At 70.5% G+C, this 55,829-nt stretch carries 60 protein-coding genes (2 of these 60 running past the window's edge); 11 read left to right on the top strand and 49 right to left on the bottom strand.

Annotated features, from left to right (window positions below):
- Together efeB and NP095_RS07065 are read left to right on the top strand one after the other, a co-directional pair.
- Positions 1-506 carry the end of an iron uptake transporter deferrochelatase/peroxidase subunit gene (efeB, locus tag NP095_RS07070; protein ID WP_232416669.1) on the top strand. It extends 733 nt beyond the left edge of the window, so the window shows 506 of its 1,239 coding nt (coding positions 734-1,239); its start codon lies beyond the left edge, outside the window; it ends in the stop codon at positions 504-506.
- A 9-nt stretch (positions 507-515) separates the two neighbouring features.
- A complete protein-coding gene (locus NP095_RS07065) occupies positions 516-1,232 on the top strand; it encodes a class F sortase (RefSeq protein ID WP_232416670.1) in 717 nt (238 codons plus the stop codon).
- Here NP095_RS07065 and nusB read toward each other — a convergent pair.
- Genes nusB through NP095_RS06970 form a run of 19 tightly spaced genes read right to left on the bottom strand, consistent with a single transcriptional unit; the run spans position 1,156 to position 18,630 of the window.
- Positions 1,156-1,620, bottom strand: a complete 465-nt coding sequence (gene nusB / locus NP095_RS07060; RefSeq protein ID WP_232416672.1) for a transcription antitermination factor NusB — start codon at positions 1,618-1,620, stop codon at positions 1,156-1,158. The two genes, NP095_RS07065 and nusB, sit on opposite strands and share 77 nt — an antisense overlap.
- Complete coding sequence (efp, locus tag NP095_RS07055; protein WP_249378235.1) at positions 1,620-2,186, bottom strand: elongation factor P; 567 nt, start codon at positions 2,184-2,186, stop codon at positions 1,620-1,622. The genes nusB and efp overlap by 1 nt, the downstream gene beginning before the upstream one ends.
- Positions 2,183-3,256, bottom strand: coding sequence for a M24 family metallopeptidase (locus NP095_RS07050; protein ID WP_232416675.1), 1,074 nt, complete (start codon positions 3,254-3,256; stop codon positions 2,183-2,185). The genes efp and NP095_RS07050 overlap by 4 nt, the downstream gene beginning before the upstream one ends.
- A complete protein-coding gene (aroB, locus tag NP095_RS07045) occupies positions 3,249-4,331 on the bottom strand; it encodes a 3-dehydroquinate synthase (protein ID WP_232416676.1) in 1,083 nt (360 codons plus the stop codon). Before aroB ends, NP095_RS07050 begins: the two co-directional genes overlap by 8 nt.
- Positions 4,328-4,840, bottom strand: coding sequence for a shikimate kinase (locus tag NP095_RS07040; RefSeq protein WP_232416678.1), 513 nt, complete (start codon positions 4,838-4,840; stop codon positions 4,328-4,330). Before NP095_RS07040 ends, aroB begins: the two co-directional genes overlap by 4 nt.
- On the bottom strand, positions 4,837-6,015 hold the full coding sequence (aroC, locus tag NP095_RS07035) for a chorismate synthase (RefSeq protein ID WP_232416680.1): 1,179 nt from the start codon (positions 6,013-6,015) through the stop codon (positions 4,837-4,839). The genes NP095_RS07040 and aroC overlap by 4 nt, the downstream gene beginning before the upstream one ends.
- Positions 6,016-6,027: 12 nt before the next feature.
- Positions 6,028-6,681 carry a prepilin peptidase gene (locus tag NP095_RS07030; RefSeq protein ID WP_232417411.1) on the bottom strand — a complete coding sequence of 218 codons (654 nt, stop codon included), beginning with the start codon at positions 6,679-6,681 and terminating at the stop codon, positions 6,028-6,030.
- Positions 6,682-6,700: 19 nt separating this feature from the next.
- A complete protein-coding gene (locus NP095_RS07025; RefSeq protein WP_232416681.1) occupies positions 6,701-7,513 on the bottom strand; it encodes a shikimate dehydrogenase in 813 nt (270 codons plus the stop codon).
- Positions 7,506-8,645, bottom strand: coding sequence for an endolytic transglycosylase MltG (gene mltG / locus NP095_RS07020; RefSeq protein WP_232416683.1), 1,140 nt, complete (start codon positions 8,643-8,645; stop codon positions 7,506-7,508). Before mltG ends, NP095_RS07025 begins: the two co-directional genes overlap by 8 nt.
- Entirely contained in the window at positions 8,642-9,130 is a 489-nt protein-coding gene (gene ruvX, locus NP095_RS07015) for a Holliday junction resolvase RuvX (protein ID WP_154595152.1), read from the bottom strand. The genes mltG and ruvX overlap by 4 nt, the downstream gene beginning before the upstream one ends.
- On the bottom strand, positions 9,127-11,784 hold the full coding sequence (gene alaS / locus NP095_RS07010; RefSeq protein ID WP_232416685.1) for an alanine--tRNA ligase: 2,658 nt from the start codon (positions 11,782-11,784) through the stop codon (positions 9,127-9,129). The genes ruvX and alaS overlap by 4 nt, the downstream gene beginning before the upstream one ends.
- Positions 11,784-12,059 (bottom strand): DUF6167 family protein, encoded by a 276-nt coding sequence (locus NP095_RS07005; protein ID WP_232416687.1) that lies wholly within the window; start codon positions 12,057-12,059, stop codon positions 11,784-11,786. Before NP095_RS07005 ends, alaS begins: the two co-directional genes overlap by 1 nt.
- Entirely contained in the window at positions 12,056-12,532 is a 477-nt protein-coding gene (locus NP095_RS07000) for a hypothetical protein (RefSeq protein ID WP_232416688.1), read from the bottom strand. Before NP095_RS07000 ends, NP095_RS07005 begins: the two co-directional genes overlap by 4 nt.
- Positions 12,533-12,542: 10 nt before the next feature.
- A complete protein-coding gene (locus NP095_RS06995; RefSeq protein WP_232416690.1) occupies positions 12,543-13,907 on the bottom strand; it encodes a replication-associated recombination protein A in 1,365 nt (454 codons plus the stop codon).
- A 10-nt stretch (positions 13,908-13,917) separates the two neighbouring features.
- Positions 13,918-14,313 carry a hypothetical protein gene (locus NP095_RS06990; protein ID WP_232416691.1) on the bottom strand — a complete coding sequence of 132 codons (396 nt, stop codon included), beginning with the start codon at positions 14,311-14,313 and terminating at the stop codon, positions 13,918-13,920.
- A 3-nt stretch (positions 14,314-14,316) separates the two neighbouring features.
- On the bottom strand, positions 14,317-14,850 hold the full coding sequence (locus NP095_RS06985) for a DinB family protein (RefSeq protein WP_232416692.1): 534 nt from the start codon (positions 14,848-14,850) through the stop codon (positions 14,317-14,319).
- Positions 14,847-16,619 carry an aspartate--tRNA ligase gene (aspS, locus tag NP095_RS06980; RefSeq protein ID WP_232416694.1) on the bottom strand — a complete coding sequence of 591 codons (1,773 nt, stop codon included), beginning with the start codon at positions 16,617-16,619 and terminating at the stop codon, positions 14,847-14,849. The genes NP095_RS06985 and aspS overlap by 4 nt, the downstream gene beginning before the upstream one ends.
- Positions 16,616-17,938 (bottom strand): histidine--tRNA ligase, encoded by a 1,323-nt coding sequence (hisS, locus tag NP095_RS06975; RefSeq protein WP_232416695.1) that lies wholly within the window; start codon positions 17,936-17,938, stop codon positions 16,616-16,618. The genes aspS and hisS overlap by 4 nt, the downstream gene beginning before the upstream one ends.
- Complete coding sequence (locus NP095_RS06970) at positions 17,935-18,630, bottom strand: MBL fold metallo-hydrolase (protein ID WP_232416697.1); 696 nt, start codon at positions 18,628-18,630, stop codon at positions 17,935-17,937. Before NP095_RS06970 ends, hisS begins: the two co-directional genes overlap by 4 nt.
- Before the next feature lie 56 nt (positions 18,631-18,686).
- Between NP095_RS06970 and NP095_RS06965 the strand changes: the two genes are divergently transcribed.
- Positions 18,687-19,910: a DUF349 domain-containing protein gene (locus tag NP095_RS06965; RefSeq protein ID WP_232416698.1), complete on the top strand. Its 1,224-nt coding sequence runs from the start codon at positions 18,687-18,689 to the stop codon at positions 19,908-19,910.
- A gap of 69 nt (positions 19,911-19,979) precedes the next feature.
- Here the strand turns inward: NP095_RS06965 and NP095_RS06960 are convergent, their stop codons facing one another.
- From NP095_RS06960 to NP095_RS06840, 25 genes are all read right to left on the bottom strand, one after another.
- Positions 19,980-20,264, bottom strand: coding sequence for a GIY-YIG nuclease family protein (locus NP095_RS06960; protein ID WP_256766131.1), 285 nt, complete (start codon positions 20,262-20,264; stop codon positions 19,980-19,982).
- Between the two features lie 116 nt (positions 20,265-20,380).
- Positions 20,381-22,690 (bottom strand): RelA/SpoT family protein, encoded by a 2,310-nt coding sequence (locus tag NP095_RS06955; protein ID WP_404801108.1) that lies wholly within the window; start codon positions 22,688-22,690, stop codon positions 20,381-20,383.
- A gap of 154 nt (positions 22,691-22,844) precedes the next feature.
- Positions 22,845-23,375 carry an adenine phosphoribosyltransferase gene (locus NP095_RS06950; RefSeq protein WP_232416701.1) on the bottom strand — a complete coding sequence of 177 codons (531 nt, stop codon included), beginning with the start codon at positions 23,373-23,375 and terminating at the stop codon, positions 22,845-22,847.
- A complete protein-coding gene (gene yajC, locus NP095_RS06945; RefSeq protein WP_232416703.1) occupies positions 23,372-23,662 on the bottom strand; it encodes a preprotein translocase subunit YajC in 291 nt (96 codons plus the stop codon). The genes NP095_RS06950 and yajC overlap by 4 nt, the downstream gene beginning before the upstream one ends.
- Positions 23,663-23,672: 10 nt before the next feature.
- On the bottom strand, positions 23,673-24,722 hold the full coding sequence (gene ruvB / locus NP095_RS06940; RefSeq protein WP_404801107.1) for a Holliday junction branch migration DNA helicase RuvB: 1,050 nt from the start codon (positions 24,720-24,722) through the stop codon (positions 23,673-23,675).
- 8 nt (positions 24,723-24,730) lie between these two features.
- Positions 24,731-25,321 (bottom strand): Holliday junction branch migration protein RuvA, encoded by a 591-nt coding sequence (gene ruvA, locus NP095_RS06935; RefSeq protein WP_232416704.1) that lies wholly within the window; start codon positions 25,319-25,321, stop codon positions 24,731-24,733.
- Positions 25,318-25,848 (bottom strand): crossover junction endodeoxyribonuclease RuvC, encoded by a 531-nt coding sequence (gene ruvC / locus NP095_RS06930; protein WP_232416705.1) that lies wholly within the window; start codon positions 25,846-25,848, stop codon positions 25,318-25,320. The genes ruvA and ruvC overlap by 4 nt, the downstream gene beginning before the upstream one ends.
- A 64-nt stretch (positions 25,849-25,912) precedes the next feature.
- A complete protein-coding gene (locus NP095_RS06925) occupies positions 25,913-26,308 on the bottom strand; it encodes a hypothetical protein (protein WP_232416706.1) in 396 nt (131 codons plus the stop codon).
- A gap of 24 nt (positions 26,309-26,332) precedes the next feature.
- Positions 26,333-27,091, bottom strand: a complete 759-nt coding sequence (locus NP095_RS06920) for a YebC/PmpR family DNA-binding transcriptional regulator (protein ID WP_232416707.1) — start codon at positions 27,089-27,091, stop codon at positions 26,333-26,335.
- A 44-nt stretch (positions 27,092-27,135) separates the two neighbouring features.
- Positions 27,136-27,738 carry a pyridoxal 5'-phosphate synthase glutaminase subunit PdxT gene (pdxT, locus tag NP095_RS06915; RefSeq protein ID WP_232416708.1) on the bottom strand — a complete coding sequence of 201 codons (603 nt, stop codon included), beginning with the start codon at positions 27,736-27,738 and terminating at the stop codon, positions 27,136-27,138.
- Positions 27,739-27,772: 34 nt separating this feature from the next.
- A complete protein-coding gene (locus NP095_RS06910; RefSeq protein WP_232416709.1) occupies positions 27,773-29,218 on the bottom strand; it encodes a signal peptidase I in 1,446 nt (481 codons plus the stop codon).
- An 11-nt stretch (positions 29,219-29,229) separates the two neighbouring features.
- Positions 29,230-29,916, bottom strand: coding sequence for a SipW-dependent-type signal peptide-containing protein (locus NP095_RS06905; RefSeq protein ID WP_232416710.1), 687 nt, complete (start codon positions 29,914-29,916; stop codon positions 29,230-29,232).
- Positions 29,909-30,574 (bottom strand): hypothetical protein, encoded by a 666-nt coding sequence (locus NP095_RS06900; RefSeq protein WP_232416711.1) that lies wholly within the window; start codon positions 30,572-30,574, stop codon positions 29,909-29,911. Before NP095_RS06900 ends, NP095_RS06905 begins: the two co-directional genes overlap by 8 nt.
- Positions 30,571-31,140 carry a signal peptidase I gene (locus NP095_RS06895; RefSeq protein WP_232416712.1) on the bottom strand — a complete coding sequence of 190 codons (570 nt, stop codon included), beginning with the start codon at positions 31,138-31,140 and terminating at the stop codon, positions 30,571-30,573. The genes NP095_RS06900 and NP095_RS06895 overlap by 4 nt, the downstream gene beginning before the upstream one ends.
- Positions 31,141-31,183: 43 nt before the next feature.
- Positions 31,184-31,723 carry an alternate-type signal peptide domain-containing protein gene (locus NP095_RS06890; protein WP_232416713.1) on the bottom strand — a complete coding sequence of 180 codons (540 nt, stop codon included), beginning with the start codon at positions 31,721-31,723 and terminating at the stop codon, positions 31,184-31,186.
- 211 nt (positions 31,724-31,934) lie between these two features.
- Positions 31,935-33,401, bottom strand: a complete 1,467-nt coding sequence (locus tag NP095_RS06885) for a signal peptidase I (protein ID WP_232416714.1) — start codon at positions 33,399-33,401, stop codon at positions 31,935-31,937.
- Positions 33,398-34,081: a SipW-dependent-type signal peptide-containing protein gene (locus tag NP095_RS06880; protein ID WP_232416715.1), complete on the bottom strand. Its 684-nt coding sequence runs from the start codon at positions 34,079-34,081 to the stop codon at positions 33,398-33,400. Before NP095_RS06880 ends, NP095_RS06885 begins: the two co-directional genes overlap by 4 nt.
- Entirely contained in the window at positions 34,074-34,787 is a 714-nt protein-coding gene (locus NP095_RS06875; RefSeq protein ID WP_232416716.1) for a hypothetical protein, read from the bottom strand. The genes NP095_RS06880 and NP095_RS06875 overlap by 8 nt, the downstream gene beginning before the upstream one ends.
- Positions 34,784-35,353, bottom strand: a complete 570-nt coding sequence (locus NP095_RS06870; protein ID WP_232416717.1) for a signal peptidase I — start codon at positions 35,351-35,353, stop codon at positions 34,784-34,786. The genes NP095_RS06875 and NP095_RS06870 overlap by 4 nt, the downstream gene beginning before the upstream one ends.
- Positions 35,354-35,406: 53 nt before the next feature.
- Positions 35,407-35,934, bottom strand: a complete 528-nt coding sequence (locus NP095_RS06865; protein ID WP_232416718.1) for an alternate-type signal peptide domain-containing protein — start codon at positions 35,932-35,934, stop codon at positions 35,407-35,409.
- A 242-nt stretch (positions 35,935-36,176) separates the two neighbouring features.
- A complete protein-coding gene (gene pdxS / locus NP095_RS06860; RefSeq protein ID WP_283251582.1) occupies positions 36,177-37,055 on the bottom strand; it encodes a pyridoxal 5'-phosphate synthase lyase subunit PdxS in 879 nt (292 codons plus the stop codon).
- A 277-nt stretch (positions 37,056-37,332) separates the two neighbouring features.
- Positions 37,333-37,938, bottom strand: coding sequence for a phosphatidylinositol phosphate synthase (pgsA, locus tag NP095_RS06855; RefSeq protein WP_232416719.1), 606 nt, complete (start codon positions 37,936-37,938; stop codon positions 37,333-37,335).
- Positions 37,938-38,444 carry an HIT family protein gene (locus tag NP095_RS06850; RefSeq protein WP_232416720.1) on the bottom strand — a complete coding sequence of 169 codons (507 nt, stop codon included), beginning with the start codon at positions 38,442-38,444 and terminating at the stop codon, positions 37,938-37,940. The genes pgsA and NP095_RS06850 overlap by 1 nt, the downstream gene beginning before the upstream one ends.
- A complete protein-coding gene (gene thrS, locus NP095_RS06845; protein WP_232416721.1) occupies positions 38,444-40,414 on the bottom strand; it encodes a threonine--tRNA ligase in 1,971 nt (656 codons plus the stop codon). The genes NP095_RS06850 and thrS overlap by 1 nt, the downstream gene beginning before the upstream one ends.
- Positions 40,415-40,604: 190 nt before the next feature.
- Positions 40,605-41,612 carry an asparaginase gene (locus NP095_RS06840; protein WP_232416722.1) on the bottom strand — a complete coding sequence of 336 codons (1,008 nt, stop codon included), beginning with the start codon at positions 41,610-41,612 and terminating at the stop codon, positions 40,605-40,607.
- 50 nt (positions 41,613-41,662) lie between these two features.
- Between NP095_RS06840 and NP095_RS06835 the strand changes: the two genes are divergently transcribed.
- On the top strand, positions 41,663-42,121 hold the full coding sequence (locus NP095_RS06835; RefSeq protein ID WP_232416723.1) for an RrF2 family transcriptional regulator: 459 nt from the start codon (positions 41,663-41,665) through the stop codon (positions 42,119-42,121).
- A gap of 24 nt (positions 42,122-42,145) precedes the next feature.
- Here the strand turns inward: NP095_RS06835 and NP095_RS06830 are convergent, their stop codons facing one another.
- Genes NP095_RS06830 through NP095_RS06815 form a run of 4 tightly spaced genes read right to left on the bottom strand, consistent with a single transcriptional unit; the run spans position 42,146 to position 45,056 of the window.
- A complete protein-coding gene (locus NP095_RS06830; RefSeq protein ID WP_232416724.1) occupies positions 42,146-42,934 on the bottom strand; it encodes an alpha/beta fold hydrolase in 789 nt (262 codons plus the stop codon).
- The gene (locus tag NP095_RS06825; protein ID WP_232416725.1) at positions 42,903-43,328 is read right to left on the bottom strand and encodes an arsenate reductase ArsC; all 426 of its coding nucleotides are present in this window, start codon (positions 43,326-43,328) and stop codon (positions 42,903-42,905) included. Before NP095_RS06825 ends, NP095_RS06830 begins: the two co-directional genes overlap by 32 nt.
- Positions 43,325-44,413: an ACR3 family arsenite efflux transporter gene (gene arsB / locus NP095_RS06820; RefSeq protein ID WP_232416726.1), complete on the bottom strand. Its 1,089-nt coding sequence runs from the start codon at positions 44,411-44,413 to the stop codon at positions 43,325-43,327. The genes NP095_RS06825 and arsB overlap by 4 nt, the downstream gene beginning before the upstream one ends.
- A gap of 37 nt (positions 44,414-44,450) precedes the next feature.
- A complete protein-coding gene (locus NP095_RS06815; RefSeq protein ID WP_232416727.1) occupies positions 44,451-45,056 on the bottom strand; it encodes a phosphoribosylanthranilate isomerase in 606 nt (201 codons plus the stop codon).
- A gap of 121 nt (positions 45,057-45,177) precedes the next feature.
- On the opposite strand from NP095_RS06815, the gene NP095_RS06810 reads away from it, so the two are divergent.
- From NP095_RS06810 to NP095_RS06780, 7 genes are all read left to right on the top strand, one after another.
- Entirely contained in the window at positions 45,178-45,267 is a 90-nt protein-coding gene (locus NP095_RS06810) for a potassium-transporting ATPase subunit F (RefSeq protein ID WP_232416728.1), read from the top strand.
- Positions 45,267-46,925, top strand: a complete 1,659-nt coding sequence (gene kdpA, locus NP095_RS06805; protein WP_232416729.1) for a potassium-transporting ATPase subunit KdpA — start codon at positions 45,267-45,269, stop codon at positions 46,923-46,925. Before NP095_RS06810 ends, kdpA begins: the two co-directional genes overlap by 1 nt.
- A complete protein-coding gene (gene kdpB, locus NP095_RS06800; protein ID WP_232416730.1) occupies positions 46,922-48,985 on the top strand; it encodes a potassium-transporting ATPase subunit KdpB in 2,064 nt (687 codons plus the stop codon). Before kdpA ends, kdpB begins: the two co-directional genes overlap by 4 nt.
- Positions 48,986-48,987: 2 nt before the next feature.
- Positions 48,988-49,578 (top strand): potassium-transporting ATPase subunit KdpC, encoded by a 591-nt coding sequence (gene kdpC, locus NP095_RS06795; protein ID WP_232416731.1) that lies wholly within the window; start codon positions 48,988-48,990, stop codon positions 49,576-49,578.
- A 31-nt stretch (positions 49,579-49,609) separates the two neighbouring features.
- Complete coding sequence (locus NP095_RS06790) at positions 49,610-52,120, top strand: ATP-binding protein (RefSeq protein WP_232416732.1); 2,511 nt, start codon at positions 49,610-49,612, stop codon at positions 52,118-52,120.
- Entirely contained in the window at positions 52,117-52,797 is a 681-nt protein-coding gene (locus tag NP095_RS06785) for a response regulator transcription factor (RefSeq protein ID WP_232416733.1), read from the top strand. Before NP095_RS06790 ends, NP095_RS06785 begins: the two co-directional genes overlap by 4 nt.
- Positions 52,798-52,879: 82 nt before the next feature.
- Positions 52,880-54,250 (top strand): serine/threonine protein kinase, encoded by a 1,371-nt coding sequence (locus NP095_RS06780; RefSeq protein ID WP_232416734.1) that lies wholly within the window; start codon positions 52,880-52,882, stop codon positions 54,248-54,250.
- A gap of 13 nt (positions 54,251-54,263) precedes the next feature.
- Here the strand turns inward: NP095_RS06780 and NP095_RS06775 are convergent, their stop codons facing one another.
- Positions 54,264-55,829 carry the 3' portion of an ABC-F family ATP-binding cassette domain-containing protein gene (locus NP095_RS06775; protein ID WP_232416735.1) on the bottom strand. 87 nt of this gene lie beyond the right edge of the window, so the window shows 1,566 of its 1,653 coding nt (coding positions 88-1,653); its start codon lies off the right edge, out of view — the gene reads right to left on this strand; the stop codon is at positions 54,264-54,266.

The raw sequence follows: 55,829 nt of genomic DNA, 5'->3' as shown, positions 1-55,829 counted from the left end.
GGGTCTGGGCCGACGGATCGGACCAGCCTTGGCTGGCCGGCGGTTCGTTCCTGGTCGCGCGCAAGATCCAGATGCTGATCGAGTCCTGGGACCGCGTCCGACTCGAGGAGCAGGAGGCCATCGTCGGCCGCGACAAGGGCCGGGGCGCCCCGCTGTCGGGAGGTTCGGAGTTCACCGAGCCGGACTTCGACGTGGTCTCCACGGCCGCACGCGGACCCGCGATCCCGATGGACTCGCACGTCCGGCTGGCCCATCCCACGCAGAACGGTGGCGCCCGGATGCTGCGGCGCGGCTATAACTACGTCGAGGGCAACAACGACCTGGGCCAGTTGAACGCCGGCCTGTTCTTCCTGGCGTTCGTGCGCTCACCGGAGCAGTTCGTCGGCGTGCAGCGATCACTGGCGAAGGACTCGCTCAACGAGTACATCCGCCACATCGGGTCCGCGATCTTCGCGGTCCCCGGCGGCATCCGCGCTGGGGAGTCGATCGGGAGCGGTCTCTTCTAGGCTGGACGTGTGGCACCGACGGCGCGCAAGCGGCTCGCACTGACCCTCGCGGTCACGCTCGTCGTGGTCGTTGCGGCAGCCGCCCTGGCAGTCACCGCGCTCCAGCGCGACGACGTCGAGGCCGGGCCCCAGCCCACTCTGCCGACGTTCCCCTCGCGGAGTCCGACACCCGAGCCGGACCCGTGCCGCGGGGGCGCCGACCGCGCGTTCGTCCCCGAGACGATCTCGATCCGGGGCAAGGACTACTCCGTGCTGGCGCTGCAGCGTGACGCCCAGAACGTGCCCGGCGTCCCGCCGCTGACCCCGTCGGGCAAGTGGGAGTTCGGCTGGGACGTCGCACCGAGCCCGCTGCCCGGATCGAGGCAAGGCCACGTGCTGGTGAACGCCCACACCTACCCCGACGGATCGGCCCTGGGCAACCGGTTGTTCACGCAGTTGCCCCAGGGCACGATCCTGGAGGTTCGCGGCGAGGGTCAGGTGCAGTGCTACCGCGTCGAGCGCCGGTTCGAGGTCCCGGCCGACAGCCGCGACAGCGGCTACGAGAACGACGACGGGCCGCGCCGCCTCGCCATCCTGGCCTGCTCGGGCGACCGCTCGCCGTCCGGCGACTGGTCGCACCGCACCATCTGGTTCGCGAAAGCGGTGAACGCTACTCCGTCGGCTCCGAGGGCTCCGAGGGCTCCGAGGGCTCCGTCGGCTCCGACGGCGGCACCGGCTTCGTCTTGACCTGGGAGACCTTCGAGAGCAGTCCGTTCACGAAGCGCGGCGACTCGTCCGTGGACAGCTCCTTCGCCAGCTCGACGGCCTCACTGATCGCCACGGCGTCGGGCACGTCGTCGAGGTACTTGATCTCGTACACCGCGATCCGCAGCAGGTTGCGGTCGACGGCCGGCATGCGGTCGAGCGTCCACCCGACGGAGTACTCCGCCAGCAGGGCGTCGATCTCGCCGATGTTCGCGGCCACGCCCTCGACGAGCGAGACCGTGTAAGGGTTGACCGGCGGGTCGTTGACCTCCAGCCGGTCGGCCAGGGTGCCGTCGGCCGACAAACCGCGGGACTCGGACTCGAAGAGGATGTCCAGGGCCCGCTTGCGGTACTTGGTGCGTGCTCCCATCAGGCCTTCACACGACCGAGGTAGCTGCCGTCGCGGGTGTCGACCTTGATCTTCTCGCCGGAGTCGATGAACAGCGGGACCTGGATCTCCTTGCCCGTCTCGAGGCGCGCGGGCTTGGTGCCACCGCTGGAGCGGTCGCCCTGCAGGCCCGGGTCGGTGTGCTCGATGACGAGCTCGACCGAGGCGGGCAGCTCGACGTAGAGGACCCGGCCCTCGTTCGTGGCGACGACGGCGTCCTGGTTCTCGAGCAGGTAGTCGACGGTGGAGCCCATGATCTCGGGCGTGACCTCGATCTGGTCGAACGTCGCCGTGTCCATGAAGACGTAGTTGGCGCCGTCGTTGTACAGGTACTGCATGTCGCGCTTGTCGACGCTGGCCGTCTCGACCTTGGTGCCGGCGTTGAAGGTGCGGTCCAGCGTCTTGCCGGACTCGACGTCCTTCAGCTTGGTCCGGACGAAGGCCGGGCCCTTGCCGGGCTTGACGTGCTGGAACTCGATGACGGCGAGCAGCCGTCCGTCGATCTTGAGCACCATGCCGTTCTTGAGGTCGTTCGTGGTTGCCATCAGTCGATCTCCAGGAGTTCTTTGGTGATGTCGGTGAGCACGTCCGGCTCACCGCCATGGTCGGGGTCGGTGACGAGGACCGTGTCCTCGATGCGCACGCCCCCTCGACCCGGAAGATAGATCCCCGGTTCCATCGTCAGGACGGTGCGGCTGGCAAGTCTACCGGGGTGCGCCGCGGCGATGAACGGGTCCTCGTGGATCTGCAGTCCGACCCCGTGTCCGAGGCCCGTCGTGAAGGCCTCCAGCCAGCCGGCGCGCTCGAGCGAGTCACGCGCCGCGGCGTTGGACTCGGCCACCGGGACACCCGGGCGGAGCCGGTCGAGGCCCGCGGCCTGGGACTCGCGGACGGCGGCGTGGATCTCGCGCTGCCAGTCGGCGGCGGGGCCGATGACGACGGTGCGAGTGCAGTCCGCGTGATAGCCGTCGACCCGGGCGCCGAAGTCGATCTTGACGAGGTCCCCGACCCGCAGTTCGCGGTCGGTGGGCTGGTGGTGCGGGATCGCGGAGTTCTCGCCGGCGGCCAGGATCGTGTCGAACGCACGGTCCTCGGCGCCCAGCTCGAGCATCCGCCACTCCAGGTCGCGGGCCACCTCGCGCTCGGCGCGCCCGGCCAGCTGCCCCACCAGCAGGGCCTCGAGCGCGGCGCACGAGATCTCACAGGCCCGGCGCAGCGCGGCGATCTCGGTGTCGTCCTTGACCTCGCGCAGGCGCTCGACGAGCCGCCCCGAGGCCTCGGGACGGCCCAGCTTCTCCCACGAGTCGACGTCGATCAGGTGCGTCTCGGCGACGAGGTCGGCCGGAGCGCGGCCGGCGGCCACACCGATGAGGTCGCGGGTCACGACGATCTCGACGTCGCCCAGTCCGGCGGCTTCGAGCTCAGCCGCGGCCTGGTCGCGGTAGCGGCCGTCGGTCAGGAAGACCGGGTCGTGCTCGAGGGGAACCAACAGCGCGCCGTTCGAGCCGGTGAAGCCGGTCAGGTACCGCACGTTCACCAGGTCGGACACGAACATCGCGGCGTGGCCGCTGTCGGCCAGCAGGACCCGGAGTCGCGCGATGCGCGAGTCGTCAGCCACGAACGGCCTGCCAGCAGTCGCGCAGGACCGACTCGTCGGGCCCCGCGAGGATGGTCGGGCTGGCGAGTCCGTCGAGCACCACGAACCGCAGCTGGTCGCCGCGGGTCTTCTTGTCCAGGCGCATGCCGCTGAGCAGCTCCTCGAACGTCGCTCCGTCGTAGCTCGTCGGCAGGCCCACGAGGCCCAGCGTGGCACGGTGGCGCGCCAACAGCTCGTCGTCGATCAGGCCACGGCGGTGCGCGAGCTCGGCGACGAACACCATGCCGACGCTGATCGCCTCACCGTGGCGGATTGCGTACCTCTCGTGTCGCTCGATGGCATGGCCGAGGGTGTGGCCGTAGTTGAGCGCCTCGCGGCCGATGGATCCGTCGGCGCCGGTCTCGCGCAGGTCGCCGGCGACCGTGCGGGCCTTGACCGCGATGCCGCGCGTGACGAGATCGGCGAGCAGGTCGTCGGTCGGGTCGAGCGCACGCTCGGGCGAGGCCTCGACGTCGGCCAGGATCGTGGGATCGGCGATGAAGCCGCACTTCACGACCTCGGCCAGTCCCCCGCGCAGCTCGCGGACCGGCAGGTCCACCAGCGTGCTGAGGTCGCACAGCACGCCGATCGGCTCGTGGAAGGCGCCGACCAGGTTCTTGCCCGCGGCGACGTTGATCCCGGTCTTGCCGCCGACAGCCGCGTCGACCATTCCCAGCACCGTGGTGGGCACGGTGACGAAGCGGACGCCGCGCAGCCAGCTGGCAGCGACGAATCCGGCGAGGTCCGTGGTGGCCCCTCCCCCCACACCGATGACCAGGTCGGAGCGCGTGAAGCCGTGCATCCCCAGCTGGTCCCAGCAGTGGGCCAGGAACTCGACCGTCTTGGCCTGCTCGCCGTCGGGAGCCTCGATCAGCAGCACCTCGCGACCGTGCAGGTGCAGGGCGAGGCCCTCGGCCACCCCACGAACCGGCGCGGCGTGGATGATCGCGACGCGCAGCGTGTCCTCGGGGACGAGAGTCTCGAGTTCGGCCAGCACGTGGTGACCGACGACGACCTCGTACGGCTGGGCCGTCTGGACGGCGACGCGGCGGGTCATCGGCCCAGCTCGGCCAGGACGCGGTCGACGACCTCGTCGGGGGTGAGCTCGTTCGTGTCGACGGTGAACGTCGCGACCTCGTTGTACAGCGGACGGCGGGCGTCCATGAGCGCCTTGAGCTGGCCCCGGACGTTGCCCAGCAGCAGCGGACGGCCCGAGTTCATGCCGACGCGGGCGGCGGCACGGGCCAGTCCGACGTCCAGGTGCGCGACCGTGTGGTCGGCCAGCAGCGCGCGGGTGCCGGCGTCCATCACGGCGCCACCACCCAGCGCCAGCACTCCCCCGTGGGAGCGCAGCGCCTCGGCGACGGCCGCAGCCTCCAGCTCGCGGAAGACGGGCTCACCGCGGCCGACGAAGATGTCCTGCACGCTCTCGCCCTCGGACGCCTCGACGTCCTGGTCGGTGTCGCGGACCTCGACCCCGAGCCGCTGCGCCAGCAGCTCGGCGACCGTGGTCTTGCCGGCGCCGGGAGGGCCGACGACCACGACGACGGGACGGCTCGTGGTCACCGGTAGCTCAGGTTCTCGAGGTAGCTGCGGACGTTGCGGGAGGTCTCGCCGACGGAGTCGCCGCCGAACTTCTCCAGCAGCGCGTCGGCCACGACGAGCGCGACCATCGCCTCGGCGACGATGCCGGCGGCCGGGACGGCGCAGACGTCCGAGCGCTGGTGGTGCGCCCGGGTCTCCTCGCCGGTCTGGACGTCGATCGTGCGCAGCGCGCGCGGAACCGTCGCGATGGGCTTCATCGCGGCGCGGACGCGCAGCAGCTCGCCGGTGGTCATGCCGCCCTCGGTGCCGCCGGCGCGACCGGAGACGCGGCGGATGCCCTCGGGCGTGGGGACGATCTCGTCGTGCGCCAGCGAGCCACGCGTGCGCGCCAGCTCGAAGCCGTCACCGAGCTCGACGCCCTTGATGGCCTGGATGCCCATCAGCGCGGCGGCCAGGCGGCTGTCGAGGCGACGGTCCCACTGCGTGTGCGAGCCCAGGCCCGGCGGAAGTCCCTCGACGATGACCTCGACGACGCCGCCGAGCGTGTCGCCGTCCTTGTGCGCGGCGTCGACCTCGGCGACCATCGCGGTCGACGTCTCGGGGTCGAAGCAGCGCAGCGGATCGGCGTCGAGCCGCTCGACGTCGCGGTGGCGCGGCAGCAGGCCGGCCGGGGCCTTGACCGTGCCCAGCTCGACGACGTGGCTGACGATCGTCGCGCCCGTGGTCTGGGCGATGAACTGCGCGGCGATCTCGCCGAGCGCGACGCGGGCGGCGGTCTCGCGGGCGCTGGCGCGCTCGAGGATCGGGCGGGCCTCGTCGAAGTCGAACTTCTGCATGCCGGCCAGGTCGGCATGACCCGGGCGCGGGCGCGTCAGCGGCGCGTTGCGCTTGAGCCCGGCGAGGGTCTCGGGGTCGACGGGGTCGGCCGCCATGACCTGGTCCCACTTGGGCCACTCGCTGTTGCCGATGCGCATCGCGATCGGGCTGCCGAGCGTGCGGCCGTGGCGGATGCCGCCGATGATCTCGAGCTCATCGGCCTCGAACGCCATGCGGGCACCGCGGCCGTAGCCGAGGCGACGCCGCGCGAGGGCGGCCTGGATCTCCTTGCTGGTCACCTCGACCCCGGCCGGGAGGCCGTCGAGGGTGGCGACAAGGGCGGGGCCGTGTGACTCTCCGGCGGTCAACCAACGAAGCATGGGGCGATTCTCTCAGACCCAGAGCGCGGCGAACGCACCGAGCAGCAGGTATGGACCGAACGCGATCGGCGTCTTCGTTCCGAGCCGGCCCCGGACGAGGACCAGACCCACGATGGCGCCGATCACCATGCCGAAGAAGACCCCGTAGAACGTGGCGACGACGCCCAGCGGACCGAGCGCCACACCGACCACCGCGGACAGTCGCACGTCGCCGTACCCCATCGGCCCGATGACTCCGAGGACGAAGTAGAAACCGAACACCGCGAGGTTGCCCAGCAACGCGTGGAGCAGCACCGACGCGTCCTGCATCAGCAGGGCGCTGACGCCGACGAGCAGCCACGTCACGACGTACAGCGGCGCGACGATCAGGTACGGCAGCAGGTGGACCTTCCAGTCCACCCAGGCCAGCACGGGCGTGGCCGCGGCGATCGGGATCCACACCGGCAGCAGCTTCGGCTCGGAGATCGTGGCCGCCGCGATCGCGGCGAGCGCGGCAGCAGTCACCGCGAGCCACAGTGCGAGCCTCGGAGTGGCCCCGAGGATCGCGTACTCGATCTTCTCGGGCATGTCCGGATCGGGCTCGGCGGTCGGCTCCGGCAGGCGGGCCAGCAGGCGCGGGGAGATGCCGCCCAACAGACCGGCCAGCACGATGGCGAGGATCGTCATGACGGGCACGACGAGCACCCTAACGGCTGGCGAGGGCCTCCATGGCCGCTGTCACCAGGACGTCCGGCTGGACCGCTTCGCCGGTCATGAGCTCGATCTGCAGGACCGCCTGGTGGGCCAGCAGATCGAGGCCGCTGACGAGCGGACGGCCCTCGGACTGCGCCGAGGCCATCAGGCCCGTCGGCCACGGGTCGTAGACGACGTCGAAGACCGCGTCTGCGGTGCCGACGAAGGCGTGCTCGTGTCCCGCGATCGCCTCACCGGGCACGGTCGAGACCAGCAGGTCGACCGACTCGGTCACGTCGACGTGCAGCGGGACGACCGACACCGACAGACCCAGCTGCTCGATCGTCTGGACGGTGCGGATCGCACGCCGCTCATCGCGGACGCGCAGCTCGACGTCGCGTGCCCCGAGCCGCAGGCCCGCCAGCGCGACGGACGCCGCGGTGGCGCCGGCGCCGAGGATGCGCAGCGTCGAGAGCGAGTCCACGCCGACCTCGCGCAGAGCGTTGATCGCCCCCGGGACGTCGGTGTTGACCGCGGACCAGCCGGCGTCGATCGCCACGAGCGTGTTGGCGACGCCGAGGGCCTCGACCTCACGATCGCGTTGGGCGGCCAGGGCGGCCGCCTCGCGCTTCAACGGGGCGGTGACGGAGTAGCCCCGCCACCCCTCGCGGTGCTCGGAGACGAACTCGGTGAGCTCACCCTCCTGCACGTCGAACGCGCCGTAGCTCCAGTCCAGTCCGAGCAGCCCGTAGGCCGCCCGGTGCATCGCCGGCGACAGCGAATGGGCGATGGGTGAGCCGACGACGGCGCACCTCACCTCAGCCACCGCACGAGCCGGCGCCGTACTCCGCCTGGCAGTCACGCGTGTGCTTGCCGAAGTCCTCGTTGTAGATGACCGAGCCGTCCTTCGTCGCGAAGAAGTACAGCCACGGGCCCGACGCGGGGTTCAGCGCAGCCTGGATCGAAGCCTCGCCGGGCGAGCCGATCGGTCCCGGGGGCAGCCCCGCGTGCTGGTACGTGTTGTAGAGCGACGGGTTCGCGCGCTCCTCGGCCGTCGTCCACACGTCGCCCTTGCGCTCGCTGACGTAGGAGACCGTCGAGTCCAGCTGCAGCGGCATGCCCTGCTCGATGCGGTTGTAGAGGACGCGCGCGATCTTGGCGTAGTCCTCGTCCTTCTGACCCTCGTACTCGAGGATGCTGGCGACGGTGAGGACCTCTTCACCGGACAGACCGAGCGCCGGGGCGCGCGAGCCGATGTCCAGGTCCTTGGCGACCTTGAGGGTCTGCTTGACCATGCGCGACAGCACGTCCTTGGCATCCTCGCCCGGCTCGACGAAGTACGTCTCGGGGTACAGGTAGCCCTCGGGGTTGCCGTTCGCGTAGTCCGGCAGGCCGATGGTGGCGGGATCGTCGAGGGCGGCCTCGAGGTCCTCGGCCTTCAGGTCGGTGTTCTTGGAGATGATCTCGACGATCTGCCCGACGCGGGCGCCCTCAGGAACGGTGAACTTGGCCTGGATGCGCGCGGAGGGGTCGACCAGAGCGGTCAACGCGGCCTCGGCCGACATCTGCTGGCGGAGCCGGAACGTGCCCGGCTGGATCTGCTGGGCGCGGTTGTCCGTCAGGCTCAGCTGGTAGAACGCCTCGGAGGACTTGACGACGTCGTCCTTGGCCAGGATCCGCGCGATGTCGATGCCGCTGGCTCCCGAGGGGATGGTCACCTCGACGGTGCCCGTGCCCGAGCCGGAGTAGTCCTCGGCGCCGCCCATGCGGTCCATGACCTTCGTGACGACGACGTAACCGCCGATGAGGATCGCGATCACCGCGACGAGCGCGATGATGTTCTTCAGGCCCGACTTCTTCTTCACGGGCGGCTCGGCCCTGCGCCGCGAACCGGGTCGGGAGGGCCGGGGATCCTCCGGGCCGGTCAGCATCGTCAGACCGCCGTCGCCATCACTCATCCGTCGTTCCCTTCAGTCACGGCGACCACCTCGCCGGAGGCGGTCCCCCGTGTCTTCTCGGCGTCGATCGCCGACTGCAGAATCACTACGGCAGCCGCCTGATCGATGACTGCACGAGACGACTTCGTCGTCCGTCCGCTCGCGTGCAGCTGGGCCTGGCCCGCCACCGTCGAGAGACGTTCATCGACCAACCGTACCGAAACGCCCGGCATCGCCGCATGCACCGCCGCCGCGAGCGTGTCCGCGAACGCCCTCACCTTGACCGCCGCGGGGCCCTCTCGGCCCGACATTCCCAGCGGCAGACCGACCACGACCTCGAGCACCTCGTACTCCTGCGCGAGGGCCACGAGACGAGCGATCGACTGCGGTCCGGCGGGCACCGTCTCGACCGGCGTGGCGATCATCCCGTCGGGGTCGCACGACGCGACCCCGATCCGGGCATCCCCCACGTCGACGCCGAGCCGGCGTCCTCGGCGCCAGGTCATCCGCGCAGGGCCTCCCGGACCGCGCCGAACGCCGGCTCGATGCCACCGAGGTCCGTGCCGCCGCCCTGGGCGACGTCGGCCTTGCCGCCGCCGCGTCCGCCGATGTGCTGGCCCACGACCGTGATCAGCTGCTGCGCCGAGAGGCCGCGGTCGACCGCCTGCGGGGTCAGCGCCACGACGGCCGACGGCTTGTCACCGGCGGTGCCGACGACCACGACGACCGCGGGGCGGTCCTGCAGGCGGCCACGGATGTCGAGCGCGAGCTGACGCACGTCGCCGCCACCGACGCCCTCGGCGCGGTGACCGACGAACGCGACACCGTCGACGTCCGTCGCGGCCGCGGCGATGTCGCCGGCCGCGCCCTGCAGCTGGGCGCTCTTGATCTTCTCGAGCTCCTTCTCGGTCGCCTTGAGGCGCGAGACGAGGTCGTTGACCTTGGCGGGCACGTCGTCGGGCTTGGCCTTGAGCATCTCGGTCAGCTGCGAGACCAGGTCGCGCTCGCGGGCCAGGTACTCGAAGCCCTCGATGCCGACGAACGCCTCGACGCGGCGGTGTCCCGCGCCGACGGAGGTGTCGGAGGTCAGCACGACGGTGCCGATCTGGCTGGAGCGCTCGACGTGGGTGCCGCCGCAGAGCTCACGCGACCAGGGGCCGCCGATCTCGATGACGCGCACCTGCTCGCCGTAGGTCTCGCCGAACAGCGCCAGGGCGCCGAACTCCTTGGCCTCGGGCAGGCTCATCCAGTGCTGCGAGACCTGCAGGTCCTCGCGCAGGGCGCGGTTCGAGACGTGCTCGACCCGGTGCAGCTGCTCGGGATCGAGCGCGCCGCCCCAGCCGAAGTCGAGGCGCAGGTAGCCGGGGCGGTTGTACGAGCCGGACTGCAGCGCCGTCGGGCCGAGCACCTCACGCAGCGCGGCGTGCACGACGTGCGTGCCCGAGTGCGCCTGGCGGGCGCCGAGGCGCCAGTCGTGGTCGACCTCGGCCGACAGGTCGGCGCCGGTGGTCAGCTCGCCGGACTGGACCCGGACCTGGTGGACGACCAGGCCGCGGATGGGCCGCTGGACGTCGAGCACCTCGGCCTGGCCGCCGTCCCAGCGCAGCATGCCGGCGTCGGCGTTCTGGCCGCCGGACTCGGCGTAGAAGCCGGTGCGGTCGAGGACGACCTCGCCCACCTGTCCCTCGGACAGGACGGGGACCTGCGCTCCGCCGGACAGCAGCGCCAGGACCGTGGACTCGGTGATGAGGTTCGTGTACGCCAGCCAGTCGGTCGGGCCGAAGGCGTCGATCGTCTGGCGGTAGATCGTGGTGTCGGCGTGGACGCCCTTCTTGGCCTTCGCGTCGGCCTTGGCGCGAGCCCGCTGCTCGGACATGAGCGCCCGGAAGCCCTCCTGGTCGACCGACAGGCCCTGCTCCTGCGCCATCTCCAGCGTCAGGTCGATCGGGAAGCCGTACGTGTCGTGCAGCGCGAACGCCTGGTCGCCGCTGAGCACCGTGCCGCCGGACTTCTTGGTCTCGCCGGCCGCGACGTCGAAGATCTGCGTGCCCTTGCCGAGGGTCTGGCGGAACGCCTCCTCCTCGGCGTAGGCGATCTGACTGATCCGTGCGAAGTCGGTCTCCAGCTCGGGGTAGGAGGCCTTCATGCGCTCGAGGCTGACCGGCAGCAGCTCGGGCAGCGCCGGGTCGTCGTAGCCCAGCAGGCGCATGGAGCGGACCGCGCGGCGCAGCAGGCGACGCAGCACGTAGCCGCGCGACTCGTTGCCGGGGGTGACGCCGTCACCGATCAGCATCAGGCTGCTGCGGACGTGGTCGGCGATGACGCGGAAGCGGACGTCGTCCTCGTGGTCGGCCCCGTAGGCCCGGCCGCTGAGCTCGGAGGCCTTGGCGATCACGGGGTAGACCTCGTCGATCTCGTACATGTTCTCCTTGCCCTGCAGGAGGTACGCGACGCGCTCGAGGCCCATGCCCGTGTCGATGTTCTGCTGCGGCAGGGGTCCCACCACGTCGAACTGGTCCTTCGCGGTGACGTTGGTGATCTCCTCCTGCATGAAGACCAGGTTCCAGATCTCCAGGAACCGGTCCTCGTCGGCCTCGGGGCCGCCGTCGGGGCCGTACTGCGGGCCGCGGTCGACGTAGATCTCCGAGCACGGACCGCCGGGACCCTCGACACCCATGTGCCAGTAGTTGTCCAGCAGGCCGCGGTTCTGGATCCGCTCGTCGGGCAGGCCGGCGACCTTCTTCCACAGCTCGCGCGACTCGGTGTCGGTGTGCAGGACCGTGACCCAGATCTTGTCGGGGTCGAAGCCCAGGCCACCGTCGTCGACCGAGTTGGTGATGAGCTCCCAGGCGTGCGTGATCGCACCTTCCTTGAAGTAGTCACCGAAGCTGAAGTTGCCGTTCATCTGGAAGAACGTGCCGTGACGGGTGGTCTTGCCGACCTCCTCGATGTCGAGGGTGCGCACGCACTTCTGCACGCTCGTGGCGCGGTCGAACGGCGGGGTCTCCTGGCCGAGGAAGTACGGCTTGAACGGGACCATGCCGGCGTTGACGAACAGCAGGTTCGGGTCGTCGAACAGCAGCGGGGCCGAAGGCACGACCGTGTGGCCGGCGTTCTCGAAGTGGGACAGGAATCGGCGCCGGATCTCAGCGGTCTCCATCAGGGAAGTTCCTTCTTTTCGGAGGGGTCGGTGGGCTCGGTCAGAGCGAGCCGGAGTTCGGGATCGGAGGCCAGCAGGTGGGTGCGCAGCTGGTGCTCCTTGGAGTTCATGCCCTCGTGCATCTCGGCCCGGAAGGCACGCACCCCGGAGCCGAGAGCGGCGGCCTGGTCGATCAGGCCGGGCATCGACAATCGGTAGGCGGCGCGCTTGGCCTTGACGCTGGAGTAGACGCCGGCGGCCGCGCCGGCGACGAACCAGACGACGCGGGCGCTCATGAGCCCACCCAGTCGCGTCCGCCGGCGGGCGGCGGCGGGCCGTTGGTGGCGCGAGCCGCGGCACGCGCGGCCCGCTGGCGAGCTCGCTTGCGGCCCCGGTACTCGCGACGCATCAGCCCCAGGATCCGGTCACGGCTCTCGGGGCGCAGGGCGTGGGCGATGCCCGCGGCCCACACGTTGAGTCGCACGGCGGGCCGGGTCATGGTGGCCGCGACGAGCTGGTCCTGGGTCGGCTGGACGATCACGCGACCTTCGACGATCCGCACGACCTCGGCCGACGGCGCCTCCTCGGTGATCGTCACCGGCTCCGGCGCGGGCGCCGACTCGGTCACGACGAGGGCGGCACGATCCTCGCGGGCCTCGCGTTCGACGGCCTTGATCTGGCGCAGTGCGCGCAGCGTGACCACGGCAGCGACGACCGCGACGACGGCCAGCACGGCCGTGACGACGAGGATCACCCACTGCACGGACATGAGAACGAGGTTACCGGTCCCGGACGATCGCGCGGATTCGGGCGAGTCGCTCGGCGATGGCCCCTTCGGCCCCGTGCGGCCCCGGCTCGTAGTAGTCCGAGCCGTCGACGTCGTCGGGCGCGTACTGCTGCGGCACCACCCCGCGGGTGTCGTTGTGGGGGTAGGCGTAGTCGTGACCGTGGCCCAGCTTCTTGGCCCCGGCGTAGTGGGCGTCACGCAACGCGGGCGGCACGGGACCGACCTTGCCGGCCCGGACGTCGGCCATCGCGGCGTCGATCGCACGGATCACGGCGTTGGACTTCGGCGCGGTCGCGAGGTGGATCACGGCCTGCGCCAGCGGGATGCGCGCCTCGGGGAAGCCGATCATCGCGACGGCCTGAGCGGTCGCGGTCGTCATCGGCAGCGCCGTCGGGTCGGCCATGCCGATGTCCTCGCTGGCGTGGATCATCAGCCGCCGGGCGATGAAACGGGGGTCCTCCCCCGCCTCGATCATCCGGGCCAGGTAGTGCAGCGCCGCGTCCACGTCCGAGCCGCGGATCGACTTGATGAAGGCGCTCGTGACGTCGTAGTGCTGGTCGCCCTGGCGGTCGTACCGCACGGCGGCCTTGTCGACGGCCAGCGCTGCGTCGTCGAGGGTGATCTCGGCGTGACCCTGGTCCGAGGCGGCGCCGGCGGCAGCCTCGAGGTAGGTCAGCACGCGGCGACCGTCGCCGCCGGCGAGGCGGACCAGGTGGTCGCGGGCCTCGTCGCTGATCGTGATCTTGCCGCCGAAGCCCCGCTCGTCGGTCATCGCCCGGTCCACGAGGATGGCGATGTCGTCGTCGGTCAGGGGCTGGAGCGTGAGCAGCAGCGAGCGGCTCAGCAGCGGCGAGATCACGCTGAAGTGCGGGTTCTCGGTGGTCGCCGCGACGAGGCTGACCCACCGGTTCTCGACGCCGGGCAGCAGTGCGTCCTGCTGGGCCTTGCTGAAGCGGTGGACCTCGTCGACGAAGAGAACGGTCTCCTTGCCGCGCGACAGCGCCTGGCGAGCGCCGGCGATGACCTCGCGGACCTCCTTGACGCCCGCGCTGACGGCCGAGACCTCGACGAAGCGCCGGTCGGTCTGGTGACTGATCAGGCTGGCGAGTGTGGTCTTGCCGGTGCCCGGAGGCCCCCACAGCAGGACGGTCAGCGGAGCGTTGCCCTCGATCATCCGGCGCAGCGGCGAGCCCGGTGCCAGCAGGTGCTGCTGACCCACCAGCTCGTCGAGCGACTGCGGTCGCATCCGGACGGCCAGCGGAGCGCTGGAGTGGACGTTGCCGGCCAGCGAGCCGCTCGAGTCGCGTCGGGAGTCCGACGGCGCCTGATCCGGGAGATCGAACAGTCCGTCAGCCATGCGGACCAGCCTAGTCGCGCGCCGCCACCCTCGGACGGCGACCGATCATCGCCGCCCCACCGAGGGTCAGCACGAGGTACCCCGCGCCGGTCAGCACGTACCGGGTGCGGAGGGCGTCACGGCACGCGTACCGGTCGACGTCCACGTCGGACTCGCGCAGTTCCTCGGCGGTGCTGTGGTCGAGTTCGGTGTGGTTCACGCCGTACGGTGTCGCGCGGTGGTTGCACGTCGCCCCGTCGATCGTCACCGGTGTCGCCGTCGCGACCCACGCTCCGACCGTCGCGATCGAGAGGACCGCGGCGGCCACGAGGATGCGGCGGGACCTCCGCGCCGTTCCGGCCAGCGCCGCGGCGCCGACCAGGAACACCGCGATGACGACCGGCCACGAGCCGAGGATCTCCCACATGGTCTAGTCCCCCGTACGACCGTCGATGCACTCGCGCAGCAGGTCGGCGTGGCCGTTGTGGCGGGCGTACTCCTCGATCATGTGGACCAGCAGCTCGCGGATCGAGATCGTGCCACTGCCGTGGGGCAGCTCGCGACCGAGGTCCGTGTCGTCGAGGACGTCGAGCCACTCGTCGGCCCGGGCGATCTGCAGCCGCAGTGCCCCGAACGCCTCATCGACGCACTCCTGCGTGCCGACGGCGCCGGTGAAGTCGGCGTCCCGGTCGTCGGCCTCGAGGAACAGCGACTCCTCGTCGGACTGCTGGGCGACCTGGACGAACCAGTGGTGTTCGACGTACGCGAGGTGCCGCACGAGACCGAGCAGCGACAGCGTGCTGGGCGCCACGCTGCGCAGCGCCAGCTGCTCCGGGGAGAGCCCGTCGCACTTCAGCTGCAAGGTCAGCCGGTGGTAGGCCAGGTACTCGGCGTACGTGGCCAGCTCACCGACCGGCTTGCCCTGAGGGCGCGGGTCCTCCTCCGGAGGCAGCCAGGTGCTCATGCCTGCTTCTCGTCCTCGTCCTCGTCCTCGTCCGGGGTGGCGTCGACACCGGCCTCGGCACGCTGCTCGGGCGTGATCGGCGCCGGAGCCGCGGTCAGCGGGTCGTAGCCGCCACCGGACTTCGGGAACGCGATGACCTCGCGGATCGAGTCGGCGCCGGCCAGCAGCGCGACCGTGCGGTCCCAGCCGAAGGCGATGCCGCCGTGCGGCGGGGCGCCGTACTTGAACGCGTCGAGCAGGAAGCCGAACTTCTCCTGGGCCTCGTCCTCGCCGATGCCCATGATCTCGAAGACGCGCTTCTGCACGTCCTCGCGATGGATACGGATCGAGCCGCCGCCGACCTCGTTGCCGTTGCAGACGATGTCGTAGGCCTGGGCGAGGGACTCGCCGGGCGTCGCGAGGGTCGCGGGATCCTGGGGCGCCGTGAACGCGTGGTGCACGGCGGTCCACTCGCCGCCGCCGACGGCGACGTCACCGGAGTCGAGCTCGCTGACGGACTCGAACATCGGCCAGTCGACGACGAAGCAGAAGGCCCACTTCGACTCGTCGATGAGGTTCTCGCGCTTGGCGATCTCGATGCGCGCGGCGCCGAGCAGCTGACGCGAGCTCTTGACCGGGCCGGCCGAGAAGTAGACGGCGTCGCCGGGCTTCGCGCCGACGGCCTCGACGAGACCCTCACGCTCGGCGTCGGACAGGTTCTTGGCGACCGGTCCGGTCAGCGAGCCGTCCTCCTGGACGAGCACGTAGGCCAGGCCACGGGCGCCGCGCTGCTTGGCCCACTCCTGCCAGCCGTCGAGCGTGCGGCGGGCCTGGGAGGCGCCACCGGGGTGCACGACCGCACCGACGTAGGGCGCCTGGAACACGCGGAAGGGCGTGTCCTTGAAGTAGTCGGTCAGCTCGACCAGCTCGAGGTCGAAGCGCAGGTCCGGCTTGTCCGAGCCGTACTTGCTCATCGCGTCCGCGTAGGTGATGCGCGGGAACGGCGTGGGCAGGTCGACGTCGATCAGCTTCCACAGCGCGACGTAGATCTCCTCGGCCAGCGCCATGACGTCGTCGGGGTCGACGAAGCTCATCTCGATGTCGAGCTGGGTGAACTCGGGCTGACGATCGGCACGGAAGTCCTCGTCGCGGTAGCAGCGCGCGATCTGGTAGTACCGCTCGAGGCCGCCGACCATGAGCAGCTGCTTGAACAGCTGCGGGCTCTGCGGCAGCGCGTACCAGCTGCCCGGACGCAGACGCGCCGGCACGAGGAAGTCGCGGGCGCCCTCGGGCGTGGAGCGGGTCAGCGTGGGCGTCTCGACCTCGACGAAGTCGTGGCCCTCCAGCACGCGGCGCGCCGTGGCGTTGACCTTCGAGCGCAGCCGCATCGCGTGGGCCGGGGCGGGCCGGCGCAGGTCGAGGTAGCGGTGCTTGAGGCGTGCCTCCTCGCCCACCTCGACGTGCTCGTCGATCGGGAACGGCAGCGGCTCGGACTTCGAGAGGATCTCGACGTCGTCGGCGATGACCTCGATCTCGCCGGTGGGGATCGCCGGGTTCTCGTTGCCCTCGGGACGGCGCTGGACCGTGCCGGTGACCTTGATGCAGAACTCGTTGCGCAGCTGGTGGGCGACGTCCTCGCGGACGACGACCTGGGCGACGCCGCTGGCCTCGCGCAGGTCGATGAAGGCGACTCCGCCGTGGTCGCGGCGGCGCGCGACCCAGCCGGCGAGCGTGACGCTCTCGCCGATGTTCGCGGCGGTCAGGGTCCCGGCGTCATGGGTGCAGATCACGCTGTCGTCTCCTTGTGGGTCACCTGCGGTCGCAGGTCGGTCTCGGGGGGTGTCCAGGCGTCGGGATCGGCCGACGCCTGCTCACCGGTTCGGATGTCCTTCGCCTGGTGTCCATCGTCGTTGACGAACCAGACGAAGGGGATGCCGCGGCGCTCGGCGAAGCGGATCTGCTTGCCGAACTTCTGGGCGTTGGGGGCGACCTCGCAGGCGATGCCGCGAGCGCGCAGCTGCTGGGCGATCGCGTCGCTCTCGGGGCGGGACGCCTCGTCGTTGACGGCCACCAGGACCACCGACGGCACCGACCGGCTGGCGGTGATGCCGCTGGTCGTGAGGGTCGACAGCAGGCGGGAGACGCCGATCGACAGGCCGACGCCCGGGTAGGTGCGCTTGCCGTCGCTGGCGAGCTGGTCGTAGCGGCCGCCCGAGCAGATCGAGCCCAGGGCCGGGAACTCCGCCACACGGGTCTCGAAGACCGTGCCGGTGTAGTAGTCCAGTCCGCGCGCGATGCGCAGGTCGGCGGTGACGGTCACACCCTCGACAGTGGCACACCCCGCGATGACGGCCTCCAGCTCGGCCAGTCCCTCGTCCAGCATCGGGTGCTCGACACCGAGGTCGCGGACGCGCTGCACGAACGACGTGTCGGTCGTGATGATCTCGGCCAGGGCCAGGCAGAGGTTCGCCTGGTCCTCGGTCAGACCCAGCTCGCCCAGCAGGTCGGCGATCTTGTCGCCGGTCAGCTTGTCGAGCTTGTCGATCACCTGCATGACCGCGGTCGGCTGCTCGATGCCCAGGCCCAGGTAGAAGCCCTCCAGCACCTTGCGGTTGCTGACCTGCAGCGTCATCGACAGGCCGGGGATCGGCAGGCCCGCGAGCGCCTCGGCCATGACACGGGCGACCTCGACGTCGAAGTGGAACGGCAGCGAGCCGTCGCCGACGATGTCGATGTCGGCCTGGGTGAACTCGCGGAAGCGGCCGGCCTGCGGGCGCTCGCCGCGCCAGACCTTCTGGATCTGGTAGCGGCGGAACGGGAACTGCAGGTGGCCGGCGTTCTCGACGACGTAGCGCGCGAACGGGACCGTGAGGTCGAAGTGCAGCGCCAGCTCGGAGGCCTCGGACTCGTCGGCGTGCAGCCGGCGGACGGCGTAGACCTCCTTGTCGATCTCGCCCTTGCGCAGCAGCGTCTCGAGCGGCTCGACGGCGCGAGTCTCGATGTTGGCGAAGCCGTGCAGCTCGAAGACGCGGGCGAGGTGATCGAGGACCGCCAGCTCGACGTTGCGCTCGGCGGGAAGGAACTCCGGGAATCCGGACAGCTTGCTCATGCCATCAACTCCAGCAGGAACGGGTTGGTCTGCTTCTCGCGACCGATCGACGACTGCTGGCCGTGGCCGGGCAGCACCACGACGTCGTCGGGCAGCGTGAGGATCTTGCTCTGCAGGCTGCGCAGCATCTCGGCGTGGTCGCCGCCGACCAGGTCGGTGCGGCCGATGGAGCCGAAGAACAGGAAGTCGCCCGAGAACATGATCTGCGAGACGGGCTCGGGTCCGGTGTAGTCGAGGCGGTACGCGACGGTGCCCGGCGTGTGGCCCGGGCAGTGGTCGACGGTGATCGTCAGGTCGCCCACCGCGATGGTGGCGCCGTCGACGGCGTCGCGGACGTCGGCCGGCTCGCCGAACTGCGACGGATCGATGTCGCCGATCTGCTCGCGCAGCATCGCGGCGGACTCGTTCGAGATCGCGGCCATCGGGTCGGCGAGCAGGTGGCGGTCGGCGGGATGGATCCACAGCGGGCAGCCGAACTCGTCGGCGACCTGCTTGGCGTCCCACATGTGGTCGAAGTGTCCGTGCGTCACCAGGACGGCGGCGGGTCGCAGATCATGCTCGGCGGCGACCGCGCGCACCCCCTCGGCGGACTGCTGGCCCGGGTCGACGATGGCGCACGGTTGGCCCGGTCCCGAGGCGACGAAATAGCAGTTCGCCTGCAGTGGTCCGGCGGGGAAGGCGGTGAGAAGCACGCCTGTCAGGGTACGCGAGGACGCCACCGCGCCGCGAACCTCCTAGACTGACCGCCATGAGCGACTGGGGCCGTGTGGACGCAGATGGAAACGTCTACGTCAAGGAGGGTGACGGCGAGCGGCTGATTGGACAATGGGTGACCGGCGGAGACGCCGACGAGGCGCTCGCGTTCTACACGCGACGGTTCGAGAACCTCGAGACCGAGGTGAGCCTGCTGGAGAAGCGCATCGAGGCCGGGACGGTGTCGCCCGACGACGCCACGAAGGCGATCGCGACGATCCGCGAGCAGCTCGTCGACGCGCAGGCGGTCGGCGACCTCGCCTCGCTGTCGACGCGCCTCGACGCCCTCGAGCCCGCGCTCGGTGAGCTGCGGGCGAAGCGCAAGGCCGAGCGCGAGCAGCGCACCGCCGAGGCCACCGAGGCCAAGACCCGCATCGTCACCGAGGCCGAGAAGATCGGCGCCGGCCAGGACTGGCGCAACGGCGCCGACCGGCTGCGCGCGCTCCTCGACGAGTGGAAGGCACTCCCCCGGCTGAGCAAGTCCGCCGACGACGAGCTGTGGCACCGCTTCTCGACGGCGCGCACCGCGTACACGAAGAAGCGCAAGGCCCACTTCGGCGAGCAGAGCGAGCGCCGCGAGAAGGCCCAGAAGGTCAAGGAGAAGCTGATCGAGGAGGCCGAGGCCCTCTCGAACTCCACCGAGTGGGGCGCCACCTCGAGCGCCTACCGCGACCTCATGCAGCGCTGGAAGGCCGCCGGCTCCGCGCCGCGCAACGTCGAGGACAAGCTCTGGAAGCGCTTCCGCAGCGCCCAGGACGTCTTCTTCTCGGCCCGTGAGGCCGCCAACGCCGCCGAGGAGGCCGAGTTCGCCGACAACGCGGTCGCCAAGCGCGAGATCCTCGTCGAGGCCGAGGCACTGCTGCCGATCAAGGACCTCGACGCGACCCGTCGCGCCTGGCATGACATCGCCGACCGCTGGGAGGCCGCCGGCAAGGTCCCGCGCGACCAGATCAAGGAGCTCGAGGGCCGCATCCGCGCCGTCGAGAAGGCGATCCGCGACGCCGGTGACCAGGAGTGGAAGCGCACCGACCCCGAGAAGTCGGCCCGCGCGGACGACATGATCACCAAGCTCGAGGACGCGATCGCCGCGATCGAGGCCGACCTCGCGAAGGCCGAGTCCGCCGGCGACCAGAAGAAGGTCAAGGACCTGCGCGAGAACCTCGAGTCGCGTCAGGCCTTCCTCGACATCGCCAAGCGCACCGCGTCCGACTTCAGCTGACCTCCGCCTCCGGCGGCCAGTCGTTCGCTGATCGAGTGCCGGCGAGCGAAGCGAGACGGAGTATCGAGATCACGCCTCTCGGCTCCAGTTCCGCTTCTTCGCCAGGCCGGGTAGCAGGTCGAAGTCACCCCTCATGAGGGCCTCGCGTTTGGCTCGTGACCACCCTTGGACTCTCTTCTCGGCCGCGAACGCGTCCACGACTGACTCGAACTCGTAGGACCAGAGCAGCTCGACGGGAAGTCGGCGCTTGGTGTAAGCAGATCCGACGCCGGTCCGATGCTGGTGCAGTCTCGCCCCGAGGTTGCGCGTGCTGCCGACGTAGTAGGACCCGTCCGAGCAGCGAAGGATGTACATGTGTGCCATCTGTCCAGCGTCATCCACCGCGCTTCGTCGGACGCGCTCATCCACAGGTGATCTCGATACGCCGCTCGCTGCGCTCGCGAGCTACTCGATCACCGAACTGCAACTGCCTACTGGGTGACGCGGTAGGCGTCGAAGACGCCCGGCACGTTGTTGACGGCCTTGAGCACCGATCCCAGGTGCTTGGCGTCGCCCATCTCGAACGTGAAGCGGCTCTTGGCCACGCGGTCGCGGCCGGTGCTCAGCGTCGCCGACAAGATGTTGACGTGCTGGTCCGAGATCACCTTGGTGATGTCCGACAGCAGGTGCGGGCGATCGAGCGCCTCGACCTGCATCGCGACCAGGAACGTCGTCTTCGTGTTCGCGACCCAGCGGACGTCCACGACGCGCTCGGTCTGCGACTCCAGGCCCTTGAAGTTGGCGCAGTCGGTGCGGTGCACCGAGATGCCGGAGCCGCGCGTGACGAAGCCGCGGATGTCGTCGCCCGGGACCGGCGTGCAGCAGCGCGCCAGCTTGACCAGCATGTCGCCCGAGACGCCCACGACCTCGACGCCGGCGTCGCCACGCATCCGCGAGGACGGTCGGCTGGAGCGTACGGGCATCGCCGTGGCCTCGGCGGCCTCCTCCTCGGCGCCTTCGCGGCCGCCGGCCAGGTCGATGACCCGGTCGACGACGTTCTGGGGACCGACGTTGCTCTCGCCGACCGCTGCGAACAGGGTCGAGACGTCGGCGTAGCCCATCTCCTTGGCCACCGTGTCGAGGTTCGCCTGCCGGAACAGGCGATGCATCGGGAGGCCCTCCTTGCGCATCTGCTTCGCAATGAGGTCCTTGCCGTGGTCGATGGCCTCCTCGCGGCGCTCCTTCGTGAACCACTGACGGATCTTGTTGCGCGCCCGCGGGCTCTTGACGAACTCGAGCCAGTCGCGGCTCGGGCCGGCGGTCGGCGACTTGGAGGTGAAGATCTCGACGACGTCGCCGCTCTGCAGCTCGGACTCCAGTGAGACGAGTCGTCCGTTGACGCGGGCGCCGACGCACGTGTGCCCGACCTCGGTGTGGACCGCGTAGGCGAAGTCGACAGGCGTGGCACCGGCGGGAAGCTGGATCAGGTCGCCGCGCGGCGTGTACGCGTAGACGCCCGCGTTCTGCATCTCGAAGCGCAGGGAGTCCAGGAAGTCGGTGGAGTCCTCGGTCTCGGACTGCCAGTCGACCAGTTCGCGCAGCCACACCATCTCGCTGCCGCTGGGGCCGTCCTTGCCGGCCTTGCCGCCGACGGCGGCCAAGGACTCGGCCTTGTACTTCCAGTGCGCCGCGACACCGAACTCGGCGCGGCGGTGCATCGCGTAGGTGCGGATCTGCAACTCGACGGGCTTGCCCTGCGGGCCGATCACCGTCGTGTGCAGCGACTGGTACATGTTGAACTTCGGGACGCTGATGTAGTCCTTGAAACGGCCCGGGATCGGGTTCCAGCGCGCGTGCAGGACACCCAGCACGGCGTAGCAGTCGGCGACGTCCTCGACGAGGATGCGCACGCCGACGAGGTCGAAGATGTCGGAGAACTCGCGGCCGCGCACCAGCATCTTCTGGTAGATCGAGAAGTAGTGCTTGGGCCGGCCGGTGACGCGGGCCTTGATCTTGGCGTGGCCGAGGTCGGAGTTGACGTCGCGGATGACGCGCTCGAGGAACGCCTCGCGCGACGGCGCGCGCTCGGCGACGAGCCGGACGATCTCGTCGTAGACCTTGGGGTGCAGCGTCGCGAACGCGAGGTCCTCGAGCTCCCACTTGATCATGTTCATGCCCAGCCGGTGCGCCAGCGGGGCGAAGATCTCGATCGTCTCGCGCGCGATGCGCTCCTGCTTGTCCTGACGCAGGTAGCGCAGGGTGCGCATGTTGTGCAGGCGGTCGGCCAGCTTGATCACCAGGACGCGGATGTCGCGCGCCATGGCGACGACCATCTTGCGGATGGTCTCGGACTGGGCCGAGTCGCCGTACTTGACCTTGTCGAGCTTGGTGACGCCGTCGACCAGGTGCACGACCTCGTCGCCGAAGTCCTTGCGCAGCTGCTCGATCGTGTAGGGGGTGTCCTCGACCGTGTCGTGCAGCAGCGCGGCGCACAGGGTGGGCGCCGTCATGCCGAGCTCGGCGAGGATCGTGGCCACGGCGAGCGGGTGCGTGATGTACGGGTCGCCGCTCTTGCGCTTCTGGCCCTCGTGCATCGCCGCGGCGACCTCATAGGCCTTCTGGATCGACGCGACGTCACCCTTGGGGTGGGTGTCGCGGTAGATCTTGATCAGCGGGTCGAGGACCGGGTTCCCGCCGCCCGTGGACTTGCCACCGATGCGGGCCAGCCGGCTGCGCACGCGCGCGGACGTGCGCGCCGAGTCCTGGTTCCTGGACTCGGACGCCTTCGTCGTCGCCTTGATCGGCGAGCCCTCGGTGCGGTCAGCCACGCGTGCCTCCTTCAGTCCAGTCTACGGAGGTGACGTCACATGGCGCCGGTGATCACCGTCGCGAGCACGCCCAGCACGAGCGCGGCGATGGCGATGATGGCGACGATCCGGACGGTGCGCTGACTCATCAGTACTCCAACAAGGCGGTCAGGGGGACGCCGGCGAGCGCGTCGCGGCCTCCCAGGGCGGGCAGCTCGATCAGGACGACCGCGCCGGCGACCTCGGCCCCCGCACGCTCGAACAGGCGGACCGCGGCTGCCAGGGTGCCGCCGGTGGCGAGCACGTCGTCGACGATGAGCACGCGGGCCCCCTCGGTCACGGCATCGGCGTGGATCTCGATGACGGCCTCGGCGTACTCGAGCGCGTAGGCCTCGGTGATCCGCGCGGCGGGCAGCTTGCCGGCCTTGCGGACCGGCACGAGGCCGGTGCCGAGCGCCTCGGCGATCAGCGGCGCGAGCAGGAAGCCACGGGCCTCGACGCCGGCGACGACGTCGATCGGGCCGAGGGCACGGGCTGCGTCCACGAGGGCCTTCACCGTCGCGGCGAGACCCTCGGGGTGGGCCAGCAGCGGGGTGATGTCGCGGAACGTGACACCGTCCTCGGGCCAGTCCTCGATGGCGCGGATCAGGCGATCGGCCACCTGCTTGAAGTCGGTCATTCCGTCGGCTCCGTGGGCTCTGCCGGCTGCTCGACCTCGGCGACTGCAGCGCGCGCGACGGTGATGACCACGCCGGGGGCGATCTCGAGGCCGATGGTGTCGTCGTCCAGGTCGCGGACGGTGCCGTGGATCCCGCTGCTGATCATGACGCGGACGCCGGGCTGCAGGGCGTCCTGCATCTGCCGCAGTGCGGTGAACTGCTTCTGACGCTCACGCATGGGGCGGATGATGAGCAGGAAGAAGACGAGGGCCAGTAGGGCCAAGGGGATGAAGTCGGCGGCAGTCACCGCATGAACTCTAGTCGGCCGCGTCGAACGGCAGTTGGCCGGAGCCCGCCTCGGGCGGTGCCGTGAGGCCCAGATGGCGCCATGCCGCGGCCGTGGCGACCCGGCCGCGCGGGGTGCGCGCGAGGAAGCCCAACCGGACCAGGAACGGCTCGGCCAGCTCCTCGACCGTCTCGCGCTCCTCGGCGACCGCGACGGCCAGGGTGGTGATGCCCACCGGTCCCCCGCCGAAGTTGCGGCACAGGGCGTCCAGCACAGCGCGGTCGAGCCGGTCCAGGCCCAGCTCGTCGACCTCGTAGAGGTCGAGCGCGGCGCGCGCGACCCGGTGGTCGACCACACCGTCGGCGCGCACCTCGGCGTAGTCGCGCACGCGGCGCAGCAGGCGGTTGGCGATTCGGGGTGTCCCCCGCGACCGCGAGCCGATCTCGATCGAGGCGTCCTCGCTGATCTGCAGGTCGAGAAGATCGGCCGAGCGCCGCACGATGCGGTCGAGGTCGGCCGCCTCGTAGTAGTCCAGCTGGGCCGTGAAGCCGAAGCGGTCGCGCAGCGGCCCGGGCAGCAGGCCGGCCCGGGTCGTGGCGCCCACGACCGTGAACGGCGGGATCTGCAGCGGGATCGCGGTGGCGCCGGGCCCCTTGCCGACGACGACGTCGACCCGGAAGTCCTCCATCGCCATGTACAGCAGCTCCTCGGCGGGCCGGGACATGCGGTGGATCTCGTCGATGAACAGCACGTCGCCCTCGTTGATCCCCGAGAGGATCGCGGCGAGGTCGCCGGCGTGCTGGATCGCCGGGCCGCTCGTGAGCCGCAGAGGCGCCGAGAGCTGGTTGGCGATGATCATCGCGATCGTGGTCTTGCCCAGGCCGGGCGGGCCGGACAGCAGCACGTGGTCGGGCGTGCGGTCGCGCGCGACGGCCGCGTCGAGCACCAGGGCCAGCTGCTCGCGCACGCGCTCCTGACCGATCAGCTCGTCGAGCGTGCGCGGGCGCAGCGCCTGCTCGAAGGCACTGTCCTGCGGTCCGGCTGCCTCGGCGACGATCGACTCGAAGTCCGATCCCTCCATGTCCATGCTCACCGGCCTCGATCCATCGATCGCAGGGCGTCGCGCAGGATCGTGGAGACGTCGGGCTCGTCGCCGACACCGTCGGCCACCCGGTCGATCGCCGCGTCGGCGTCCTTGGCCGACCAGCCCAGCCCCACGAGCGCCTCGTGGACCTGGTCGCGCCAGCCGGCGACGGCCGGCGCGGACGTGCTGGAGGCGACGGCGCCGACCCGGTCCTTGAGCTCGACGACGATCCGCTCGGCTCCCTTGCGCCCGATGCCGGGCACCTTGGTCAAGGTGGCGTGGTCGGACGAGGCGATCGCGGTGCGCAGCCGATCCGGCGGCAGCACCGCGAGCATCGCCTGGGCGACCTTGGGGCCCACGCCGCTGGCGGTCTGGACGAGCTCGAACATGTCGCGCTCCTGGGCGTCGCCGAAGCCGTAGAGCGTCATCGAGTCCTCGCGCACGACCATCGAGGTCCACAGCGTGGCCTCCTGGCCGATCCGAAGGTCGGCGATCGTGGAGGGCGTGCACATGACGTGGTAGCCGACCCCGCCGAGGTCGAGGACGGCCGCGTTGAGCGAGACGGTGGCGACGGTCCCGCGCACGTGCGCGATCATCGGGCGGTCCCCGCCGCGGCGACGGCCGCAGCCAGTCGGCTCTGGGCGCCGCCACGCCACAGGTGGCAGATCGCCAGCGCGAGCGCGTCGGCGGCATCGGCCGGCTTGGGCGGAGCGTCGAGACGCAACAGACGGGCCACCATGGCGCCCACCTGGGCCTTGTCGGCGCGGCCGCTGCCGGTGACGGCGGCCTTGACCTCGGACGGCGTGTGCAGCTGGACCGGGATCCCGTGGCGTGCGGCCACCAGCATGGCGATCGCGCTGGCCTGGGCGGTGCCCATGACGGTGCTGACGTTGTGCTGGCTGAAGACCCGCTCGACGGCGACGACGTCGGGCCGCAGCCGGACGACGATCTCGTCGAGCGCGCGCTCGAGGCGCAGGAGGCGCTTGGCGAGGTCGAGATCGGCGGGGGTGCGCACGACACCGACGTCGACGAGGTCGAGCGGACGGCCCACGCTGCCCTCGACGACACCGATGCCGCACCGGGTCAGGCCGGGGTCGACACCGAGCACACGAAGGGAACGCATGTTCGACACCCTATGCGCTCGTCCCGACGCCCGGCGGAAGCCACGCCGGTCCCGAGATGGGAGGTCAGGCCGTGAGTTGGGTGTCCGGTGTGCGGGAGATCTCGTCCGCGAGCTCGTCGGCGACCCGGCGGGCGGCGGCCCGGCCGGCGACCAGGGTGCGGTACCGGGGCTCGGGCGAGCCGTCGCGGAGCAGCTCGACCGGGTAGCGGGCGAACAGGACCCACCCGGCGAACACCAGGACGGGAACGAGCAGCAGGACCCACGTGCGGTCGCTCTTGACCAGGACCGGGCTGAGCATGGCGAGCAGCAGCAGCCCGACGACGACGAGCAGCGGGCCGAACCCGCCGCCGTCGTCCGTGCCGCCGCCGACGACGAGATCGCCGTCGCGTCCACGCAGGCCCGGACGCGCCACGCGCACGGTCCACCCGACGCCGTCGGGGGTGCGCACGTGACGATCCATGGCCACATCATGGCCGAGCCGGGGTCAGAGGTCGGCCATGACCTCGTCCGGCGCGTCGAAGTTGGCGTAGACGTTCTGCACGTCGTCGCTGTCCTCGAGGGCGTCGATGAGTCGGACGACCTTCGCGGCGCCCTCGGCGTCGACCTCGACGCTGACGCTGGGAACGAAGGAGGCGTCGGCCGAGTCGTAGTCCAGTCCGGCCTCCTGCAGGGCGGTGCGGACGGCGACCAGGTCACCGGGCTCGCACAGCACCTCGAAGCTGCCGTCGTGGTCGTTGACCTCTTCCGCACCCGCGTCGAGCACGGCCATGAGGACGTCGTCCTCGTTCGTCGGCCCGCCCTCCTGCTCGGCGGGCACGATGATGATGCCCTTGCGGGTGAACATGTACGACACCGAGCCGGGGTCGGCCATCGTGCCGCCGTTGCGGGTCATCGCGGTGCGGACCTCCATGGCGGCCCGGTTCTTGTTGTCGGTGAGGCACTCGATCAGGAAGGCGACGCCGTTCGGGCCGTAGCCCTCGTACATGATCGTCGTGTAGTCGACTCCCCCGCCGTCGGCGCCGCCGCCGCGCTTGACCGCGCGGTCGATGTTGTCGTTGGGGACCGACTGCTTCTTCGCCTTCTGGATGGCGTCATACAGGGTCGGATTGCCGTCGGGGTCGGGTCCGCCGGTCCGCGCCGCCACCTCGATGTTCTTGATGAGCTTGGCGAAGAGCTTGCCGCGCTTGGCGTCGATCGCGGCCTTCTTGTGCTTGGTGGTCGCCCACTTGGAGTGGCCGGACATGGCGTTCTCCTTCTTCCTGGTGGCGCCCCGTCACGACCGGTGAGTCACGACTGGGCGATGAACTCGACGAAGTTGCGGTGGACGCGATCGTCACCCGCCATCTCCGGGTGGAACGACGTCGCCATGATGTTGCGTTGCCGAACCGCGACGATTCTACCGTCGGCCTCGCCCCCGCGTACGCGCGCGAGGACCTCGACGCCCGATCCGGCCGACTCGACCCACGGGGCGCGGATGAAGACGGCGTGCACGGGCTCGTCCATCCCGGTGAACTCCAGCTCGGTCTCGAAGGAGTCGACCTGGCGCCCGAAGGCGTTGCGTCGCACCACGATGTCGAGGCCGCCGAAGGTCTCCTGACCGACGATGCCGTCCTCGATCTTCTCCGCGAGCATGATCATCCCGGCGCAGGTGCCGAAGGTCGGCATGCCACCGCGGATGCGCTCGGCCAGCGGATCGAAGAGGTCGAAGATGCGCGCCAGCTTGCTCATCGTCGTCGACTCGCCGCCGGGCAGCACGAGCGCGTGGCAGCGAGCCAGCTCCTCGGGGCGGCGCACGGCCAAGGTGTGGACGCCGGCACGGTCCAACGCGGCGAGGTGCTCGCGCACGTCGCCCTGGAGGGCGAAGACACCGACGGTGGGAGCAGCGTTCACCCGGCGAGTGTAGTCGTGACGACCATGGCGATCCTCAGCGGACCGTGAAGCGAATCGTGCGCTCTGTCGTCGCTCGCGTCGGCGAGGCGTTGTCGGTGATCCGAAGGTAGAGCGTGTAGTCGCCCGCCTGGTTGAACGTCGTCCCGGGACCGCCCGAGCCGATCGGGACCTGCCACGTCAGCGGCGACCCCGAGAGGTTCGGCACCACCGGGGACGTCGTGGCCGAACGCCATGTGCCGCAGCCGGTGAGGTAGAACCCCGGCGGCAGGATGCTGTCGGTCTGCGGGTTCCAGCACTGGGTGGAGAGCCAGTTCGCCCGCTGCAGGCGGTACTCGACCGAGTAGACCCCGTTCGGGTCGGTGACCTTGCCGCAGGGCGCGGCCTGGCCGCAGATGGCCTCGATCGCGTCGTCGATCGCTCCCGTCGACGGATAGGTCGTGCCGTCGAGCGGTCCCGTGACCGCCAGCACGGGCGGCAGGTTGATGTCGCCGCAGCGCACGGTCGTCGCGTCGACCGTCACCTCGGTCTGCCGGTCCGACGCCGAGAGCCACGCGCTCGTGGCCGCGCCCTTGAGCTTCGACCGGCCCGAGATCACGTGGGTGCCCTCCGTGATCGGCTGCCCGCCGGCGAGGGCGGCCCGCGTGATGGTCGTGGCCACGACGGCCCCGATCGTGGAGGTGGTCGGAACGACCGTCAGGAACGGCGTGCCCGAGATTGCGCCGCCCTTGGGCCCGCGGTACCAGGTCATGTCGTACCGCGGCGAGGTGATCTTGTAGCGCAGGGTGACCGAGCCGGCGGCGTTCGTGGTGCACGGCACGGCGTCCCAGTCGAAGATGCGGACCTGGTGGGCCTGGACCGTGCCGGCCTCGAAGGTGGCCGGATCGGAGAAGTACGCCTCGGTGCGGGGCACGGGCGCCAGCGAGGCAGCTGCGAGCCCGATGGCGACGAGGGCCCCGGCGCCGGTCCCGGCACCGGGTCCCGCGCTCGCGCCACCCGATCCCGACCGGCGGCTCCACAGACTGGCCAGCAGCAGTGCCACGACGATGCCCGCGGCGAACATCGCCCACGGCGAGGCCAGCCAGTTCGCGACGTAGCCCAGGTACGGGACGTCGAAGAAGACCCGGTCGACCTCCGCGACGAGGTACTTCTCCTCGTCCGGTGAGCGGTTGGAGTCGCCCTTCAGGGTCAAGCTGACCTGATCGCCCGCGCCCTGGTCGACCTTCACGACGCGGTGGGTCACCCGGACACCGTCGGAGTTGACGACCGAGACGATGTCGCCGGGCTTCACGTCCTGCGCGTCGACCGACCTGGCCAGCGCCAGCGCGCCCGCGTCGACGGCGGGCGCCATCGAGCTCGACCGGAAGATCAGGGGCTGCACGCCGGCCACCACGGTCGCCAGCGCCAGCACCATCGAGATCGCACCCAGCACCGCCGCCACCCACAGCACGACGTTGCCGACCAGCCCGAGTCCGCGACGCACGCGAGGACCGATCACGGCGCGCCGACCTGCTTGGCGTTCAGAACCACCTTGATGGTCGTCGACCTGCCCTGGTAGGTGTTCGGCGTGTTCGCCGCGAGACCGGCGAGCATGCAGACCTGCATCGAGCCGTTGGCCGCCAGCGTCACGCGGGCGTTGTTCGGGGTGACGGCCCTCGGGGTCGTCGAGAGGGGATGGGCGTCCCACCAGGTGGCGGTGCCGGCGGAGCACGTGCCCGTCCGGTTCACCGCCTCGCGCGTGCCGGTGTTGCCGGCGACGCCGCCGAGCCGGGTGGTGGCGCTCAGGTACGGGCTCAAGTCGTCCGAGGTCGAGCTGCCGACGCCCGTGAAGGTCAGCGGGGTCGTGCCGACGTTGCGGATGTGCAGCTCCATCGCGACCGACTCACCGGGCGAGACGTTGTCGAGCTGCAGGACCGAGTAGTTCCAGTTCTGGTCGAGCCCGACCGCCGACCACTCGACCACGCCGGTCTGCGGGTTGCGCCCGCCGAGCTGCAGGTCGAGGTGACCCGCCTCGATCTTGCCGGTCGTGAAGATGGCCGTGTCGGCCCAGTACGCGGTGGTGCCGACGGCGGCGAAGCCCAGGACCAGCCCGAGCGACAGCAGCAGCCGCACCTGTACCGAGGCGATCGCACGCCAGGCGGTGCGCAGGCGAGCACGGCCCGTCGCGGTGATGTCACGCATGTTCTTCTTCCCCCTCACGCCGCCCGGCGGCCATGAACGCCGCGCCGGCGGCCGTGGCCGCAGCGGCCAACCAGATCAGTATGGCGGGCGCCGAGGCTCCTGTCCGGGACAACCAGCCGTCCGGTCCGTCGGATCTGCCGGACCCCGTAGCGCCGTCGGCCTCGGCCGTCGCTCCGGCCACGCCCTCGTCGGCATCGGTCAGCCGCAGCCCGAACGTCAGGTTGAGGCGGCTCGCCTGCGCGGCGTTCGTCGAGGCGGGATCGAGTCCGGCCCGGACGTCGACGCGGACGGCCGTCCCCGGGCGGAGGCTCTCGAGCGTGAGGTCGGCGGACGGACGTCCGTTGTGCAGCGGGAACCACGTCCCCCGGACCCGCGCCCGCAGCGTCACGTGACCGTCCGACCACAGGTCGTCACCGTCGTCGGAGCGGACCGTCGCGACGAGCCGAGCGTTGGAGCTGGCCTGGTTCCTGACGAAGAACGAGACCGTCCGAGTGTCGCCGGGGACCCACCGGGCACCCTGGTCGAAGAGGGGCTCCGTGAGCGTCGCGGACCAGCTCCGACCGTCGCGGCTCACGCCGATCTCGTCCGCGGCGGTCGCCGGAGCGACAGCCGCCAGGAGCATGCCGGCCGACACGGCGGCCGGTGCGAAGGCCCTCACCGATCCGACCCCGTGCGGCGGGCGGTGACCCGGCCGCGCAGCGCGCCGCCGAACATCCACGCGGCGTACAGGCCCAGGCCGCCGGCCACGACGTACACCGCGGTGTTCCGCCGGTCCTGGCCGATGGCATTGCCCATCCAGCCGAGCTCGGGAACCGAGTACCAGACCACTCCCCTGATCTGGACCGGCTGGACCGGCTCGAGGTCGACGGCGTCATTGGCGTCGCCCCGCGTGGTGAAGGACGGCACGCCGTCGGATCCGTGGGCGACCGCGACCACGCGATGGGTCACGACCGTCGGCTCACCGGACGTCAGCTGGTAGGTGATCACCGAGCCGATGCCGATCTGCTCGGCGGGCGTCGGCTTGACCACGACCAGCGTGCCGGGCGGCAGGCTCGGCTCCATGGAACCGGTGAGGATCGTGTAGGGCGTCGCGCCCGCGATCCTCGGGATCAGCACACCGACCGCGACGGCCGAGGTGGCCACGAGGATGACGACCCAGGCCAGAGCCCGGCCGGCCCACCGCAGCGCCGTGGGGCGCCTGCGGTCGGTCGTGAGTGTCGTCATGCTCGCGGTCCTCCTCGTCGATGGTCGATGGATTCAGCTCAGATCAGGCGGCCGGCGATGCGTCGGTCTGCACCAGGGCGACGCGGATCTCCGACAGGTTCACCGTCTTGGCCTGCGAGCTGTTGTCGACCGCCGTGCCGAACGGGAAGTCGACCGCGATCTGAGCGGCGACGTCCTTGCCGTTCTGGGCCGCGGTGATCGGGGTCGTGCCCGTGATCGTCGTGGAGTCGAGCGTGAAGGTCGGGGTCACGGTGGCGCCCGCCCACGGCGTGCCGGTCCCACCGGTCACGGCGAGGGTGCCCTTGATGTTGTTGCCCGTGGCGCCGATCGTGTAGGAGCCGCTGTAGACCAGCTCATCGCCGGGGACGATCGTCGGGGTGCCCGTGACGGTCGTGCCGTTCAGCTTCCACGTGCCGGTCGCCTTCGGCGTCAGCGTCAGCGTGCCCGAGGAGATCGATCCGCCGGGAATCGTGCTCTCGGCGTTCCAGTACGCGAGCGAGCCCGCTCCGCCGAGCAGCAGGACGGCGGCGGCGCCGGCAGCAACGGCACCCTTGGTGGACTTGTTCATCTTCGTCTCCCTCATGAATGGCTGATCGACCATCGATCAACATCGTTAACATCTGTAACAATGTAACGACGGAATGAGGGTACGGCGTGGGCGAAACGTGAAGAAATCATGAAAAGGGGCCAGACGTCACGAACGATCCGGGCCATAGGTCCTAGTTCGTCGGGACTATTCGTCCCACGAAGGAAGGCCCCCGGTCAGAACCGGGGGCCTTCGTCGAGGTGAGCCGTCAGTCGACGGTGAAGGTGATCTGGTGCTCGGTGACCTCACGGGTCGGCGACGCGTTGTCGGTGATCCGCACGTACAACGTGTACGTGCCCGACTGGTTGAACGTCGTGCCCGGACCACCGTCGCCGATCGGGATTCGCCACTTGACCGTGGAACCGTCGGTGGTCGGGGCCTGCGGATCCGTGTACGCCGGGCGCCACTCGCCGCAGCCGGCGGCGTAGTAGCCCGGCGGCAGGATGGCGTCCAGCTTCGGGTCCCAGCACTGGGTGCCGAGCCAGTTCTCGCGCTGAAGGCGGTACTCGACCGAGTAGATCCCGTTCGTGTCGGTCGTGGTGCCGCAGGGAGCGCGCCGGCCCGAACAGGCGGCCGCGACCTCGAGCTCAGCCGCGGTCTGCGAACCGAACTCGCGGCCGTCTCTGGGCGCCGTGACCTCCACGGTGGGCGGCAGGTTGATGTCGCCGCAACGCACCGTGGTGGCATCCGCGGTGACCTCGACGTAACGATGGGAGCTCGACAACCAGGGCTCCGTGGCCGATCCCTTCAGTTGGGACCGGCCCGCGACCACGTAGGTCCCCTGTGCAAACGGGTCCTCGCCGGCGGCCAGGGTCGTACGGTCGATCCTCGTCTCCACGACGTCCCCGACCTGGGAACTGGGAGGCGTGATCGTCAGGAAGGGCGCGTCCGAGATCGTGCCGTTCTTCGGCCCGCGGTACCAGGTCATGTCGTAGCTCGGCGACACGACTTTGTAGCGCAACGTGACGGAGCCGTCGTCGTTGGTGGTGCAGGGTGTGGTGTCCCAGTCGAAGATCTGCACGTCGTGTGAGTGGACTGTGCCCGCCTCGACGGTGGCCGGGTCGGAGAAATAGGCCTCCGTCCTGGGCACGGGCGTCACCGAGGCCACCACCAGAGCGACGAGCACGACCGCCGAGGCGCCGCTCCCGGCGCCCACCAAGCCCGCGCCGCCGTCCGATCGGGACCACCGGCTCCACAGGTTCACCACGAGCAGGGCCGCGACGATCCCGGCGGCGAACATCGCCCACGGCGACGCGAGCCAGTCCGCGACGTAGCCCAGGTACGGGACGTCCGCGACGACCCGATCGACCTCGGTGACGAGATACGGCTCCTCGTCCGGGCTCCGGTTGGAGTCGCCCTTCAGCGTCAGACTGACCTGATCGCCCGCGCCTTGATCGACCTTCACCACACGGTGGGTGACGCGGACCCCGTCGGAGTTGACGACCGAGACGATGTCACCGGGTTCCACCTGCTGCGCGTCGACGGTCTTCGCGAGGGCGAGCGCGCCGGCGTCGACGGCCGGGGCCATCGAGCTGGAGCGGAAGATCAGCGGCTGCACGCCGGCGACGACCGTCGCCAGGGCCAGCACCAGTGAGAGCGCGCCCAGGACCGCCGCCGCCCACAGGACGGCGTTGCTCACCGGGCCGAGCGCCCGGCGCAGACGAGGCGCGCTCACGGCGCACCGACCTGCTTCGCATCGAAGTCGATCTTGAGCATCGTCGACTTGTCCTGGTATTCATTCGGCGCGTCGGCCGACAGGCCGGCCACCATGCACACCTGGATCGAGGCGTTGGGCGCGAGAGTCACCGGCGCATTGCCCGGGGTCAGGGGCTCGGGGGTCGTCGACAGCACATGGCCGTCCCACCACGTCGCGGTGCCGGCCGTGCAGGTGCCGATGCGGTTGACCTCCTCACGCGTACCGGTGTTGCTCGCTTCGCCGCCCAGGCGCATCGTGGCAGTCAAGTGCGGGTTCAGGGCATCGGTCGACGAACTGCCTGCAGCGGTGAACGTCAACGGCGTCGTGCCGGCGTTGCGAATGTGCAACTCCTTCGCGACCGACTCGCCGGGTGCGACATTGTCCAGTTCCTGCACGGAGTAGTTCCAGTTCTGGTTGAGCCCGACGGCCGACCACTGGACCTCGCCCGTCTCGGGGTTCCGCGCGCCGAGCTGCAGGTCGAGACTTCCGGACTCGATCTCCCCGGCCAGGGTGGCCGAGTCGGACCAGTAGGCGGCCGTGCCAACCGCAGAGAATCCCAGGACGAGCCCCAGGGCCATCAGCAGGCGGACCTGGACCGAACTGATCCACGTCCACGCAGTGTGCAACCGGGCCCGACCCACGGTCGTGGTCTCAGGCATCTCCTTCTTCTTTCTCGCGTCCTTTCTCTTCTTGCCGCCCGGCGACCACGAAGGCCGTGCCGACGGCCGTGGCCGCAGCGGCCAACCACAGCCACAGAGCCGATGCCGGGGCACCCGTATGGGCCAGCCAGCCGTCGGATCCCGAAGCCCGGTCAGCGTCCTGTCGAGATCCCGTAGCGTTGTCGGAGTCCCTTCCGGTCCCCGCAGCGTTGTCGCCGATCAGCCTCAGCCCGAACGTCAGGTCCAAGTGACCGTCCTGCGATTCGTTCTCGGCCGGGTTGTCCTCATCGAAGGGGGCGTCGGCTTCCACCTCGATCTTCACGGCGGAGCCGGGCGCGAGGCTCTCCTGTGTGAGTTCGCCTGCCGGACGCCCGTTGCTCAAAGTGACCCACTGCCCCTGGGACTCCCCTTGAGTCCGCGCCCGCAGCTCGACATGACCCCGAGACCACAGCTCGTCGCGGTCGCCGGACCGCACCGTCAGCACGAGCCGAGCATTCGAACTGCCTTGGTTGCGGACGTAGAACGAAGCGGTCTGCACGTCGCCGGGCACCCAGCGCGCGTTCGGGTCGAACAGCCGCTCCGTGAGCGCTTCGGACCAGTGCTCGCCGTCTCGGCTCACGCCGATCTCGCCCGCCGCGGTCGCCGGGGCGATGCCCGCGAGAACCAGTCCGGCAGCCGCGACGACGGCCGACACGAGCCGCCTCATGAGTCCCTCCTTGCCCGCCGGAGCCCACGCCGTTCGCGCAGCGCGCCGCCGAACATCCACGCGGCGTACAGGCCCAGTCCTCCGACCACGAGGTACACGGCCGCGTCCCGCTGGTCCTGGTCGATGGTGTTGCCCAGCCAGCCGAGCTTGGGTACTGAGTACCAGAGCACTCCCTTGACCTGGACCGGCCGGACGGGCTCGAGGTCCTCGGCCGCGTTGGCGTCGCCCTTGGTGATGAAGGACAACTCGCCGTCGGAACCGTGCCCGACCGACGTGACGCGGTGCGTCACGACGGTCGGGTCACCGGACCTCAACTGGTACGTGATCACCGAGCCGATACCGATGTCCTCGGCGGGTTTCGGCTTGACCACCACGAGGGTGCCCGGAGGGAGGTTGGGCTCCATCGAGCCGGTCAGGATCGTGTAGGGGGTCGCCCCCGCGATCCTGGGGATCAGCACCCCCACCGCGACGGCGGAGGTGGCCACGAGGATGACGACCCAGGCAAAGACCTGCCCAGATCGCCGCAACACCGTGCGGTGCGTGCGCTCGATCGTGGGAGTCGTCATGCTCGTGGACCTCCTCACCGGGGTCGATGGGTTCAACTAACTGCGGCTCAGCCTCACGGCCCAGTCGGCGTCGCGTCGGTCTGCTCCAGGGTGATCTTGACGGCCGACAGGTCCGCCCTCTGACCCTGCGACGAGTTGTCCGGGGAGGTCCCGAAGGGGAAGTCGACCTGGATCTCGGCCTCGACGACCTTGCCGTTGTCGTCACCGTCGATTGCCTGGGTGCCCTGGACCGTGGTGCCGTCGAGCGTGAAGCTCGAGGTCACGGTCGCGCCGGTCCAGGGCTCGCTGTTCAGCGCGGGGACGGTCAGGTCGCCTTGGATGTTGTCGCCGGTGGCTTCGATCTCGTACGACCCGGTCCAGACCAGCTCATCGCCCGGAACGACCACCGGGGTACCCGTGACCTCCTGGCCGTTGAGCGTCCACTTGCCGGCTTCTTCCTCGTTCAACTTCAGGGTGCCTGTCGTCAGCTCTGCACCGGCGATATCGCCTTCGGCGTTCCAGTACGCGAGCGTTCCCGCACCCCCGAGCAGCAGCGCGGCAGCGGCACCGGCGGCGATGGCGCCCTTAGTCGATTTCTGCATTTTCCTCTCCTTGTGTGGGTGATCGACTAACCTTTCATGATTTTATCTGTTGGAATTGCAGTCCCAAAGTCCCGACGACTCCCGCGGCCCCCGGTCGCGAATCGCGTCGAAAAGCAGGTGTCGTCCTGCGTGTGATCGACGATTCTCAGCAGAATCGAGGCTTCACGCCGCGTGAGGCAGGCACACACAGCAATGCCCCCGGCGAAAAACCGGGGGCATTGCGTGCGACTCTGTGGTATGAGTCACCAACCGCGAGTCTCGAGCCGGTGCGGCTCGGGGATCTCGTCGACGTTGATGCCGACCATCGCCTCGCCCAGGCCGCGCGAGACCTTGGCGATCACGTCGGGGTCGTCGAAGAAGGTCGTGGCCTTGACGATGGCCGCGGCCCGCTCGGCCGGGTTGCCGGACTTGAAGATGCCCGAGCCGACGAAGACGCCCTCGGCACCCAGCTGCATCATCATCGCGGCGTCGGCCGGGGTGGCGATGCCACCGGCGGTGAACAGCACGACGGGCAGCTTGCCGGCCTCGGCGACCTCGGCGACCAGCTCGTACGGCGCCTGGAGCTCCTTCGCCGCGACGAACAGCTCGTCCTTCGACATGCCCTGCAGACGGCGCAGCTCGGCGCGGATCTTGCGCATGTGGCCCGTGGCGTTGGAGACGTCACCGGTGCCGGCCTCGCCCTTGGAGCGGATCATCGCCGCGCCCTCGGTGATGCGACGCAGCGCCTCACCGAGGTTGGTCGCGCCACACACGAACGGGACCGTGAAGGCCCACTTGTCGATGTGGTTCTCGTAGTCGGCCGGGGTCAGGACCTCGGACTCATCGATGTAGTCGACACCCAGGCTCTGCAGCACCTGCGCCTCGACGAAGTGGCCGATGCGAGCCTTGGCCATGACGGGGATCGAGACGGCCTCGATGATGCCGTCGATCAGATCGGGGTCGCTCATCCGCGCGACGCCGCCCTGGGAGCGGATGTCGGCGGGGACGCGCTCGAGCGCCATGACGGCGACGGCCCCGGCGTCCTCGGCGATCTTGGCCTGCTCGGCGTTGACGACGTCCATGATGACGCCGCCCTTCAGCATCTCGGCCATGCCGCGCTTGACGCGGGCGCTGCCGGTCATGGACAGGTCGGTGCTGGAATTCTCGGTGCTCACGCGGTCAGTCTACGAGCCCGTGTCCGGTCGCACCCGCCGGCGCGCGAGGACGAGACGACGGCGGGACGGCACCACGTCGAGGTGAGTCACTTTGTTGACCCTGACTACACCGACACGGCCACCATCACACTGCGATGGGCCAGCGCGATGGACGGCACCCTGACCGGCACCGTCGTCGACGAGACGGGTGCCGTTCCACGACGCCCACATCGAGTGAAGTAGCCCGAGGAGCAACGTTGGAGGGTCAGGCCGCGTCGGCCTGGCGCTTGACCATCGCCATGCGCTGGGCGACCGTCACGAGGCTGGCCACGGCCAGCGCCCACAGGGCGATGTGCTGCAGGATCGGCAGGTCGAACAGCCCGGACAGGCCCGTCATCACCAAGATGGCGACGAGCCGGTCGGAGCGCTCGGCGATGCCGCCCTTGGCCTCCATGCCGAGCGACTCCGCGCGAGCGCGGGCGTACGAGGTGAGGCTGCCCAGCACGAGGCAGGCCAGGGCGAGGCACAGGTACAGCTTCGAGTCGCCGTCCCACGCGTACCAGAGTGCGATGCCACCGAAGACCGCCGCGTCGCCCATCCGGTCGAGCGTCGAGTCCAGGAAGGCGCCGTACTTCGAACTGCGGCCCAGCTTGCGCGCCATCGTGCCGTCGATGATGTCGCTGAACACGAAGGCGGTGACGAACATCGTGCCCCAGAAGAACTCGCCCTGCGGGAACAGCCACAGCGCGCCGACGCAGACGCCGATCGTGCCGACCCACGTGACCATGTTCGGCGTCACGCCGATCGTGATGAGTCCGTCCGCGACGGGCGAGAAGACCTTGTTCCAGAAGGCCCGGAAGCGTTCCAGCATCAGGCCACCTCCTCCCACACCGACCGCAGCAGCTCCGCGGACTGGGCGACCGTCTGCGGGAGCGTCTTGGTGCGCCCGATGACCGTCATGAAGTTGGCGTCACCGCCCCACCGCGGCACGACGTGCTGGTGCAGGTGCGACGCGATCGAGCCGCCCGACACCGAGCCCAGGTTGATCCCCACGTTGAAGCCGTGCGGTGAGCTGACGCGGCGGATGCCGCGGAGCGCCTGCTGCGTGAGGGCCGTCAGCTCGGCCGACTCCGCGCCCGTGAGCTCGGTGAGGTCGGACTCGTGACGGTTCGGCAGGACCATCAGGTGTCCGGGGTTGTACGGGTACAGGTTCATCGCCACGAAGCAGTGCTCACCGCGCGCGACGATCAGATCGGTCTGCCGCTCCCCCGCCACCATCGCGCAGAACGGGCACCCTCCCGGGTCGGCGCCGGCCTCACGGACGTACTCCATCCGGTACGGCGCCCAGAGTCGCTCGAGTCCGTCGGGATCGGCCATCAGACCTGCACCCGATCGCGCACCGCCGCGACGATCTTGTCGATCGCGTCGTCGAGGGAGACGCCGTTCTCCTGCTCGCCGTTGCGGTAGCGGAACGACACGGCGTTGGCCTCGACGTCCTTGTCGCCCACCAGCACCATGAACGGCACCTTCTGTGTCTGGGCGTTGCGGATCTTCTTCTGCATGCGCTCGTCGGAGTCGTCGACCTCGAAGCGGATGCCCTCGGCCTTCAACCGCACCGCGAGCCGGTCGAGGTACTCGACGTGGCGCTCGGCGACGGGGATGCCGACGGCCTGCACGGGGGCGAGCCACGGGGGGAAGGCGCCGGCGTAGTGCTCGACCAGGACGCCCATGAAGCGCTCGATCGAGCCGAACTTGGCCGAGTGGATCATGACCGGCTGCTGGCGCGTGCCGTCGGCGGCGACGTACTCGAGGTTGAACCGGTCGGCGGACGGCTGGTTGAAGTCGTACTGGACCGTGCCCATCTGCCACGTGCGGCCGATGGCGTCGCGCGACTGGACCGAGATCTTGGGGCCGTAGTACGCGGCGCCACCGGGATCGGGCACGAGCTCGAGTCCGGTCGCGACGGCAACGTCCTCGAGCACCTTCGTGGCGGTCTCCCAGTCCTCGTCGGAGCCGATGAACTTGTCCTTGGACGCATCGCGCGTGGACAGCTCGAGGTAGTAGTCGTCCATGCCGAAGTCGTCGAGCAGGCTCAGCATGAAGTTGAGCAGGTGGGCGACCTCGGCCGGCGCCTGCTCGGGCGTGACGTAGGAGTGCGAGTCGTCCTGGGCGAAGCCGCGCACGCGGGTCAGGCCGTGGATGACGCCGGACTTCTCGTTGCGGTAGACGTGCCCGAACTCGAACAGGCGCAGCGGCAGCTCACGGTACGAGCGCTGGCGCGAGCGGTAGATGAGGTTGTGCATCGGGCAGTTCATCGCCTTGAGGCGGTAGTCGCCGCCATCGACCTCGATGGGCGGGAACATCCCCTCGCCGTAGTACGGCAGGTGGCCCGAGGTGTGGAACAGGCCCTCCTTGGCGATGTGCGGCGTGCCGACGTACTCGAAGCCCTCCTCGATGTGCCGGCGGCGGACGTAGTCCTCCATCTCGCGCTTGATGACGCCACCGCGCGGATGGAAGACCGGCAGGCCGGAGCCGATCTCGTCGGGGAAGCTGTACAGGTCCAGCTCGGCGCCCAGGCGGCGGTGGTCGCGGCGTTGGGCCTCCTCGATGCGGTGCAGGTGCGCCTCGAGGTCCTCCTTGGTGGGCCACGCGGTGCCGTAGATGCGCTGGAGCTGCTTGTTCTTCTCGTCACCGCGCCAGTAGGCGGCGGCCGAGCGCATGAGCTTGAAGGACGGGATGCGCTTCGTGGTGGGCAGGTGCGGACCGCGGCACAGGTCCTTCCACGCCAGCGAGCCGTCGCGCTTGAGGTTGTCGTAGATGCTCAGTCCGCCCTCGCCGACCTCGACGCTGGCACCCTCGGCGGCGTCACCCGCGGTGGACTTCAGCCCGATCAGCTCGAGCTTGTACGGCTCGTCGGCCAGCTCCTCGCGCGCGTCGTCGTCGCTGATCTCGCGGCGACTGAACTTCTGGCCCTCCTTGATGATCTTCTTCATCCGCGACTCGATCTTGTCGAGGTCCTCGGGCGTGAAGGGCACCTCGACGTCGAAGTCGTAGTAGAAGCCGTCGGCGATGGGCGGGCCGATGCCCAGCTTCGCGTCGGGGAACAGGTCCTGGACCGCCTGGGCCATGACGTGCGCCGTGGAGTGACGCAGGATGTCGAGGCCGTCGGGCGACTCCATCGCGACCGGCTCGACGACGTCGCCGTCGCTCAGCTCACGGGACAGGTCGACGAGGGCGCCGTTGACGCGGGCCGCGATGACCTGCGGATCGTCGGCGAACAGCTGCCACGCCCGGGTCCCGGGGTCGACCTGCTGCTCGGCTGCATCGACGGTGATGGACAGACTCATGCGAACCCCTTGGTGACTGGCGGCCCCTACGGCTGGGCAGCGCTCTTGGCCTCACACTACCGAGGCCGTCGGGACCGCGGCCGGTTCGGTGGTCCCGGCCGGCATCGATTGCTCCGTTTCGTCCTCGTCCTCGGATCGACGCTCGCCGACCCCGCCGTGATGGCGTGGGTCCGCGAGCACGCGGCCTGAGTCAGAACGCGGGCCGGACGGACCCGACCGGCTCGCCGGCACCCAGAACGGCGCGCTCGCGCAGGGCTCCCACCGCGGCCTGGTCGACGTCGTCGCCGGCGAAGGCGCCGAGTGCGTCCAGAGCCGCCACCAGTACCGGGGCCAGCGGACGCTCCGCGCCGTCGAGCACCTTGAACGCCGCGGCCCGTCCGTCGGGCAGGCCGGCCGCGAAGACGCCGTCAGCGCCGTCCTTGGCGACCAGTCCGGGGACGGCTCGCATCAACGTCGTGGTGGGGCGCTGACCGCCGGCCACCATCTGCGGGAAGGCGACCATCGCCCGCGCGACCTGCGCCTCCGGCGACTCGGGGTCGCGAGTCGGCGCGGCGGCCAGCCGCGAGAAGCCGCGAGCGAGGCCCGTGACAGTCGTCGCGAACAGCGGGGCGCCGCAGCCGTCGACCGTCTCGGTCGCGATCGGGACGCCGGTGAACTCCTCGATCGTCTCGCGGATCGCCACCTGCAGCGGGTGGTCCGGCGCGAGGTAGGTGGAGGTGTCCCATCCGGCCGTGACGCACGTCAGCAGCATCGCGGCGTGCTTGCCCGAGCAGTTCTGGCTGATCTGTGCAGCGCCGTGCCCGGCCGCGAGCCAGTCGCGCATCGCCGTGGCGCCCCACGGCAGGTCCGGGGTGTTCCGCAGCGCCGACTCGGTGAGGCCGGCGACGGTGAGGATCTCGAGCGCCCCGGCGATGTGGTCGGGCTCGCCGTTGTGACTGGCCGAGGCCAGCGCCAGCAGCCGGTCGGGCAGCTCCAGGCCGTGGCGCACCATGGCGACCGCCTGGAACGGCTTGACGCTCGAGCGGGGCCACATGGTCACGTCCGGGTCGCCGATCGTCAGCACGGAGGCGCCCTCGGCGTCGATCGCCGCGAGGTGGCCCAGGTGGACCGACTCGACGAGATCACCCCGCACGACGTGCGCCAGCGGGGCCGAGGTCCCGGTCGAGACATCGGTCGAGGAAGAGGCGCGCGCGGTCACACTGGGAGGATAGTCGCGACCTACGGCTTCGGCTTTGCGAGACTGACCCCGTGAGAGTCTCGACGAAGTCCGACTATGCGCTGCGTGCCCTGATCGAGTTGGCGGCCGAGCCGGAGGATCGAGCCATCACCGCCGACGAGCTGGGCAAGCGGCAGGACATCCCCCACGGTTTCCTCCAGTCGATCCTCGGCGACCTGCGCAAGGCCGGAATCCTGCTGTCGCAACGCGGCCAGTCCGGCGGCTGGCGGATGGCACGGCCGCCGTACGCGGTCACCATCGCCGACGTGATCCGCGCCGTCGACGGTCCGCTCGTCTCGGTCTATGGGGTCCGGCCCGAGTCGGTCGCCTACAACGGTCGGGCCGAGGTCCTCAAGCCCGTCTGGATCGCCGCCCGCGACGCACTGCGCGAGGTGCTGGAGACGGTCACCATCGCGCAGCTCGCCGAGGGCGAGCTGCCGTCATCGGTCCTCGCGCGCACCCAGGACGACGAGGCCTGGCGTCCGCACTGAGCCGAGGACCCAGCCGGCCGGGACTCAGCCGGCCAGGAACGTCGTGAGCGACGCGATGAAGTCCGGCGCCGAGACGGCACCGAGGTGGTCCCCGTCGACGACGCGCAGCCGCGCGTCCGGCAGCGCGTCCGCCAGCACCTGCGGGTTCGTGGCCAGGACGTCGTCGCGCCCGGCCAGGACCAGCGTCGGCACGGTGACCCGGGCCAGGTCGGTGGGTCCGGCGTGCAGCGCCTGCGCCTGGGCGGCGAGCGACGGCCGGTGCGATCCCATGACGTCGGCCAGCTGCCGGAACAGCCGGGCGCCGCTGGGGTACGCCGAGAGATCGCCCTCTGCCAGCAGGGCCCCCACGAGCAGCTCGCCGTCCACCAGGCGCGTGTCGACCCCGCCCAGCTCGACGACCGCCGAGCCCACTCCCCCGACGACCAGCCGCGTGACCCGCGGGTCGGCCGCGGCCGTGAGCAGCGAGATGATCGCGCCCATCGAGTAGCCGACGAGCTGGTACTCGGTCACGTCCAGCTCGTCCATGACGGCGGACAGGTCCCGTGCCATGGTCGGCTCGCCGAACAGCGCACTGTCCGCCGACGTGCCCGAGCGGCCGTGGCCCCGGGCGTCGACCCCGATCACGCGGTGGCCGGCAGCCAGCAGCGCGTCGACGACGCCGGGGCCGACCCAGTTGGTCTCGGTCGAGGCGACGTAGCCGTGCTGCAGCACGACCGGCGGGGTGTCGAGGTCGCCGTTCCACTCGTGGAACGCGATGGTCATGCCGTCGGGACGGGTCAGCTCACGGGTGATCACGGTGCCTGAGTCTGCCATCGAGGGAGGCGATGAGGTCCTCGACGCGACGGCGGATCTCGTCGCGAACGGGCCGGACCGCGTCGATCGGCTGCCCGGCCGGATCGTCGAGCACCCAGTCCTCGTACCGCTTGCCGGGGAAGTACGGGCAGGCGTCACCGCAGCCCATCGTGATGACGACGTCGGACTCGCTGACGGCGTCGTCGGTCAGCTTCCGGGGCTGGTGGCCCGCGATGTCGATGCCCTCCTCGGCCATCGCCGCCACGGCCACCGGGTTGATGCTGTCGCCGGGCATGGATCCCGCCGAGAGCACCTCGACGCGGTCGCCCGCGAGGTGGCGCAGGTAGCCGGCGGCCATCTGGGACCGGCCGGCGTTGTGCACGCAGACGAACAGGACGGTGGGGATGGTGCTCATGCGTTCTCCTCGGTCGGGACGAAGTAGCGGCGTGCCCACAGCGACACGTAGACCAGGGCGACCAGCACGGGCACCTCGATCAACGGGCCGATCACCCCGGCGAGGGCCTGACCGGACGTGACACCGAAGGTCGCGATGGACACGGCGATCGCCAGCTCGAAGTTGTTGCCCGCAGCGGTGAAGGCGAGGGTCGCCGTCCGGGCGTAGCCCAGTCGCAGGCGGTGGCCGAGCCACAGACCCAGCCCGAAGGTGATGGTGAAGTAGGCCAGCAGCGGCAGGGACACGCGGACGACGTCCCACGGCCGGCTGACGATCGCGTCGCCCTGGAGCGCGAACATCACGACGATCGTGAACAGCAGGCCGTAGAGTGCCCACGGACCGAGCTTCGGCAGGAACCTCTCCTCGTACCAGGTGCGGCCCTTGGCCCGCTCCCCCAGCGTTCGGGTCAGGAAGCCCGCGACGAGCGGGATGCCGAGGAACACCAGCACGCTGGCGGTGATCGTCCACACCGAGAACTCGGCACTGGTCGTCTCCAGCCCCAGCCAGTCGGGCAGGACCTGCAGGTAGAACCAGCCCAGCCCGGCGAACGCGATCACCTGGAAGACGGAGTTGATCGCCACGAGCACCGCGGCCGCCTCGCGGTCGCCGCAGGCCAGGTCGTTCCAGATCAGGACCATGGCGATGCACCGCGCGAGGCCGACGATGATCAGGCCGGTCCGCAGCTCGGGAAGATCGGGCAGGAACAGCCATGCCAGCACGAACATCAGCGCCGGACCGACGACCCAGTTCAGGACGAGGGACGCGCCCATCAGCCGGCGGTCCCCCGTCACCCGGCGCGTCTCGTCGTAGCGGACCTTCGCCAGCACGGGATACATCATCACGAGCAGTCCGACGGCGATCGGCAACGACACCGAGCCGATCTTCACCGCGTCGAGCGCCTCGGCCAGTCCGTCGACCGTGCGGCCGAGCAGGAGCCCGGCCGCCATCGCGAGCAGGATCCAGACCGGCAGGAAGCGGTCGAGCCGCGAGAGCCGGCGCAGGACGTCGGACTCAGCAGCGGACCCGGCGCTCACGGGCGTTCGCATTCATCGATGTTCATCGATGGACAGCCTAGGCGATCAGTCAACCCCCGAGCGCGGCAGCCGCGAACCGGTGGATCAGGTCGGCGGACTTCTCGCCCGGCGCGACCTCCACCCCGCTGGACACGTCCACGCCCCAGGGACGGACCACGGCGATCGCCCCGGCGACGTTCCCCGCCGACAGGCCGCCGGCCAGCAGCCAGCGCCCCTCGGGAGCACGGTCGGCGAGCTCGGACAGGTCCCACTGCTCGCCGGAGCCCGGCTTCGGCGCGTCCAGCAGGAGCATCTCCTCACCCCACGCGCCGACCTGCAGCGGCGGGTCGAGGTCGAGCGACGTGGCGCGCCACACCCGCGGCACGATCGCCGTGGCCGCGCCGAAGTCGGTCTCGGCGTAGGCCCGGCCGTGCAGTTGCAGGACGTCGAACCCGAGGTCGCGGGCGGTCCGCGCGGCCTGGTCGGCAGGCATGTCGTTGACGACCAGGACCGTGTCGGCGCGCCCACGGGCCGCCGCGACGACCTCGCGGGCCTCGTCCTCGGTCGCCCGCCGCGAGCTCGTCCGGTTCATCACCACGCCGACGGCGGCGGCGCCGGCGTCGACGGCGACCCGGGCGTGCTCGGCCGTGCGCAGGCCGCAGATCTTGACGTACACGCGGCCATCCTCTCAGCGGCGCGCAGCGCGCTGCCGGGTGCGGCGCCAAATCAGCGCGAACCGGCGTCAAGAACGCGTCAAGACCGCCCTCGCGACCGGCGCGCGGGTCTTGGCTGGGCCCATGAGTCCTGAGAGCGGTCTGTTGATCGCCGTCGTCGTCGCCGTCGCGGCCTACCTGCTGGTGGCCCTGATCCTCCCGGAGCGTTTCTAGTGTCCGACACCGTCGGCGGTCTGTTGTCGATCGCCCTCCTCCTGGCCCTGCTGGCCGTCGCCTACGTGCCGGTGGGCGACTACATGGCACGGGTCTTCACCGGCACTCGCCACTCGCGCGTCGAGCGGCGGCTCTACCGGATCGCCGGGGTCGATCCCGCGACCGAGCAGAGCCCCGCGTCGTACGCCGTGAGCGTGGTCGCGTTCTCCCTGGTGAGCATCGCCGTCCTGATGGCGATCCTGATGGGGCAGTCCGCCCTGCCGATGAGCCGCGACCTGCCGGGGATGCCGCTGTGGATGTCGTTCAACACGGCCGTCTCCTTCGTCACGAACACCAACTGGCAGTCCTACGCGGGCGAGTCGACCCTGGGCTTCACCGCCCAGATGGCCGGTTTGGCCGTCCAGAACTTCCTGTCGGCGGCGGTCGGGATCGCCGTGGCGGTCGCGCTGATCCGTGGCTTCGCTCGCGTCCGCGACGGCTCGGTCGGCAACTTCTGGGTCGACCTGACCCGCGGGACGCTCCGCATCCTGCTGCCGATCGCGTTCGTCGGCGCGGTCGTGCTCGTCGCCGGTGGCGTGGTCCAGAGCTTCAGCGACTCCACGATGAGCACGCTGGCCGGCCACCCCCAGGTGCTGACCGGCGGGCCCGTCGCGAGCCAGGAGGCCATCAAGGAGCTGGGCAACAACGGCGGCGGGTTCTTCAACGCGAACTCGGCCCACCCGCTCGAGAACCCCACCGCCTTCACCAACCTCATCGAGATCTTCCTGATGCTGCTGCTGCCGGTCGCGCTGACCCGCACGCTCGGCACCATGCTCGGTAACCGCCGGCAGGGCCTGGCGGTCCTCGGCGCGATGGCCGCGCTGTGGTCGGTCTCCCTCGCCGTGACGACCTGGGCCGAGGCGGGCGCCCGGTCGGCGGCCGGCCAGGCGGCCGGCGCGGCGATGGAGGGCAAGGAGACCCGGTTCGGCGAGTGGGCCTCGGCGTTGTTCGCCGTGGTCACCACCGGCACGTCGACGGGCGCGGTCAACACGGCCCACGACTCCCTCACGCCCACCGGCGGCGGCGCCGTGCTGGTCAACATGATGCTCGGCGAGGTCATCCCCGGCGGGGTCGGCGCCGGAATCTACGGAATCCTCTTGATGGCGATCCTGGCGGTGTTCGTCGCCGGCCTCATGGTCGGCCGGACGCCCGAGCTCCTGGGCAAGAAGATCGGCGCGCGCCAGATGACGTACGTGGCGCTCTACACGCTGGCCACGCCCGCGCTCGTGCTGGTCGGCGCCGGCATCGCCATCAGCCGCGGCAGCACCACCGACGCGATGGGCAATCCGGGCGGCCACGGGTTCAGCGAAGTGCTCTACGCCTACACCTCGGCGGCCAACAACAACGGCAGCGCGTTCGGCGGGCTGACCGTGACCTCGGACTTCTTCCAGGTCACGCTGGCCCTCGCGATGCTCCTGGGACGGCTCGTCCCGATCGTTCTGGTCCTGCTGCTGGCCGGCTCCCTGGCCCGTCAGGGCAAGGTGCCGGTGACCAGCGGAACCCTTCCCACCCACACCCCCCTGTTCGTGGGGATGCTCGTCGGCGTCGTGGTCATCATGACCGGCCTGACCTACTTCCCCGCGCTCGCTCTCGGACCGATTGCGGAGGCACTCGCATGAGCACCACGACCCTGACCGACACCACCACGAAACCCGAGCCCACCGCCGCAGCGGCGACCCCGCTGCTCACCCAGGCGGTGCGCCAGCTGCCGGAGGCCCTGCGCAAGCTCGACCCGCGTCACCTCGTGCGCTCCCCCGTGATGTTCCTGGTCTGGCTGGGCTCGGTCGTCACGACGATCGCCGCCCTCGCGACCCCGGATGTCTTCACGATCAGCCTGGGCGTGTGGCTGTGGCTGACGGTGATCTTCGGCAACCTCGCCGAGGCCGTCGCGGAGGGACGAGGCAAGGCCCAGGCAGCGTCGCTGCGGGCGACCCGCACCGACACCCGGGCCCGGCTGCTGGACGAGCACGGGACCGAGACCCTGGTGCCGGGCACCCAGCTGGCCGTGGGCGACCTCGTGGTCGTCGAGGCCGGAGAGGTGATCCCCGGCGACGGCGACATCGTCGAGGGCATCGCCTCGGTCGACGAGTCGGCGATCACCGGCGAGTCCGCCCCCGTGATCCGCGAGGCCGGGGGCGACCGCAGCTCGGTCACGGGTGGCACGAAGGTGCTCTCGGACCGGATCGTCGTGCGGATCTCCGCCGCCGCGGGCGAGACCTTCCTGGACAAGATGATCGCGCTGGTCGAGGGGACGTCCCGCCGCAAGACCCCCAACGAGATCGCCCTGTCGATCCTGCTGGTCAGCCTGACGCTGGTGTTCCTCATCGCGGTCGCCACCCTGGCGCCGATGGCGACGTACGCGGGCGCCCCGCAGGACCTGGTCGTGCTCGTCGCCCTGCTGGTCTGCCTGATCCCCACCACGATCGGCGCCCTGCTGAGCGCGATCGGCATCGCCGGAATGGACCGGCTGGTCCGCGTCAACGTGCTGGCGATGTCGGGCCGTGCCGTGGAGGCGGCCGGGGACGTCAGCACGCTGCTGCTCGACAAGACCGGCACCATCACCTACGGCAACCGGCAGGCGACGCTGTTCATCGCGGCGCCGGGCGTGGACGACGAGCGGATGCGCGACGCGGCCCGGATCTCGAGCCTCGCCGACCAGACGCCCGAAGGCCGCTCGATCGTCGAGCTGGCCCTGGCGAAGGGCGCCGCGGACGCCGATCTGCCGACCGGCGCCGAGTTCATCGAGTTCACGGCCCAGACCCGCATGTCCGGTGTCGACCTCGCCGACGGCACCCGGATCCGCAAGGGCGCGGGCTCGGCGGTGTCAGCCTGGCTGGGGCAGACCCCCTCGGACGACGTGACGGACACGATCAACGCCATCGCGCGGGGCGGCGGCACGCCCCTGGTGATCGCCGAGCAGGACGCCGACGGCCACGGGAGCGTGCTCGGTGTCGTCCAGCTCAAGGACGTCGTGAAGCCCGGCATGGCCGAGCGATTCGCCGAGCTGCGCGCGATGGGCATCCGCACCGTCATGGTCACCGGCGACAATGAGCTGACCGCTCGGGCGATCTCGAAGGAGGCCGGCGTCGACGACTTCCTCGCCGAGGCCACCCCCGAGGACAAGCTCGCCTACATCCGCAAGGAGCAGCGTGGAGGTCACCTGGTCGCGATGACCGGTGACGGCACCAACGACGCCCCCGCCCTGGCGGCCGCCGACGTCGGCGTGGCGATGAACAGCGGGACGGCCGCGGCCAAGGAGGCCGGCAACATGGTCGACCTGGACTCGGACCCGACGAAGCTGATCGACGTCGTCGAGATCGGCAAGCAGCTGCTGATCACGCGCGGCGCGCTGACCACCTTCTCGATCGCGAACGACGTCGCGAAGTACTTCGCGATCATCCCCGCGATGTTCGTGGCCGCGTACCCGTCCCTGGAGGCGCTCAACATCATGGGCCTGGCCACGGCGGAGTCCGCGATCCTCTCGGCGGTCATCTTCAACGCGCTGATCATCGTGGCGCTGATCCCGCTGGCCCTGCGCGGAGTCCGCTTCCGCGCCGCGTCGGCGACCTCGGTCCTGCGCCGCAACCTCACCATCTTCGGACTGGGCGGCCTGGTCGCCCCGTTCGTCGGCATCAAGCTCATCGACCTGCTCGTCTCGACCATCCCCGGAATCGGCTGATCATGCTCATCTACTCACTCCTGACCGACCTCGCCCGCCAGAGCGCCGCCGGACTGCGCCTGCTCCTCGTCCTCACCGTCCTGCTGGGCGTCGGCTACCCCGCCGCCGTCTGGGCCGTCGCCCAGCCGATGGGCGACCGCGCGGCCGGCCAGCCGGTCCGCCTGGACGGGAAGGTCGTCGGATCGGCGCTGCTCGGACAGCAGTTCGAGGGCGAGCGGTGGTTCCACTCGCGCCCCTCCCCCAACGACCACGACACGCTGGCGTCCGCGCCGAGCAACCTCGGCCCTTCCAGCGAGGACCTCATGAGCGCCATCGCCGAGCGGCGCGCGACCGTCGCGGCGGCGGAGGGCGTCGATCCGGAGCAGGTGCCCGCCGATGCGCTCACCGCATCCGGCTCGGGACTCGACCCGCACATCAGCCCGCGCTACGCCCGGCTGCAGGCGCCGCGCGTCGCCCGCGCGAACGGCCTCGAGACCCGGGACGTCCTGGGCCTGATCGAGTCCAGCACGAGTGGGCGGCACTGGGGCTTCCTGGGCGAGCCCGGTGTCAACGTGCTGCAGCTCAACCTCGCCATCGCGCGGGAACGTCCGTGAGGTCGGTCGACCAGGGTGGAGACTGGGGGCCGTGACAGGTTCAGCGGACCGAGGCCGGTTGCGGGTGTACCTCGGCGCGGCCCCCGGAGTGGGCAAGACCTACGCGATGCTCGACGAGGGAAGCCGGCGCCGGCAGCGGGGCACCGACGTCGTCATCGGCTACGTCGAGACGCACGGGCGATCGCGGACGGCCGAGCTCCTCGGGGACCTGGAGGTCGTGCCCCGGGCGAGTGTCACCTACCGCGGGACCGACCAGACCGAGATGGATCTCGCCGCGATCCTGGCCCGCCGGCCCGAGGTCGTGCTGGTCGACGAGCTGGCCCACACGAACGTCCCGGGCAGCCGGCACGAGAAGCGGTGGCAGGACGTGGAGGCGTTGCGGGACGCCGGGATCGAGGTCGTCACGACGGTCAACGTCCAGCACCTGGAGTCCCTGAACGACGTGGCCGCCTCGATCACCGGGGTCCGCCAGCGAGAGACCGTGCCCGACGAGGTGGTCCGCGGGGCCGACCAGATCGAGCTGGTCGACATGAGCGCCCAGGCCCTGCGCCGGCGGATGGCGCACGGCAACGTCTACCCGGCGGACAAGGTCGACGCGGCACTGTCGAACTACTTCCGCGAGGGGAACCTCACCGCACTGAGGGAACTGGCGCTGCTGTGGCTGGCGGACCAGGTGGATGAGGGGATGGAGCGCTACCGCGACCAGCACGAGATCACCGGCACGTGGGCGACGCGCGAGCGCATCGTCGCGGCGGTGTCCGGCGGCCCGGAGTCGCTGACGGTCATGCGGCGCGCCGCCCGCATCGCGTCCCGCCGCGCCGGCGGCGAGTGGCTCGCGCTGTACGTCACCCGCCCCGACGGACTCAGCAGCGTCGGCCCGGACCGGCTCGAGGCGCTGCGCACGAAGGCCGAGGAGCTGGACGGCACCTTCCACACCCTCGTGGGCGACGACCCGGCCGAGGCGATCCTGGAGTTCGCGCGGGCCGAGAACGCCAACCAGGTCCTCATCGGCGCCAGCCGGCGCAGCCGCATCGCGACCCTGGTGCGACCCGGACTCGGCGAGCGGCTCATCGCCACTTCGGGCGACGTGGACGTCCACATCGTCACCCACGACTACGCACGACAGCGCGGTGCCGGACCCGCCGCACGCCGGCCGACCCTGAGCACGCGCCGTCGCGTCGCCGGATTCGTCTTCGCCCTGCTCGGCCCGACCTTGCTGAGCCTGGCGATGAGGTCCACCGAGGACCTGCACGGCCTCCCCTCGGAGTCGATGGCGCTGATGGCCGTCGTGGTGGCGACGGCCCTGATCGGCGGACTCGTCCCGGCCGTCGTGGCGGCGCTGACGTCGGGGCTGCTGCTGAACCTGCTCTTCACTCCGCCGCTGTTCCGGCTCACCATCGCCGAGTCGGGCAACGTCGTCGCCCTCGTGCTCTTCGTCGCCGTGGGCATCGCCGTGGCGACCGTCGTCGACCACTCGGCCCGCCGCGCGAGCGAGGCGCGCAAGGCACGCGCGGAGGCCGACGCCCTGACCGTGCTGGCCCACAGCCTGCTCAACTCCAGCGACGACCTGACCGGATTGCTCGGATCGGCGTGCGAGCTGTTCGGCGCCGACGGGGCGGCCATCGTGCGGCGCACCGACGCCGGCCGAGCCGAGCCGATCGCGAGCATCGGCGACGCCCCCGCGACGGCCGACGCCGCGGACATGTCGACCGTGATCGACGACGAGACCACGCTGGTCCTGCGCGGCGGCCGCCACACAGCCTCCGAGCGCAGCCTGCTCAACGCCTTCGCCGCGTACGCGAAGGTCATGACCGAGCGCCGGCGGGCCCGGGCCGCCGAGGTCGAGCGGTTGCGCCTGAGTGAGGCCGACCGGACCCGCACCGCCCTGCTGGCGGCCGTCTCGCACGACCTGCGCTCGCCCCTGGCCGCGGCCAAGGCGTCCGTGTCGACCCTGCGGAACCCGGACCTCGCCCTCTCCACCGAGGACCGGACCGAGCTCCTCGGCAACATCGAGGACTCCACCGACCGGCTCACCGCCCTGGTGACGAACCTGCTCGACATGAGCCGCATCCACACCGGAGCCGTGACCGCCCACCCCACCGAGGTGAACCTCGACCACGCCGTCGGCGACGCGCTGACCCACCTCCCCGGGAGCGAGCGGATCGCCGTGGACCTCGAGCCCGAGCTCTACGCCCTGGCCGACCCGGGCCTGCTCGATCGGGTCCTCGCGAACATCTGCGAGAACGCTCTGAAGTACACCCCGGCCGACGCCGCGGTCCGGGTCGACGGCGTCGCCGCGGAGGACCGGGTGTTCGTGCGGATCTCGGACCACGGACCCGGCGTCGCCGACCACGACCAGGATCGACTGTTCGCCCCGTTCCAACGCCTCGGCGACGTCCCCGGCCAGGACGGGGTGGGACTCGGTCTCGCCGTGGCGCGAGGACTGACCGAGGCGATGGGTGGCAGCATCAGGACCGAGGACACCCCGGGAGGCGGACTCACCTTCGTCATCGACCTCCCCCGAGCGCAGGAACTGCCATGACCTTCGTGCTGGTCGTCGACGACGACCCCGCCATCTGCCGCACCCTGGCGATCAACCTGCGGGCGCGAGACCACGAGGTCGAGACGGCCGGCGACGGACGGTCCGCGCTGCAGATCATCGATGAGCGCATGCCCGACGTCGTGCTCCTGGACCTCGGCCTGCCCGATATCGACGGGATCAGCGTGCTCAAGCAGCTGCGCTCGTTCTCGCAGGTGCCCGTCATCGTGGTGTCGGCACGCAGCGAGCCGGACGACAAGGTCGAGGCGCTCGACCTGGGCGCCGACGACTTCGTCACCAAGCCGTTCTCGCTCGAGGAGCTGTTCGCCCGCATCCGCGTGGCGGCGCGCCGCGCCGGAGCCGAGGAGCCCGGGCTGCCGATCCGGATCGGTGACCTCGACCTGGACCTCGGAGACTGGCGGGCCGTGCGAGGTGGCGAGGAGATCCACCTGACTCCCATCGAGTGGAAGATCGTCGCGGCCCTCGCCCGCAAGCAGGGGCGCCTGGTGCGCCAGGGCGAGCTCTTGCTCGCTGTGTGGGGGCCGGGCTACGAGCGCCAGACCAACTACCTGCGCGTCCACCTGGCCAGCATCCGCCGCAAGCTCGAGGCCGATCCGGCCCATCCGCGGCTCTTCGTCACCGAGCCGGGCATCGGCTACAGGTTCGCCGCGCACGACTGATCCCCGCCGGGAGTGTGACCCAGATCACCAAGGCGTGAGACGGGGGTGTCACTCGGAGTTACCCCGGGTGCATGGTGTCCCCATGACCTTGCATCCACGCATCCTGCGCCGCGCCGCGCTCGTCGCCGGCGCCGTCACCGCCGCTGCCCTGATTCCGTCCGCGGCGGCCACGGGTGCCGCCCCCGCGACCCCCGACTCGCTGCGCGACGTCATGTTCGTGGGCAACAACTGGGCCGGCACCGCGTCGATCGTGGACGCCCGCAACCCCGAGGTCCTCAAGTCCGGCATCAACCTGATCCCGGACAAGGCCCAGGAGATGCGCGACATCACGCGCAACCCGCTGCGCCTGATCACCTTCACGGCCGTCCGGCTGGGGCCCGGCCAGGGCCACGACCAGTTCGTCGACGACATGTTCAGCACCCAGGACGGCCGATTCCTGGCCGTGTCCCGTCCGAGCTTCGCCGACGTCGTGTGGATCGACATCGCCAAGGCCATCGCCGGCGACCCGAACTCCATCGTCGCCGAGCAGCCGATGGACGGGTACCGCAGCGATCACGCGGGCCTCTCCCCCGACGGCAAGCGCCTCCTGGTCAGCGACTCGGTGGAGCGCCAGGTCATCGAGTTCGCCATGGTCGACCAGACCCTGCCCGACGGCAAGGCCGTCAAGATGGGCGATCGCCTGCGCACGTTCGAGTCGGGCGACACCCCGCACGAGAACAACTATTCCGACGACGGCCAGCGCATCTACCACGCGTCGATCGGTTCGGCCTACACGTCCTTCGACGGTCCCGGCGGTGACTGGACCAAGGGCGACCGCTGGTTCGAGATCGTGCGCAACGACGACTTCGGGATCGACAAGCGCTGGGACATGGGCAAGGAGCTCGCGGAGGCGGGTCACCCCAAGATGAGCTCGGCCGTGCGCCCCATGGCGATCGCCCCTGGTGAGCGCTTCATCTACTTCCAGGTCTCCTGGTACCACGGGATCGTCGAGTTCGACACGCAGGCCGCGGACATCAACGGCAAGGTCGACTACTCCACCGGCAAGATCGCCGAGCCCCGCACCGGCGCCGTGACGCGGCTGATCCCCCTGCCCAACCGCGTGCCGAAGATGCCCATCACCGACTACGTCAACGACTCCGCGCACCACGGCCTGTCCATCGACGAGTCCGGCACGACCCTGTGCGCCGCCGGCACGATGGACGACTATGCCGCGCTCGTCGACCGGGCCACCGGTGCCGCCACGTTCTTCGACAGCACCACCACGGGACACAGCTACCTGAAGCCCTACTGGACGACCGAGGGCCTGGGCGACACGTGCTGGATCTCGCTGTCGGACTCCGACTCCGTCGCCGTCCTGGACGTGAAGACGAAGAAGGAGATCGCCTACCTCCCGGTCGGCGACCACCCTCAGCGAGTGCGGCTCGGCACCGTCGAGCGGGCACTCTTCGGCTGAGCGGCCCGAGGGCTCAGCCCGCGTGGACCACGGTGACCTGGCCGTGGTCCACGTGCCAGCGCTGGTCGAGCCGGACGTTGTCCAGCAGCCGGCGGTCGTGCGAGACGAGCAACAGGGCGCCGTCGTAGGACTCGAGGGCCTCCTCGAGCTGCTCGATCGCCGGCAGGTCGAGGTGGTTGGTGGGCTCGTCGAGGACCAGCAGGCTGACACCGCGCGCCTGGAGCAACGCCATCGCGGCACGCGTCCGCTCACCCGGCGAGAGCCGGCCCACCAGGCTCGTGACCTGCTCGGCCCGCAGACCGAACTTCGCCAGCAGCATCCGGACGTCGGCCGGGGCCATCTCTGGAACGACCACCTCGAACGCGGTGCCCAATGGGAGGTCCTCGGCCAGTCCGGTGCGGGCCTGGTCGATCTCGCCGATGGCGACCGTGGCGCCCAGGCTCGCCCGTCCGCTGTCCGGCGCGAGCCGACCGAGGAGAAGCCGCAGCAGGGTCGTCTTGCCGGCGCCGTTGGGACCGGTGACACCGATCCGGTCCCCGGCATTGACCTGGAGTGAGGCGGGACCGAAGGTGAACCCGCCGAGTCTCGCGGTGGCCTCGTCGAGGGTCGCGAGCACCGAACTGGGGCGTGGGGCGCTGCCGATCGTGAACTGCAGCGCCCATTCCTTCCGGGGCTCGGCCACCTCGTCCAGACGGGCGATCCGCGACTCCATCTGCCGGACCTTCTGCGCCTGCTTCTCCGAGGACTCGGCGCTGGCCTTGCGGCGGATCTTGTCGTTGTCGGGCGCCTTCCTGATGGCGTTGCGGACGCCTTGCGAGCTCCACTCGCGCTGGGTGCGTGCGCGACGGACCAGGTCGGCCTTGGTGTCGGCGAACTCCTCGTACGTCTCCCGGGCGTGCCGACGCGCGATGGCCCGCTCCTCCAGGAAGGCGTCGTAGCCGCCGTCATAGACCGACACCTGCTGCTGGGCCAGGTCCAGCTCGACGACGCGCGTCACCACCCGGGAGAGGAACTCGCGGTCGTGCGAGACCAGCACGATCCCCGCGCGGGCCCCTCGCACGAAGGCCTCGAGCCGCTCCAGTCCCGCGAGGTCGAGGTCGTTGGTGGGTTCGTCCAGCAGCACGACGTCGAAGCGGCTGAGCAGCAGCGCGGCCAACGCGGCTCGGGCGGCCTGTCCGCCGGACAGTGACGTCATCAGCGCGTCAGGGCCCACGTCCAGACCCAGATCGGCGATCATCGGCGGCAGCCGGTCGTCCAGGTCCGGGGCCCCGCTGGCCAGCCAGTGGTCGAGGCTCTGCGCATAGGCGTCGCCGGCCAGCCCCTCGGGGTCGTCCTCGCCGAACGCCTCGGCCGCCCGCTCCATCGCGGCACTCGCTGCGGCGGCACCCGTGCGGCGTGCCACGTACTGGGCGACGGTCTCGCCCTCGACCCGGTCGTGCTCCTGCGGGAGCCATCCGACGAAGGCGTCGGCGGGTGCGGTCGACACCGAGCCCTCGATCGGATCCAGGTCGCCGGCCAGAATGCGCAGCAACGTGGTCTTCCCGGCACCGTTGGCACCGACCACGCCCACCACGTCGCC

The organism is Aeromicrobium duanguangcaii (genome assembly GCF_024508295.1).
Taxonomy (GTDB): domain Bacteria; phylum Actinomycetota; class Actinomycetes; order Propionibacteriales; family Nocardioidaceae; genus Aeromicrobium; species Aeromicrobium duanguangcaii.
The sequence above is the reverse complement of the archived record's forward strand: the minus strand, read 5'-3'. Positions and strand labels throughout refer to the sequence as shown.

Excerpts from the sequence above, each read along its gene's own strand:
- NP095_RS06865 (WP_232416718.1), bottom strand. The coding sequence starts at position 35,934 with ATGCAGAAATCGACTAAGGGCGCCATCGCCGCCGGTGCCGCTGCCGCG.
- kdpB (WP_232416730.1), top strand. The coding sequence starts at position 46,922 with ATGAGCACCACGACCCTGACCGACACCACCACGAAACCCGAGCCCACC.
- NP095_RS06995 (WP_232416690.1), bottom strand. The coding sequence starts at position 13,907 with ATGGCTGACGGACTGTTCGATCTCCCGGATCAGGCGCCGTCGGACTCC.
- NP095_RS07005 (WP_232416687.1), bottom strand. The coding sequence starts at position 12,059 with ATGAGCGCCCGCGTCGTCTGGTTCGTCGCCGGCGCGGCCGCCGGCGTC.
- NP095_RS06785 (WP_232416733.1), top strand. The coding sequence starts at position 52,117 with ATGACCTTCGTGCTGGTCGTCGACGACGACCCCGCCATCTGCCGCACC.
- mltG (WP_232416683.1), bottom strand. The coding sequence starts at position 8,645 with ATGAGTGATGGCGACGGCGGTCTGACGATGCTGACCGGCCCGGAGGAT.
- NP095_RS06870 (WP_232416717.1), bottom strand. The coding sequence starts at position 35,353 with ATGACGACTCCCACGATCGAGCGCACGCACCGCACGGTGTTGCGGCGA.
- NP095_RS06985 (WP_232416692.1), bottom strand. The coding sequence starts at position 14,850 with ATGAGCACCTGGCTGCCTCCGGAGGAGGACCCGCGCCCTCAGGGCAAG.
- kdpC (WP_232416731.1), top strand. The coding sequence starts at position 48,988 with ATGCTCATCTACTCACTCCTGACCGACCTCGCCCGCCAGAGCGCCGCC.
- NP095_RS06990 (WP_232416691.1), bottom strand. The coding sequence starts at position 14,313 with ATGTGGGAGATCCTCGGCTCGTGGCCGGTCGTCATCGCGGTGTTCCTG.
- NP095_RS06950 (WP_232416701.1), bottom strand. The coding sequence starts at position 23,375 with ATGACCGACTTCAAGCAGGTGGCCGATCGCCTGATCCGCGCCATCGAG.
- NP095_RS06960 (WP_256766131.1), bottom strand. The coding sequence starts at position 20,264 with ATGTACATCCTTCGCTGCTCGGACGGGTCCTACTACGTCGGCAGCACG.
- ruvX (WP_154595152.1), bottom strand. The coding sequence starts at position 9,130 with ATGACCTGGCGCCGAGGACGCCGGCTCGGCGTCGACGTGGGGGATGCC.
- NP095_RS06925 (WP_232416706.1), bottom strand. The coding sequence starts at position 26,308 with ATGGATCGTCACGTGCGCACCCCCGACGGCGTCGGGTGGACCGTGCGC.
- NP095_RS06850 (WP_232416720.1), bottom strand. The coding sequence starts at position 38,444 with ATGGCCGATCCCGACGGACTCGAGCGACTCTGGGCGCCGTACCGGATG.
- ruvB (WP_404801107.1), bottom strand. The coding sequence starts at position 24,722 with ATGGAGGGATCGGACTTCGAGTCGATCGTCGCCGAGGCAGCCGGACCG.
- arsB (WP_232416726.1), bottom strand. The coding sequence starts at position 44,413 with ATGCGAACGCCCGTGAGCGCCGGGTCCGCTGCTGAGTCCGACGTCCTG.
- NP095_RS06890 (WP_232416713.1), bottom strand. The coding sequence starts at position 31,723 with ATGAGGGAGACGAAGATGAACAAGTCCACCAAGGGTGCCGTTGCTGCC.
- pdxS (WP_283251582.1), bottom strand. The coding sequence starts at position 37,055 with ATGACCGGCAGCGCCCGCGTCAAGCGCGGCATGGCCGAGATGCTGAAG.
- pgsA (WP_232416719.1), bottom strand. The coding sequence starts at position 37,938 with ATGCTGGAACGCTTCCGGGCCTTCTGGAACAAGGTCTTCTCGCCCGTC.
- NP095_RS06905 (WP_232416710.1), bottom strand. The coding sequence starts at position 29,916 with ATGCGTGACATCACCGCGACGGGCCGTGCTCGCCTGCGCACCGCCTGG.
- NP095_RS06965 (WP_232416698.1), top strand. The coding sequence starts at position 18,687 with ATGAGCGACTGGGGCCGTGTGGACGCAGATGGAAACGTCTACGTCAAG.
- nusB (WP_232416672.1), bottom strand. The coding sequence starts at position 1,620 with ATGGGAGCACGCACCAAGTACCGCAAGCGGGCCCTGGACATCCTCTTC.
- NP095_RS06920 (WP_232416707.1), bottom strand. The coding sequence starts at position 27,091 with ATGTCCGGCCACTCCAAGTGGGCGACCACCAAGCACAAGAAGGCCGCG.
- NP095_RS06880 (WP_232416715.1), bottom strand. The coding sequence starts at position 34,081 with ATGCCTGAGACCACGACCGTGGGTCGGGCCCGGTTGCACACTGCGTGG.
- NP095_RS06780 (WP_232416734.1), top strand. The coding sequence starts at position 52,880 with ATGACCTTGCATCCACGCATCCTGCGCCGCGCCGCGCTCGTCGCCGGC.
- NP095_RS06895 (WP_232416712.1), bottom strand. The coding sequence starts at position 31,140 with ATGACGACACTCACGACCGACCGCAGGCGCCCCACGGCGCTGCGGTGG.
- NP095_RS06810 (WP_232416728.1), top strand. The coding sequence starts at position 45,178 with ATGAGTCCTGAGAGCGGTCTGTTGATCGCCGTCGTCGTCGCCGTCGCG.
- NP095_RS06875 (WP_232416716.1), bottom strand. The coding sequence starts at position 34,787 with ATGAGGCGGCTCGTGTCGGCCGTCGTCGCGGCTGCCGGACTGGTTCTC.
- aroC (WP_232416680.1), bottom strand. The coding sequence starts at position 6,015 with ATGCTTCGTTGGTTGACCGCCGGAGAGTCACACGGCCCCGCCCTTGTC.
- aroB (WP_232416676.1), bottom strand. The coding sequence starts at position 4,331 with ATGACCCGCCGCGTCGCCGTCCAGACGGCCCAGCCGTACGAGGTCGTC.
- NP095_RS07000 (WP_232416688.1), bottom strand. The coding sequence starts at position 12,532 with ATGTCCGTGCAGTGGGTGATCCTCGTCGTCACGGCCGTGCTGGCCGTC.
- hisS (WP_232416695.1), bottom strand. The coding sequence starts at position 17,938 with ATGAGCAAGCTGTCCGGATTCCCGGAGTTCCTTCCCGCCGAGCGCAAC.
- ruvA (WP_232416704.1), bottom strand. The coding sequence starts at position 25,321 with ATGATCGCGCACGTGCGCGGGACCGTCGCCACCGTCTCGCTCAACGCG.
- NP095_RS06825 (WP_232416725.1), bottom strand. The coding sequence starts at position 43,328 with ATGAGCACCATCCCCACCGTCCTGTTCGTCTGCGTGCACAACGCCGGC.
- alaS (WP_232416685.1), bottom strand. The coding sequence starts at position 11,784 with ATGGAGACCGCTGAGATCCGGCGCCGATTCCTGTCCCACTTCGAGAAC.
- NP095_RS06830 (WP_232416724.1), bottom strand. The coding sequence starts at position 42,934 with ATGGCAGACTCAGGCACCGTGATCACCCGTGAGCTGACCCGTCCCGAC.
- NP095_RS07030 (WP_232417411.1), bottom strand. The coding sequence starts at position 6,681 with ATGACGATCCTCGCCATCGTGCTGGCCGGTCTGTTGGGCGGCATCTCC.
- ruvC (WP_232416705.1), bottom strand. The coding sequence starts at position 25,848 with ATGCGTTCCCTTCGTGTGCTCGGTGTCGACCCCGGCCTGACCCGGTGC.
- thrS (WP_232416721.1), bottom strand. The coding sequence starts at position 40,414 with ATGAGTCTGTCCATCACCGTCGATGCAGCCGAGCAGCAGGTCGACCCC.